The organism is Nocardioides terrigena (assembly GCF_003047265.1).
Classification (GTDB): domain Bacteria; phylum Actinomycetota; class Actinomycetes; order Propionibacteriales; family Nocardioidaceae; genus Nocardioides; species Nocardioides terrigena.
Genome location: NZ_PZYY01000016.1, coordinates 1 through 43,979, shown reverse-complemented (window position 1 = coordinate 43,979; position 43,979 = coordinate 1). Strand labels below are relative to the sequence as shown.

76 protein-coding genes are annotated in these 43,979 nt (G+C 66.6%); 67 read left to right on the top strand and 9 right to left on the bottom strand.

The features are described 5' to 3' along the window. From DAE25_RS24060 to DAE25_RS22285, 6 genes are all read left to right on the top strand, one after another. A partial coding sequence (locus DAE25_RS24060) for a hypothetical protein (RefSeq protein WP_234411204.1) occupies nucleotides 1-357 on the top strand: 357 nt, incomplete at its 5' end. Next, nucleotides 354-587, top strand: coding sequence for a hypothetical protein (locus DAE25_RS22305; protein WP_107768501.1), 234 nt, complete (start codon nucleotides 354-356; stop codon nucleotides 585-587). The genes DAE25_RS24060 and DAE25_RS22305, both read left to right, overlap by 4 nt. Beyond that, a complete protein-coding gene (locus DAE25_RS22300; RefSeq protein ID WP_107768500.1) occupies nucleotides 584-880 on the top strand; it encodes a DUF6221 family protein in 297 nt (98 codons plus the stop codon). Before DAE25_RS22305 ends, DAE25_RS22300 begins: the two co-directional genes overlap by 4 nt. Then, nucleotides 877-1,182: a hypothetical protein gene (locus DAE25_RS22295; RefSeq protein WP_107768499.1), complete on the top strand. Its 306-nt coding sequence runs from the start codon at nucleotides 877-879 to the stop codon at nucleotides 1,180-1,182. The genes DAE25_RS22300 and DAE25_RS22295 overlap by 4 nt, the downstream gene beginning before the upstream one ends. Then, a complete protein-coding gene (locus DAE25_RS22290) occupies nucleotides 1,179-1,484 on the top strand; it encodes a GIY-YIG nuclease family protein (RefSeq protein WP_107768498.1) in 306 nt (101 codons plus the stop codon). The genes DAE25_RS22295 and DAE25_RS22290 overlap by 4 nt, the downstream gene beginning before the upstream one ends. Next, entirely contained in the window at nucleotides 1,481-2,686 is a 1,206-nt protein-coding gene (locus DAE25_RS22285; RefSeq protein WP_107768497.1) for a tyrosine-type recombinase/integrase, read from the top strand. The genes DAE25_RS22290 and DAE25_RS22285 overlap by 4 nt, the downstream gene beginning before the upstream one ends. 413 nt (nucleotides 2,687-3,099) lie before the next feature. Here DAE25_RS22285 and DAE25_RS23420 read toward each other — a convergent pair whose 3' ends face one another. Continuing rightward, nucleotides 3,100-3,411: a helix-turn-helix domain-containing protein gene (locus tag DAE25_RS23420; protein ID WP_159083928.1), complete on the bottom strand. Its 312-nt coding sequence runs from the start codon at nucleotides 3,409-3,411 to the stop codon at nucleotides 3,100-3,102. Here DAE25_RS23420 and DAE25_RS24240 point away from each other — a divergent pair. From DAE25_RS24240 to DAE25_RS23355, 41 genes are all read left to right on the top strand, one after another. After that, nucleotides 3,410-3,832, top strand: a complete 423-nt coding sequence (locus DAE25_RS24240) for a helix-turn-helix domain-containing protein (protein WP_325050384.1) — start codon at nucleotides 3,410-3,412, stop codon at nucleotides 3,830-3,832. The two genes, DAE25_RS23420 and DAE25_RS24240, sit on opposite strands and share 2 nt — an antisense overlap. Then, a complete protein-coding gene (locus tag DAE25_RS22270; RefSeq protein ID WP_107768494.1) occupies nucleotides 3,829-4,089 on the top strand; it encodes a hypothetical protein in 261 nt (86 codons plus the stop codon). Before DAE25_RS24240 ends, DAE25_RS22270 begins: the two co-directional genes overlap by 4 nt. A gap of 120 nt (nucleotides 4,090-4,209) precedes the next feature. Further along, nucleotides 4,210-4,413, top strand: coding sequence for a hypothetical protein (locus DAE25_RS22265; RefSeq protein WP_107768493.1), 204 nt, complete (start codon nucleotides 4,210-4,212; stop codon nucleotides 4,411-4,413). Beyond that, nucleotides 4,410-4,580 carry a hypothetical protein gene (locus tag DAE25_RS23410; protein WP_159083926.1) on the top strand — a complete coding sequence of 57 codons (171 nt, stop codon included), beginning with the start codon at nucleotides 4,410-4,412 and terminating at the stop codon, nucleotides 4,578-4,580. Before DAE25_RS22265 ends, DAE25_RS23410 begins: the two co-directional genes overlap by 4 nt. A 109-nt stretch (nucleotides 4,581-4,689) precedes the next feature. Further along, nucleotides 4,690-4,899, top strand: a complete 210-nt coding sequence (locus DAE25_RS22260; RefSeq protein WP_107768492.1) for a hypothetical protein — start codon at nucleotides 4,690-4,692, stop codon at nucleotides 4,897-4,899. 17 nt (nucleotides 4,900-4,916) lie between these two features. Next, nucleotides 4,917-5,057, top strand: a complete 141-nt coding sequence (locus DAE25_RS23405; protein WP_159083925.1) for a hypothetical protein — start codon at nucleotides 4,917-4,919, stop codon at nucleotides 5,055-5,057. Continuing rightward, the gene (locus DAE25_RS22255; protein WP_107768491.1) at nucleotides 5,054-5,299 is read left to right on the top strand and encodes a hypothetical protein; all 246 of its coding nucleotides are present in this window, start codon (nucleotides 5,054-5,056) and stop codon (nucleotides 5,297-5,299) included. The genes DAE25_RS23405 and DAE25_RS22255 overlap by 4 nt, the downstream gene beginning before the upstream one ends. Beyond that, entirely contained in the window at nucleotides 5,296-5,508 is a 213-nt protein-coding gene (locus tag DAE25_RS22250) for a hypothetical protein (RefSeq protein ID WP_107768490.1), read from the top strand. The genes DAE25_RS22255 and DAE25_RS22250 overlap by 4 nt, the downstream gene beginning before the upstream one ends. Then, nucleotides 5,505-5,837, top strand: coding sequence for a hypothetical protein (locus tag DAE25_RS23400; RefSeq protein WP_159083924.1), 333 nt, complete (start codon nucleotides 5,505-5,507; stop codon nucleotides 5,835-5,837). The genes DAE25_RS22250 and DAE25_RS23400 overlap by 4 nt, the downstream gene beginning before the upstream one ends. Then, complete coding sequence (locus DAE25_RS22245) at nucleotides 5,834-6,694, top strand: PD-(D/E)XK nuclease-like domain-containing protein (protein ID WP_159083923.1); 861 nt, start codon at nucleotides 5,834-5,836, stop codon at nucleotides 6,692-6,694. The genes DAE25_RS23400 and DAE25_RS22245 overlap by 4 nt, the downstream gene beginning before the upstream one ends. Continuing rightward, nucleotides 6,691-7,206 carry a hypothetical protein gene (locus DAE25_RS22240; protein WP_107768488.1) on the top strand — a complete coding sequence of 172 codons (516 nt, stop codon included), beginning with the start codon at nucleotides 6,691-6,693 and terminating at the stop codon, nucleotides 7,204-7,206. Before DAE25_RS22245 ends, DAE25_RS22240 begins: the two co-directional genes overlap by 4 nt. After that, on the top strand, nucleotides 7,203-7,862 hold the full coding sequence (locus DAE25_RS22235) for a hypothetical protein (RefSeq protein WP_107768486.1): 660 nt from the start codon (nucleotides 7,203-7,205) through the stop codon (nucleotides 7,860-7,862). The genes DAE25_RS22240 and DAE25_RS22235 overlap by 4 nt, the downstream gene beginning before the upstream one ends. 112 nt (nucleotides 7,863-7,974) lie before the next feature. Then, nucleotides 7,975-8,136 carry a hypothetical protein gene (locus DAE25_RS23395; RefSeq protein ID WP_159083922.1) on the top strand — a complete coding sequence of 54 codons (162 nt, stop codon included), beginning with the start codon at nucleotides 7,975-7,977 and terminating at the stop codon, nucleotides 8,134-8,136. Further along, nucleotides 8,133-8,513, top strand: coding sequence for a hypothetical protein (locus DAE25_RS22230; RefSeq protein WP_107768484.1), 381 nt, complete (start codon nucleotides 8,133-8,135; stop codon nucleotides 8,511-8,513). The genes DAE25_RS23395 and DAE25_RS22230 overlap by 4 nt, the downstream gene beginning before the upstream one ends. Beyond that, nucleotides 8,507-8,683, top strand: a complete 177-nt coding sequence (locus DAE25_RS23390; RefSeq protein WP_159083921.1) for a hypothetical protein — start codon at nucleotides 8,507-8,509, stop codon at nucleotides 8,681-8,683. Before DAE25_RS22230 ends, DAE25_RS23390 begins: the two co-directional genes overlap by 7 nt. After that, nucleotides 8,683-9,120 carry a single-stranded DNA-binding protein gene (locus DAE25_RS22225; RefSeq protein WP_107768483.1) on the top strand — a complete coding sequence of 146 codons (438 nt, stop codon included), beginning with the start codon at nucleotides 8,683-8,685 and terminating at the stop codon, nucleotides 9,118-9,120. Before DAE25_RS23390 ends, DAE25_RS22225 begins: the two co-directional genes overlap by 1 nt. Nucleotides 9,121-9,148: 28 nt before the next feature. Beyond that, the gene (locus tag DAE25_RS22220) at nucleotides 9,149-9,487 is read left to right on the top strand and encodes a hypothetical protein (RefSeq protein ID WP_159083919.1); all 339 of its coding nucleotides are present in this window, start codon (nucleotides 9,149-9,151) and stop codon (nucleotides 9,485-9,487) included. A 331-nt stretch (nucleotides 9,488-9,818) separates the two neighbouring features. After that, nucleotides 9,819-10,640, top strand: coding sequence for a hypothetical protein (locus DAE25_RS22215; RefSeq protein ID WP_107768478.1), 822 nt, complete (start codon nucleotides 9,819-9,821; stop codon nucleotides 10,638-10,640). Next, complete coding sequence (locus DAE25_RS22210) at nucleotides 10,637-11,848, top strand: AAA family ATPase (RefSeq protein ID WP_107768476.1); 1,212 nt, start codon at nucleotides 10,637-10,639, stop codon at nucleotides 11,846-11,848. The genes DAE25_RS22215 and DAE25_RS22210 overlap by 4 nt, the downstream gene beginning before the upstream one ends. Nucleotides 11,849-11,972: 124 nt before the next feature. After that, nucleotides 11,973-12,911, top strand: a complete 939-nt coding sequence (locus tag DAE25_RS22205) for a MerR family transcriptional regulator (RefSeq protein WP_107768475.1) — start codon at nucleotides 11,973-11,975, stop codon at nucleotides 12,909-12,911. Then, complete coding sequence (locus DAE25_RS22200) at nucleotides 12,908-13,669, top strand: DNA-methyltransferase (RefSeq protein ID WP_107768473.1); 762 nt, start codon at nucleotides 12,908-12,910, stop codon at nucleotides 13,667-13,669. Before DAE25_RS22205 ends, DAE25_RS22200 begins: the two co-directional genes overlap by 4 nt. Nucleotides 13,670-14,062: 393 nt before the next feature. Beyond that, nucleotides 14,063-14,260, top strand: a complete 198-nt coding sequence (locus DAE25_RS22195; protein ID WP_107768471.1) for a hypothetical protein — start codon at nucleotides 14,063-14,065, stop codon at nucleotides 14,258-14,260. Then, the gene (locus DAE25_RS22190; RefSeq protein ID WP_107768470.1) at nucleotides 14,241-14,426 is read left to right on the top strand and encodes a hypothetical protein; all 186 of its coding nucleotides are present in this window, start codon (nucleotides 14,241-14,243) and stop codon (nucleotides 14,424-14,426) included. The genes DAE25_RS22195 and DAE25_RS22190 overlap by 20 nt, the downstream gene beginning before the upstream one ends. Next, the gene (locus DAE25_RS23385; RefSeq protein ID WP_159083918.1) at nucleotides 14,423-14,569 is read left to right on the top strand and encodes a hypothetical protein; all 147 of its coding nucleotides are present in this window, start codon (nucleotides 14,423-14,425) and stop codon (nucleotides 14,567-14,569) included. The genes DAE25_RS22190 and DAE25_RS23385 overlap by 4 nt, the downstream gene beginning before the upstream one ends. A gap of 156 nt (nucleotides 14,570-14,725) precedes the next feature. Then, a complete protein-coding gene (locus DAE25_RS23380) occupies nucleotides 14,726-14,899 on the top strand; it encodes a hypothetical protein (RefSeq protein WP_159083917.1) in 174 nt (57 codons plus the stop codon). Further along, nucleotides 14,899-15,150 (top strand): hypothetical protein, encoded by a 252-nt coding sequence (locus DAE25_RS22185; protein ID WP_107768468.1) that lies wholly within the window; start codon nucleotides 14,899-14,901, stop codon nucleotides 15,148-15,150. Before DAE25_RS23380 ends, DAE25_RS22185 begins: the two co-directional genes overlap by 1 nt. Beyond that, nucleotides 15,147-15,320, top strand: coding sequence for a hypothetical protein (locus DAE25_RS23375; protein WP_159083916.1), 174 nt, complete (start codon nucleotides 15,147-15,149; stop codon nucleotides 15,318-15,320). Before DAE25_RS22185 ends, DAE25_RS23375 begins: the two co-directional genes overlap by 4 nt. Further along, a complete protein-coding gene (locus DAE25_RS22180) occupies nucleotides 15,317-16,156 on the top strand; it encodes a 3'-5' exonuclease (protein ID WP_159083915.1) in 840 nt (279 codons plus the stop codon). Before DAE25_RS23375 ends, DAE25_RS22180 begins: the two co-directional genes overlap by 4 nt. Continuing rightward, nucleotides 16,153-16,293: a hypothetical protein gene (locus tag DAE25_RS23370; RefSeq protein WP_159083914.1), complete on the top strand. Its 141-nt coding sequence runs from the start codon at nucleotides 16,153-16,155 to the stop codon at nucleotides 16,291-16,293. The genes DAE25_RS22180 and DAE25_RS23370 overlap by 4 nt, the downstream gene beginning before the upstream one ends. Nucleotides 16,294-16,815: 522 nt before the next feature. Next, nucleotides 16,816-17,091 (top strand): endonuclease VII domain-containing protein, encoded by a 276-nt coding sequence (locus DAE25_RS22175; protein WP_159083913.1) that lies wholly within the window; start codon nucleotides 16,816-16,818, stop codon nucleotides 17,089-17,091. After that, nucleotides 17,088-17,369: a hypothetical protein gene (locus tag DAE25_RS23365; RefSeq protein WP_159083912.1), complete on the top strand. Its 282-nt coding sequence runs from the start codon at nucleotides 17,088-17,090 to the stop codon at nucleotides 17,367-17,369. The genes DAE25_RS22175 and DAE25_RS23365 overlap by 4 nt, the downstream gene beginning before the upstream one ends. A 105-nt stretch (nucleotides 17,370-17,474) precedes the next feature. Next, a complete protein-coding gene (locus tag DAE25_RS22170; protein ID WP_159083911.1) occupies nucleotides 17,475-17,807 on the top strand; it encodes a terminase small subunit in 333 nt (110 codons plus the stop codon). Next, the gene (locus tag DAE25_RS22165) at nucleotides 17,764-19,338 is read left to right on the top strand and encodes a terminase large subunit domain-containing protein (protein WP_159083910.1); all 1,575 of its coding nucleotides are present in this window, start codon (nucleotides 17,764-17,766) and stop codon (nucleotides 19,336-19,338) included. Before DAE25_RS22170 ends, DAE25_RS22165 begins: the two co-directional genes overlap by 44 nt. Before the next feature lie 13 nt (nucleotides 19,339-19,351). Continuing rightward, nucleotides 19,352-21,331 (top strand): phage portal protein, encoded by a 1,980-nt coding sequence (locus DAE25_RS22160; RefSeq protein ID WP_107768458.1) that lies wholly within the window; start codon nucleotides 19,352-19,354, stop codon nucleotides 21,329-21,331. A gap of 37 nt (nucleotides 21,332-21,368) precedes the next feature. Continuing rightward, nucleotides 21,369-22,157, top strand: coding sequence for an HK97 family phage prohead protease (locus DAE25_RS22155; RefSeq protein ID WP_107768456.1), 789 nt, complete (start codon nucleotides 21,369-21,371; stop codon nucleotides 22,155-22,157). A gap of 14 nt (nucleotides 22,158-22,171) precedes the next feature. Further along, on the top strand, nucleotides 22,172-23,383 hold the full coding sequence (locus DAE25_RS22150; protein ID WP_159083909.1) for a phage major capsid protein: 1,212 nt from the start codon (nucleotides 22,172-22,174) through the stop codon (nucleotides 23,381-23,383). A 5-nt stretch (nucleotides 23,384-23,388) separates the two neighbouring features. After that, nucleotides 23,389-23,526 carry a hypothetical protein gene (locus DAE25_RS23360; protein WP_159083908.1) on the top strand — a complete coding sequence of 46 codons (138 nt, stop codon included), beginning with the start codon at nucleotides 23,389-23,391 and terminating at the stop codon, nucleotides 23,524-23,526. Nucleotides 23,527-23,530: 4 nt separating this feature from the next. Next, complete coding sequence (locus DAE25_RS22145; protein ID WP_107768452.1) at nucleotides 23,531-24,025, top strand: hypothetical protein; 495 nt, start codon at nucleotides 23,531-23,533, stop codon at nucleotides 24,023-24,025. Next, a complete protein-coding gene (locus tag DAE25_RS22140; RefSeq protein ID WP_107768450.1) occupies nucleotides 24,025-24,345 on the top strand; it encodes a hypothetical protein in 321 nt (106 codons plus the stop codon). Before DAE25_RS22145 ends, DAE25_RS22140 begins: the two co-directional genes overlap by 1 nt. A gap of 1 nt (nucleotide 24,346) precedes the next feature. Next, nucleotides 24,347-24,619 carry an HK97 gp10 family phage protein gene (locus tag DAE25_RS22135; protein ID WP_107768448.1) on the top strand — a complete coding sequence of 91 codons (273 nt, stop codon included), beginning with the start codon at nucleotides 24,347-24,349 and terminating at the stop codon, nucleotides 24,617-24,619. Continuing rightward, the gene (locus DAE25_RS23355) at nucleotides 24,616-24,777 is read left to right on the top strand and encodes a hypothetical protein (RefSeq protein ID WP_159083907.1); all 162 of its coding nucleotides are present in this window, start codon (nucleotides 24,616-24,618) and stop codon (nucleotides 24,775-24,777) included. The genes DAE25_RS22135 and DAE25_RS23355 overlap by 4 nt, the downstream gene beginning before the upstream one ends. Here the strand turns inward: DAE25_RS23355 and DAE25_RS24310 are convergent. Then, nucleotides 24,764-24,886: a ribbon-helix-helix protein, CopG family gene (locus tag DAE25_RS24310; protein WP_407669419.1), complete on the bottom strand. Its 123-nt coding sequence runs from the start codon at nucleotides 24,884-24,886 to the stop codon at nucleotides 24,764-24,766. The genes DAE25_RS23355 and DAE25_RS24310 overlap by 14 nt on opposite strands. Nucleotides 24,887-25,326: 440 nt before the next feature. Here DAE25_RS24310 and DAE25_RS23350 point away from each other — a divergent pair, with 440 nt between their 5' ends. Further along, nucleotides 25,327-25,776 (top strand): hypothetical protein, encoded by a 450-nt coding sequence (locus DAE25_RS23350; RefSeq protein ID WP_159083906.1) that lies wholly within the window; start codon nucleotides 25,327-25,329, stop codon nucleotides 25,774-25,776. A gap of 139 nt (nucleotides 25,777-25,915) precedes the next feature. Here DAE25_RS23350 and DAE25_RS23345 read toward each other — a convergent pair whose 3' ends face one another. Beyond that, nucleotides 25,916-26,056, bottom strand: coding sequence for a hypothetical protein (locus tag DAE25_RS23345; RefSeq protein WP_159083905.1), 141 nt, complete (start codon nucleotides 26,054-26,056; stop codon nucleotides 25,916-25,918). Between the two features lie 98 nt (nucleotides 26,057-26,154). Between DAE25_RS23345 and DAE25_RS23340 the strand changes: the two genes are divergently transcribed. From DAE25_RS23340 to DAE25_RS22105, 6 genes are all read left to right on the top strand, one after another. Next, on the top strand, nucleotides 26,155-26,664 hold the full coding sequence (locus DAE25_RS23340) for a hypothetical protein (protein ID WP_159083904.1): 510 nt from the start codon (nucleotides 26,155-26,157) through the stop codon (nucleotides 26,662-26,664). A 2-nt stretch (nucleotides 26,665-26,666) separates the two neighbouring features. Beyond that, complete coding sequence (locus DAE25_RS22125; RefSeq protein ID WP_159083903.1) at nucleotides 26,667-27,071, top strand: hypothetical protein; 405 nt, start codon at nucleotides 26,667-26,669, stop codon at nucleotides 27,069-27,071. 8 nt (nucleotides 27,072-27,079) lie between these two features. After that, on the top strand, nucleotides 27,080-27,274 hold the full coding sequence (locus DAE25_RS22120) for a hypothetical protein (RefSeq protein WP_107768442.1): 195 nt from the start codon (nucleotides 27,080-27,082) through the stop codon (nucleotides 27,272-27,274). 9 nt (nucleotides 27,275-27,283) lie between these two features. Further along, nucleotides 27,284-27,841: a phage tail tube protein gene (locus DAE25_RS22115; protein WP_159083902.1), complete on the top strand. Its 558-nt coding sequence runs from the start codon at nucleotides 27,284-27,286 to the stop codon at nucleotides 27,839-27,841. 578 nt (nucleotides 27,842-28,419) lie between these two features. Continuing rightward, the gene (locus DAE25_RS22110; protein WP_107768438.1) at nucleotides 28,420-28,734 is read left to right on the top strand and encodes a hypothetical protein; all 315 of its coding nucleotides are present in this window, start codon (nucleotides 28,420-28,422) and stop codon (nucleotides 28,732-28,734) included. A 110-nt stretch (nucleotides 28,735-28,844) separates the two neighbouring features. Continuing rightward, nucleotides 28,845-29,114 carry a hypothetical protein gene (locus tag DAE25_RS22105; protein ID WP_159083901.1) on the top strand — a complete coding sequence of 90 codons (270 nt, stop codon included), beginning with the start codon at nucleotides 28,845-28,847 and terminating at the stop codon, nucleotides 29,112-29,114. Here DAE25_RS22105 and DAE25_RS23335 read toward each other — a convergent pair. Further along, nucleotides 29,111-29,278 (bottom strand): hypothetical protein, encoded by a 168-nt coding sequence (locus tag DAE25_RS23335; protein ID WP_159083900.1) that lies wholly within the window; start codon nucleotides 29,276-29,278, stop codon nucleotides 29,111-29,113. The genes DAE25_RS22105 and DAE25_RS23335 overlap by 4 nt on opposite strands. 26 nt (nucleotides 29,279-29,304) lie before the next feature. Between DAE25_RS23335 and DAE25_RS22100 the strand changes: the two genes are divergently transcribed. From DAE25_RS22100 to DAE25_RS22090, 3 genes are all read left to right on the top strand, one after another. Then, entirely contained in the window at nucleotides 29,305-31,926 is a 2,622-nt protein-coding gene (locus DAE25_RS22100; RefSeq protein ID WP_159083899.1) for a hypothetical protein, read from the top strand. Then, entirely contained in the window at nucleotides 31,926-33,596 is a 1,671-nt protein-coding gene (locus DAE25_RS22095; RefSeq protein ID WP_107768432.1) for a hypothetical protein, read from the top strand. The genes DAE25_RS22100 and DAE25_RS22095 overlap by 1 nt, the downstream gene beginning before the upstream one ends. Before the next feature lie 170 nt (nucleotides 33,597-33,766). After that, entirely contained in the window at nucleotides 33,767-34,588 is an 822-nt protein-coding gene (locus tag DAE25_RS22090) for a hypothetical protein (protein WP_159083898.1), read from the top strand. Between the two features lie 517 nt (nucleotides 34,589-35,105). Here DAE25_RS22090 and DAE25_RS22085 read toward each other — a convergent pair. Further along, nucleotides 35,106-35,285 (bottom strand): hypothetical protein, encoded by a 180-nt coding sequence (locus DAE25_RS22085; RefSeq protein WP_107768428.1) that lies wholly within the window; start codon nucleotides 35,283-35,285, stop codon nucleotides 35,106-35,108. A gap of 80 nt (nucleotides 35,286-35,365) precedes the next feature. Here DAE25_RS22085 and DAE25_RS22080 point away from each other — a divergent pair, with 80 nt between their 5' ends. From DAE25_RS22080 to DAE25_RS22060, 5 genes are all read left to right on the top strand, one after another. Next, nucleotides 35,366-35,545 carry a hypothetical protein gene (locus tag DAE25_RS22080; protein ID WP_107768426.1) on the top strand — a complete coding sequence of 60 codons (180 nt, stop codon included), beginning with the start codon at nucleotides 35,366-35,368 and terminating at the stop codon, nucleotides 35,543-35,545. A 141-nt stretch (nucleotides 35,546-35,686) separates the two neighbouring features. Next, complete coding sequence (locus DAE25_RS22075; protein ID WP_107768424.1) at nucleotides 35,687-35,938, top strand: hypothetical protein; 252 nt, start codon at nucleotides 35,687-35,689, stop codon at nucleotides 35,936-35,938. Beyond that, nucleotides 35,938-36,117: a DUF7620 family protein gene (locus DAE25_RS24385; RefSeq protein WP_107768422.1), complete on the top strand. Its 180-nt coding sequence runs from the start codon at nucleotides 35,938-35,940 to the stop codon at nucleotides 36,115-36,117. Before DAE25_RS22075 ends, DAE25_RS24385 begins: the two co-directional genes overlap by 1 nt. Beyond that, nucleotides 36,114-36,419 carry a putative phage holin gene (locus tag DAE25_RS22065; RefSeq protein WP_107768420.1) on the top strand — a complete coding sequence of 102 codons (306 nt, stop codon included), beginning with the start codon at nucleotides 36,114-36,116 and terminating at the stop codon, nucleotides 36,417-36,419. Before DAE25_RS24385 ends, DAE25_RS22065 begins: the two co-directional genes overlap by 4 nt. Nucleotides 36,420-36,467: 48 nt before the next feature. After that, nucleotides 36,468-37,139, top strand: a complete 672-nt coding sequence (locus DAE25_RS22060; protein ID WP_107768418.1) for a peptidoglycan recognition protein family protein — start codon at nucleotides 36,468-36,470, stop codon at nucleotides 37,137-37,139. 157 nt (nucleotides 37,140-37,296) lie between these two features. On the opposite strand, the gene DAE25_RS22055 is transcribed toward DAE25_RS22060, so the two are convergent. Further along, nucleotides 37,297-37,524 (bottom strand): hypothetical protein, encoded by a 228-nt coding sequence (locus DAE25_RS22055; protein WP_159083897.1) that lies wholly within the window; start codon nucleotides 37,522-37,524, stop codon nucleotides 37,297-37,299. On the opposite strand from DAE25_RS22055, the gene DAE25_RS22050 reads away from it, so the two are divergent. Beyond that, nucleotides 37,523-38,212 carry an endonuclease/exonuclease/phosphatase family protein gene (locus DAE25_RS22050; protein WP_107768414.1) on the top strand — a complete coding sequence of 230 codons (690 nt, stop codon included), beginning with the start codon at nucleotides 37,523-37,525 and terminating at the stop codon, nucleotides 38,210-38,212. The genes DAE25_RS22055 and DAE25_RS22050 overlap by 2 nt on opposite strands. Here DAE25_RS22050 and DAE25_RS22045 read toward each other — a convergent pair. Genes DAE25_RS22045 through DAE25_RS22040 form a run of 3 tightly spaced genes read right to left on the bottom strand, consistent with a single transcriptional unit; the run spans nucleotide 38,209 to nucleotide 38,876 of the window. Then, complete coding sequence (locus tag DAE25_RS22045) at nucleotides 38,209-38,463, bottom strand: hypothetical protein (RefSeq protein ID WP_107768412.1); 255 nt, start codon at nucleotides 38,461-38,463, stop codon at nucleotides 38,209-38,211. The genes DAE25_RS22050 and DAE25_RS22045 overlap by 4 nt on opposite strands. Next, a complete protein-coding gene (locus tag DAE25_RS23330; protein WP_159083895.1) occupies nucleotides 38,460-38,618 on the bottom strand; it encodes a hypothetical protein in 159 nt (52 codons plus the stop codon). The genes DAE25_RS22045 and DAE25_RS23330 overlap by 4 nt, the downstream gene beginning before the upstream one ends. 45 nt (nucleotides 38,619-38,663) lie before the next feature. Beyond that, nucleotides 38,664-38,876, bottom strand: coding sequence for a helix-turn-helix domain-containing protein (locus tag DAE25_RS22040; RefSeq protein ID WP_159083894.1), 213 nt, complete (start codon nucleotides 38,874-38,876; stop codon nucleotides 38,664-38,666). A gap of 176 nt (nucleotides 38,877-39,052) precedes the next feature. Here DAE25_RS22040 and DAE25_RS22035 point away from each other — a divergent pair, with 176 nt between their 5' ends. From DAE25_RS22035 to DAE25_RS22020, 4 genes are read left to right on the top strand one after another with little or no spacing between them, the layout of a single operon-like run. Continuing rightward, nucleotides 39,053-39,247 (top strand): hypothetical protein, encoded by a 195-nt coding sequence (locus DAE25_RS22035; RefSeq protein WP_107768408.1) that lies wholly within the window; start codon nucleotides 39,053-39,055, stop codon nucleotides 39,245-39,247. Beyond that, the gene (locus DAE25_RS22030; protein ID WP_107768406.1) at nucleotides 39,247-40,263 is read left to right on the top strand and encodes a hypothetical protein; all 1,017 of its coding nucleotides are present in this window, start codon (nucleotides 39,247-39,249) and stop codon (nucleotides 40,261-40,263) included. Before DAE25_RS22035 ends, DAE25_RS22030 begins: the two co-directional genes overlap by 1 nt. A 44-nt stretch (nucleotides 40,264-40,307) precedes the next feature. Beyond that, entirely contained in the window at nucleotides 40,308-42,242 is a 1,935-nt protein-coding gene (locus DAE25_RS22025) for a hypothetical protein (protein ID WP_107768404.1), read from the top strand. Between the two features lie 46 nt (nucleotides 42,243-42,288). Beyond that, nucleotides 42,289-43,746 carry an SGNH/GDSL hydrolase family protein gene (locus DAE25_RS22020; RefSeq protein WP_107768402.1) on the top strand — a complete coding sequence of 486 codons (1,458 nt, stop codon included), beginning with the start codon at nucleotides 42,289-42,291 and terminating at the stop codon, nucleotides 43,744-43,746. Nucleotides 43,747-43,979 lie beyond the last annotated feature (233 nt).

Below are 43,979 nucleotides of genomic sequence, written 5' to 3'. Positions count from 1 at the left end.
TTCAAGTCCCGTTACTCACCCAAAGTGAACCCCCAGTTCGGCCCACATAAAGGTCGGGCTGGGGGTTTCTGCTATGCACAGACGATACACATGGGTGGTAGGATGGGCGCAAGCCACCTTCCGAAAGAGGCAACCATGGCAAGCCACGATTGCGACGAGGCCGAGCAGCACATCGCCCAACTCGGCGAAAGCCGAGGTTGGACAGAGCGCCGACTGGAGGCCCTCGAGCGGGTGCTTCACGAGTACTTCGACTTCGACGTGGACTCATGGCATGAGGACGCCTGCCCTGAGCCGGAGGATGTTTGGCGACTACACCGCGACCTCAAGGCTGCGCTTAGACGGGAGGCGACGGCATGAGTCAGTCCGCCGAGAATGACACACGCCATTTCTGCGAGGACCCGTCACATCCGCACGTCTGGCAACCCAACGGGTGGATCTGCGTCACCGGCCACATGTTCACTGCCGACGAAGTGGTCGAGATTGCCAATGAGACCAGTGACTCGCTCGGAAACCTTTACCGAGTCGACTTCATCCGTCGCATCGAGCACGAAGCCCGCGTCATTCCCCCCGTTAAGGGCGACCGATGACGCTGACCGACTTCCTGCTCGCCCGGATCGCGGAGGATGAGATGGAGTTGATCGAGGCTCGCTCCCACTGGATGCGCGGGGACGACTCGTACTACCGTCGCAACCGCTGGCTCCAGTTCAACCCCGACGACATGAACGTAAGTGTCGGCTACGGTCGCGCGCTGGCTGAGTGTGAGGCTAAGGGGCGGATAGTTGAGTGGGCAAGAAGCGCCCTTGAGCCAGATGCCGTATTGGTGGCCCTCGCCCTGCCCTACGTCGACCACCCGGACTACCGCGAGGAGTGGAAGCCGTGACCCAGCCCGCCGAGAATGACGCCTGTCCGACGTGCGGGCCGACCACGGTCGAGCGGCACCCGCGTCGGCCGTGCATCACCCGGTGCGCCAACTGCAAAGAGTGGCTACATCGCACCGAGAACGACGCGGCGGCCGAGGGTCGCGCGCTGCGCATGGGTATTGAGTTCATCCTGCACCGCTGGGGCCAGACCGAGAACCTGTACCCCGAGACTCACGTGCTCATGGACGACCTGCGCTCCCTCATTGACGAGATCGTCCCGCTCCGCGATACGCCCACTCCCCCCGCAAGGAGCGACCGATGAGCGGCGGCGTACTCAGCCCGCGCAGCGCGGCCCACTTCCGACTCAAGGACAAGCCGCACTACGTCTACCAGTTCTGGTCGGACACGACGTGCCTCTATGTCGGATGCACCGCGCAGCCCGCAGGTCGCATCGCCAGCCACGCATCGAAGCAGCCGTGGTGGCGGAAGGTCACTCACTTCTCGGCCGACGTCCACCCCGACAAGGAGACTGGGCTGATCGCCGAGGCCGCGCTGATCCACGAACTCCAGCCCGAGTGGAACTGGCTGCACACCGAGAAGGTGGCGCTGGGGCGGCGGGCGTGAGGAAGCCCGAGCACTACACCACCGCCCACGGGGAGCCTCGCTGGAAGGTCCGCTACCGATCGGCGGGCAAGGAGTCCAGTGAGACCTTCCGCCGCGAGGCTGACGCCAACACATTCGCCGCCCTGCTCTCCTCCGCGCCAGGACAGGCTGGCGTCAACGAGGCGCTGACGTGGCTCGCGCGCAAGGACACCAGCAGCCAAGCCCCCACGTTCGGCCAGTGGTTCGACAACTACCTCGCGCAACTGTCCGGCGTCACACCCCGCACCCGCGACGACTACAAGGCCATGCGCCGCCGCTACCTCACCGAACTCGACCCGATGCCCCTGCCGCTCATCGGCCGCACCGACGTCGCAGGCATCGTCAACCGGCTCGAGGCTGAGGGCAAGTCACCCAAGACCATCAAGAACGCCATCCACATGCTGTCGTCCGTCATGGCGCTCGCAGTCGACGAAGGCCACATCCCGCGCAACCCCGTCAAGCGCGTCCGACTGCCGAAGCAACAGCTCGACGAGGACGAGGTGCGCTTCCTGTCCTACGACGAGGCCGGCGCCCTGCTCAATGCGATTGAGGAGCACTACCAGCCGCTCGTCACGTTCCTGCTGGGGACGGGCCTGCGCTGGTCCGAGGCGACCGCACTCCAGGCGCGCCACATCAACCTCGAGGCCGGGACCGTCCGCGTGCAGCGAGCGTGGAAGCGCGTCCCTGGTGGCTGGGAGATCGGCCCACCCAAGTCGCAGAAGGGCAACCGCACCGTCAACGCGGGCACGCCTGCGCTACTCGCCGTCGCCTCACTGCTGGGCAAGCCGACCGACTACGTGTTCACCACGCCCAGCGGCAAGGTCGTCCGGCACTCCAACTTCTACACCCGCGTCTGGCAGACCGCGTGCCTCAAGGCCGGACTCGCCACCACCCGCAAGCCGTGGGATGGCCCGAGCCCCCACGACCTGCGGCACACGCACGCCTCGTTCCTCATCAGCGACGGCATCGGGCTAGAGGCGATCCAAGACCAGCTCGGCCACGAGAGTCTGGAAACGACTCGCCGCGTGTACGCCAAGCTGATGCCCGCGGTCGGCGTCGCTCTCGGCAAGAGTGCGTCCGCTGCGATGACGCGCGTCCTAGCGGCGCGGACCGAACTCCCGCACCTCGGCGTCCGGACTCTGGAGCCCGTTCGTGACGCGGATGAGGCGACAGACGCTAGTTGAGTAGCACTTGATCTGTGCCACCGCCGCGACCGCTGACATCGCGCACCCCGTAGCGGCCAACATGCCCGCGATTGGGTGCGGCCCCCAGAGCAGCACGATCCACGCTGCCACCATCAGGCTGATGACGATCGTCCACAGCACTCCCGCGACTGCCCTACATGTGCTGATCGTTCCGTCATCCATTGTCCCATATCCCCCGTTTTGAGTAGTACCCCCCGGCACTGCGTCAAGGTAGACCAGACAACCGACAACGAGCAGACCCGTCCGGGGGTCACGCCGAACCGTTATAAACCTAGAGCCGCCTACCCCAACGGGTAGGCGGCTCTCGTTGTCGTTCTGGGGCTTAACGCCCCCGCATCATCGGCTTGGCAGCGCCGACACGGGGGCTTGGCATGGGGGCGGCGTCTCGTCGCTCATGCCGTCTCCCCCTTCTCTTCACGCTGCTCGGCCAGGTGACGGCGGTAGAAGCCCTTCACCGTGTCTTGACGCCACTCGACGAGCTCGGACTGACCGAGCGCGACGATGACGGGATCGCCAGGGGTGTCGTAGTCCCCCAGCAGAACGCGCAGGGCTGAACGCTCCCGGTCGCTCGGCATGGTCGCGCCGGACGTCCAGTTCGTCACCGTCCGCGACTTCACGCCGGCAGCCAGGGCCACGTCCTCGCGGCTGAGGCGCTTGGAGGCCATCGCCGCCTTCAGGCGCCTGCCGTGCTCGTCCTTGTTCATGTGGAGAACTCTGGCCGATCCGTGGCGGAAATGTCGAACCGGGTGGAGAAACGCGGCTTGCGCTCACTTGCAGGTTATACACGTTTGTAGTTCACCCACCCTTCCCCCGTCTGACCTGCGGTTTCAGTGTATTTCCGCGTTGCGCTTGACTCTATGCCTGACCATGCCTACTGTTGCCGTTATGAGCAAGCGACTAGCACACGGGGCCGCAATCAGGGCCATGCGAGAGATGAGCGGAGTCTCGATCTCCGCCTTTGCCCCAAGGGTCGACGTGACCCAGGGCTACATGTCCAACGTCGAGCTGGGCCACAAGGTCCCGACCGTCGAGTTCCTGGCCCGCGTGGCCCGAGAACTCGGAGTCTCGCTCGACGCCGTCTCCTACGTCATCCCCGACTGCGGGCACGAGGAGGCGGCGGCATGACCACACCCGAGACCGACTACACGCTGGCCGAGACCGCCGAAGCCCTCAAGGTGTCGACCCGCTGGATTCGCGACCGCATCAAGGCTGGCGCGGACCCGGAGAACGCGGACGCCCCCTTCGTCGAGCACATCCGCCGCGGCAACAAGATCATGTTCACCTCTGAGCAGGTCGAGAAGCTGCGCCACTCCGACACCCAGGCCGCCCCGGTCCCCGTCGTCGAGTCCATCACAACCGGCCGCAAGAAGCGCGCCTCCTGACCCGACGCCGGGCGAGCGAGTCCCCCACCTCGTCCGGCGTCGCTCCACCCAGACAGCACGAAACCCGGCCGCCGACTAGCAGACCGGGCTCCGTAAGTAACTCAACTAGAAGGGTACGACATGCCTGAGTTCATCGCTTACTACACAACCGCCGCATCGGTGGCTGTGACGCTCGAGGCCGACACTGCCGACGAGGCGCAAGAGAAGGCCGACGAGTTCAACGACTTCCCCGGCCTCTGCGCTCAGTGCAGCGGGTGGGGTCAGCGCCTCGGCGTTGAGTTGTCCGACGTCTGGGAGCAGGACGGCGAGGTGGCGCTGCGATGACCCGACCAGCGCGCAACCCGCGCCTCACCATCGACACCCACGCGGACCACGTCGAGCGCATCGCCTGGCTCCACAGCCTCCCCGTCGAGGCCGACGCGACGCACGAGTTCGTCACCTTCGCCGGCATCACCTACCGCGCCGAGCTGATTCCGGTGGGTGCGCGATGAGCCGCTTCGAGATCGAGTGCATCCCGTGTGGCGCGCACCTGATGACTCCGCTACTCACTGCCGTCGTGCGCTTCGACAAGGACCACGCTGACTGCAAGGGCGGTGCGCGATGACCGACTTCCTCTTCGGCCTCACCCTCGCCACCATCTCCGCCGCAGTCCTCCTCGTGTGGGCCGCAACCCGTCTCGCCGCACACCTGGCGCGTCGGGAGGCTCGTCGGATCGCTGCGGCCTACGCGGCGGGCTATGACGAGGGCAAGGCGGTCGCTGGTCGGGCACTGAACCCGATCGCCTACGGACGACTGGGGGCCACCCGATGAGCCTCAATGATCAGCGCGTGAGTGCCGAGGCTTGGGACTCGCTGCTCACCGACATCAAAGACCTCGGCCCCAATCCCGATGGGGCATTGGTGATGAACCTTCTCATCGACAAGATCTGGTGCACCGAGGGAATCACGCTCGACGAGGACCACCGATGAACGCCCTCTGGTTCCTCCTCTTCCTACCCGTCGCAGCCCTCGCCCTCGTCGCCATCGTCACGCCCCTCGCACCCAAGCCCCCGCGCGTGACATCGCCGACCGACGACCACATGCGGGTTGCGGTGGAGAACACGAGCGCGACGCCGATCTACGAGGCGCTCGCTGTCGAGATCTTCCGGCGCGAGATCGACGAGAAGTTGCGCGACGGCTTGGCGGGCTGGGGCTCGGAGGACGTGGCATGAGCGCCGAGATCCTGCGGCGCGCGGCCGCTCGCGCTCGGCTCATGGGGACCGCTCCCGCCTCGCTAGGTGCCGACTACAACGACCCGCGTCACATCGCCGTGGCGGACCTGCTCGAGCACGAGGCCCGCGTGGTGGGCACTCGGGACGCGGCCGACATCAGCCCGCTCGAACTCGCCGTCGCTCGCGCATACCTCGGGGAGTCCGCATGAGCGCCCTCCGACCCAACGCCGAGCCCACGCCACCCCGACCAGGGCGGATCGAGCGGGCCATCGACGGCGGCTATGAGGCGTCCGCGGATGACCTCGCACCCGTGGCGGCTCACCTGCGACTCGACCCCTCGGACCCGTGGATGGTCGCGCTCGAAGCCAGCCGCGCGCAGGTGCTGATGTTCGGCAACCCCGACAGGTGCTGCGTCTGCAACACCTCGCTCGACCTCAACTGGAGCGCCGACGTGTGCGAACACGACCGCGCGTTCTGCTCTGAATGCACGTTCGTAGACGGATGCGCCGAGTGCGCGGAAATGGAAGGTGCCGCATGAGTGGCAAGCCCGAACTCGTCCGCGACCTCGACGAGAACACGTACCACGCCGACACGACCTCGCTGTCTGCGTCCGGTGCCAAGACGCTTCTCGGCAAGCGTCCCCCGTCGCCCGATGCGGACGCGATGATCTTCGGTCGCCTTGTCCACACGGTGATCCTCGAGCCGCACAAGCTCGACACCTACGCCGTGCTCGACCCTGACGTGATCGGCGTCAAGGCGAACGGCGACAAGGCCGACAATCCGACCGCGACCAAGGCGTGGAAGGACGCTGTCTTCGAGGCCAAGCGCTCCGGGCTGACGGTGATCGCGCCGAAGATGCTCGCCAAGGCCCGCGCTCTCGACGCGGCGGTCCGCAACCACTCCGAGGCCGGCCGACTGCTCGCCGCTGCAACCGACCACGAGGTGAGCGCCTACGCCGACCACCCGTCCGGCGCCAGGGTTCGCGCACGGTTCGACCTCGTGTGCCCCGGCGCCGTGGTCGACGTCAAGACCTGCCGCGACGCAGATCCCGAGTCATTCGGGCGGTCCATGAACGCATTCATGTACCACGTCAGTGCCGCCAACTACCTCGACATCGCACGCGCCAACGGACTCAAGGCCGACCGCTTCGACCTCATCTGCGTCGAGAAGGAGCCGACCCCCGGTGGCGACTACCGCGTGTCGGTGCTCGAGATCCACCCCGACGCGATCGACCTGGGCCGCGAGCTCATGGCCGAGGCGTGCGAACGGTGGCTGGCACTCGGCAAGCGCATCGACCTCCCCAACTACGGCGACGGGCGGCACGTGATCGACCTGCCCGCCTACGCCTACCCGTACGAATCCATCGAACTCAACCTAGAAGGGCTGGCCTCATGAGGGTCGAGATCAAGAAGAACACCGACCAACTCAACTACGAGGACTTCCTCGGAGGACTGATCCGGATCGTCACGATCGCTGACGTCAAGCCGGGAGCGAAGGAAGCCCAGTACGACATCGCAATCGAAAGCGACGCGCGGTTCTGGCGCCCCCCGCCCACCGTCCTCAAGATGCTCATCAAGGCATGGGGGGATGACGCGGCCCAGTGGGTCGGCCGTCGCGCCGAACTCTACGGAGACCCCAACGTCGACTCGCCCGCCATGAAGAAGGCCGGTGGAATCAGGGTCTCCCGGGTCTCGCACATCGACGCCCCCGTGTCCGAGATGCTCCAGATCACCCGTGGCAAGAAGGCGCGCTTCACTCTGGACCCCCTCCCCGACGCACCCCCGCCCAACCCGAACGCCGCACGCCTCGCCGAGCTCAAGGCCGAGTGGGACGCGGGGCCGACCGAGGAGCGCAAGGCTGAGATCACCGCCGAGGTGCAGGCGCTCCAGGCTGGCGGTCGACCATGACGCGGCCCGTTGTCATCAGCCTGTGCGACCTCACCGGGAACTTCGTCGCCCCGTGGGTTGAGGCCGGCTATCGAGCCATCCTCGTCGACCCGCAGCACGAGGCAACTGACTTTGGCGGAGCCGTCATGAAGTTGGCGATGACCGTCGAGGAGGCCACGCCGGTGCTCGGCGAGTACGTCCGTGACGACATTGTGGCCCTCGTCGCCGGCTGGCCGCCCTGCACCGACATGGCCGTCTCTGGGGCTCGTTGGTTCGAAGCCAAGCGCCAGGCCGATCCGATGTTCCAGGCGAAGGCTGTCGCGGTCGCCGAACAGTGCCGCACCATCGGCCGCCTGTCTGGTGCGCCGTGGCTGGTCGAGAACCCGGTCAGCGTTCTGCGCCGCGTGTTCGGCAAGGCGGATCACATCTTCGACCCGGCCGACTACAGCGCTCTGGAGCCCGCGGACAACTACACCAAGCGGACATGTCTCTGGACTGGTGGCGGCTTCGTCATGCCGACCCCGCAGCGGGACGCCTCGCTCGGAACTCCTGACGACCGGATCCACAAGGCGCCGCCCGGACCCGAGCGGGCCAACTTCCGCAGCGCGACGCCGATGGGTTTCGCGCGGGCAGTGTTCCAGGCGAACCGGCCGGCTGGGATTGAGGTGGCCGCATGAGGAGCGACTGCCCCCACTGCCACTGGCACAACATCTACGCCACCTGCCAAGACGGATCGCGCGAGCTGGAGCGGTACGAGCACATGCGCGACGAGCACCCGGAGGCCGACCGATGAGCCCCTCACTCCGCGACCTCACCGACACCCTCGGACCCGTCATCCCACCCTCGCCCGAAGCCCAAGCCCTCGCGCTCGCAGCAACCTTCCGGGCGGCGCGGGATGCCGAGGAGCGCGAACGATTCCGGTCGATGCTCGGGCTGCGGGGTGACTTGTGAGCACCGAGCTCATCTACCCCATCCCCGCCGCCTACTGGCTGTCCGCGAACCAGCGACTTCATTGGGCGCCCAAGGCCAAGCGCACGGCCTGGCTGCGGGAGGTCGGCAAGCAGGCCGCCGAACTCCACAACGTCGGCCCGTTCGACGTCACCCACGTGGCCGCGTTCATCGGCTACACGAAGAACGGGACCGCCGACCCGTCCAACGCCACCCCGACCGTCAAGGCGTTGATCGATGGCATGACGGACGCGGGCGTGTGGCCGGACGACGACAGCACGCACGTCATCGGCCCGACGTTCCTGCGCGACCCGAAGTCCAAGGTGCCGGACCACTACACCGTGCGCCTGGTCATCACATCGCAGGAGATCCCGTGGTGAACCACCCCGACGAGATCCGCCAGTGGACCGCCCGCCAGATCGCCACCCGCCGCGCCTACCGCCTCGAGCCGTTCGCTGGCGCGCGCGACATGAACGACACCGACCGAGCCCGCGAGCGCATGGCCGCAAGTAGGGCAGCCAAGCGCACCAACAACACACAGGAGAACTAATGCTTCCGCAGATCACCATCGATGGCCGACTCGTGAGCGATCCCGAGCTCAAGTTCACGGGCGCCGGCAAGGCTGTCGCGAACATGCGAGTCGCCGCGTCCGACTCCAAGAAGGACGACGCCGGCAACTGGCAGACCACCGAGCAGATCTTCATCAACGTCACCCTCTGGGAGGCCGAGGCCGAGACGTCCGTCGAGCACTTCGCCAAGGGCGACCGCGTGCTCGTGTCCGGCCGCATCTTCCAGCGCGAGTACGAGAAGAGCGACGGGTCCAAGGGCTACTCGCTCGAGGTCAAGTTCCCGACCGTCGCGAAGATCCCCAGCGCCCCGCGCGTCGAGCGACAGCAGGCTCCGCAGCAGCAGTGGGGCCAGGCTCCCGCCGCCGCTCAGAACGACCCGTGGGGAGGTGCCCCCGATGCGACCAACCCCCCGTTCTGAGTACCGCGCGCAGTACGAGTCGCCTGACGTGCTCAAGGATGGCCGCTGGGTCGTCTCTCGCGGCGTCAAGGTGTGGGAGCCGGCCGAGGACTTCGCCGAGCCGATCGTCAGCGAGGATGCCGAGGTTCACGCCATCCGCTCCGAGTTGGACGTCATCGCGTGCCCCTACTGCCTTGCGACGATGGCCGAGCACTGTCGCAGCAAGAGTGGCCGCAAGACCGACCCGCACCCCACGCGCGAGTTCCGTCGCGTCTGCCTCTGTGGCGCCGAGTTGAAGCCGCGGTGCGAGCTGTGCTCCGAGTGCCGCTACGAGCGCGACCTCATCCGCTCGCGCGAATACAAGCAGCGGACGCGAGGTGCTGCGTGACGCCCCACGCTCCGAGCGTGAATGTGGAAAACCTTTCCGATGTCGGAGAGGGGGGTAACCATAGGAACCCGGACACGACACACAAGTCGGCCCCCGAGCGGAGTTGCACCTCCATTGCCCAGGGGCCTTGCCGACCGAAAGGACACGACCGACTCGTGAACAGTCTAGACGCGCCCAACGTGGCGCCGGAAGCAACCTGCCCGATCTGTGGGCGACCAGGGAGCGGCAACCTCCACGACAATGGGTGGGGAGTTGCCTCCGCGCACTACCTCGACGACGCCGGCCACATCTGGACGACCAAGTGGCTGTCGTTTCAGGAGGTGGCTGCCTGATGCGCATTCGAGCTACCAAGCCTGAGTTCTGGACCTCCAAGACGATCGCCGCCCTCCCGTGGGATGTGCGGCTCGTCCTCAAGGGCCTCGAGTCCTACGTCGACGACAACGGCGTAGGCAAGGACGACCTGGCCCTGATCGCCTCTGACGTGTTCCCTCGCGACCTTGTCGCGAGCCCTCGCGACACCCTCGCGAGGCTATCCGAAGCCATTACCGCGCTCGCTGACGGCGGTCTGATCGCCCGATACGAGTGGGACGGCGAGGATCTGCTCTACATCGACAAGTGGAACAAGCTCCAGCGCATCGACAAGCCCGCCCGAGGTCGTTATCGCAGGCCAGACGGCACATTGGAGTATTCGGAGGACGTCAATCGCGACACTTACAGGAGCCCTCGCGAGACCGTCGCGAGCCCTCTCGAAATGTGCGCGCCTGTAACAGGGGAACAGGGGAACAGGGGAACAGTCTCTAGTCCATCGGCTGACGCCGATGCAGAGAGCGACCTTGGCCTCGACGGCTTCGAAGAGTTCTGGGACATCTACGCCAAGAAGGTCGGCCGCAAGAAGGCTGAGCAGAAGTGGCGCCTCGCGGTCAAGAAGCCCGACATCACCGCTTCGGTGCTGATCCGTGCGGCCACGAACTACGTCAACGCCCAGCAGGCGGCCGGCAAGCACCCGGAGTTCACCAAGGACCCCGCCACCTGGCTTCACGGCGAGCACTGGACTGACGAGGCTCCGACCAACGTCCGCCAGCTCCGCACCGACGACCAGGGCCGCACGGTCCTGCCGCCGCTCCCGCCTCGCTCCCCGTGGGGGCAGTCATGAGTGACATCCGATCCGACCGCGACGCCGAGGCCGCTCTCCTCGCCGCCTGCATCGAATCCAAGACGGCCCGCACCGAGGCTCGCCGTCACATCTTCGGCGCCGACTTCGACGACCCGAGGCACGAGGCGATCTGGGATGCGATGACCAGCCTTGACCGCCACGACAAGGCCATCGACATGCTGACGCTGAACGCCACGCTGGGAGTCTCGCCGGCCGCACATCGGCTGCCGGACCTCATCACGATCATGGCACTCCCCGACAACGTGGCCGAGTATGCGCAGATCGTCCGAGGCTGGTCCGTGCGCCGCAAGATCGACATGGCCGCACGTCAGGCAGCACAGCAGGCGTTCGCGCCCGGCAACCCCGGCACGCTCGCCGCCAACGTCGCATCGAAGTTCATCGCCATCCGCGACGGTGACGCTGCGACCGGCGACGACATGACGGCCGTGACAGCAACCGAGCTGCTGGCCGAGCAGGACGACGAGCCCGACTGGCTGATTCCCGGCCTGCTCGAGCGACGCGACCGGCTCATGCTCACGGGCGAGGAGGGGCTGGGCAAGTCACACCTGCTGCGCCAGTTCGCGATTGGGGTCGCTGCGGGGCTGCACCCGTTCCACCAGAACATCCGCATCCCGCAAGGCAAGGCCGTCATCATCGACTGCGAGAACACCCGCAGTCAGGTCCGCCGCAAGATCCGCCCGTCCATCGAGTGGGTCCGACGTTACGGCGAGGACCCGTCCGACCGGCTGGTGATCGACTGCACCAACCGCATGGACATCACCCGCGATAAGGATCTGGCGCGCATCCACCAGGTGCTCGACGCCGTACAGCCCGACCTAGTGGTGATCGGCCCGCTCTACCGCCTCGTGCCCCGTGCGCTCCAGACGGACGACGACACGGCGCCCGTGCTGGCCGCGCTCGACACGATCCGTGACCGGGGGGCAGCGGTCCTCATCGAGGCCCACGCCGGCCACGCGATCGGCAAGGGCGGGACTCGCGACCTGCGACCCCGCGGCTCGTCATCGCTGCTCGGCTGGCCCGAGTTCGGCTACGGGATGAAGGCCGTCTCGGAGGGCTACTGCGACCTCGTGCCCTGGCGTGGCAACCGCGAGGAACGTGACTGGCCGCAGCGCATGAGGCGAGCTGACGGCTTCCGGTGGATACCCCACGCCGACCTCTACGGATGGAATCAGGACGTGACCGCATGACCACCTGTAGCTGCATCGTCATCAACCACCCGGCCGGCCTCGCATGGGCCGCCATGACCCCCGACCGCACCTGCCCCACCCACCGCCACGGACAGCCCTGGCGTGACGAGACTCGAGGAGACGCATGACTGCCAACATGCACTGCAAGTACGCCGGGAGTGGTCGACCAAGGGTGCTCGTCGGCCGCCACACCGACGAGTGCGCCTACGACACATGCTCGGGATGCCAGCCCTGCGAGGACGGTCACTGCGTCGTCTGCGGCATGACCCACGCGGACGGAGCCTGCGCCGAGTGTGTCGCCAGCACCCGCGACGACCTGCGCTCGATCGCCACCCTGTGCGACTCGCTGCCCGAGGAGGTCGAGCACCGCGGCATCAACGGCGAGGCGATGGTGCTGCTCGGACCCGCTGCCGACCCCGAGGCGCGCGGACATCTCGAAGCGTCCATCGCTGCGGGTCGAGTGCCGGCCGACTACCTCGACGTGGCTGACGGCGAGCAGCACCCGCTGTTCGTGCTCGGGACGTGGGACATGACCTGGCGGGATGCGCTGGAGCACGAGGAGCCCACCGAGCGCCTGACGATCGCGACGGCCACGGACTATCTCGACCGGCAGATGACCTACATGGCTGGCTACGAGCACGCGCCGTTCGAGGACTTCGCTCGGGACCTGCGCGAGTGCCGGTCTCAGCTCGAGCGCGTGCTGCACGACGGCGAGCAGCGTGACGTGGGAGCGCCCTGCATGGGCTGTGGGGCGACACTGGAGCGGGTCTGGGGCGACGACGAGGCTTCGGACGGGTGGAAGTGCCCCCGGTGCCGCGAGAGGTCCACGGAGGCGCAGTACCGATTCGCCGTGATGGATCTCCACCGACGATCGGCCACGCACCTGACCGACCGCGAGATGCAGGAGCGCACGGGCATCAAGGCTGGCACGATCCGCGAGTGGGCCAGGCGTGCGCTGATCGGTCGCAAGCGGGACTCGGGGCGCGTCGTGTACTGCGTGGAGGACGTCGAGCGGGTGGGCGAGGACAAGGGCATGATCCCGTCGCGAGAGGCGAGCGCGTGAGCATCTACTACCAAGACGACCTCGTGACGCTGCATCACGGCGACTGCCGCGACGTGCTCGGAGGAGTGCGCGCGGATGTGTGCGTCACGGACCCGCCCTACGGCGAGACCAGCATTTCGTGGGACGTTTGGCCTGTGGGTTGGGTGGAGGCGACGACATTGGCGTTGCCGGATGCGACCTCGATGTGGTGCTTCGGCTCGATGCGCATGTTCCTCGAGCGGTCCGGGGACTTTGCCGGGTGGCGCCTGTCGCAAGACGTTGTGTGGCGCAAGCCGCGCGCCAGGAGTACCGCCACGGACCGTTTCGCGCGTATCCACGAGCACGCCCTGCATTGGTATCGCGGCCCATGGGGCGAGGTTTACCACCAAGCCCAGCGAGTTCCCTACTACGGGAAGCGCGCGCACGTGCCCGCGAAGGCCATTAAGGGATCGCCGGGCGAGCTGCGGCCAATGGCTTCCACGATCGAGTACTCGGATGACGGCACGCGATTGACGCCCAGCATCCTCGAAGGCACTGCCGGCGATCCCCGTACGGTGCTCCATCCCACACAGAAGCCCCTCGCAGTGCTGGCGCCACTCATTGAGTACGCCTGCCCTCCTGGCGGCATCGTCCTCGATCCATTCGCGGGCAGTGGCTCGACGCTCGACGCGGCCAGATCCTTCGGCCGTCGCGCGGTCGGCATTGAGGCTGACGAGCGCTACTGCGAGATCGCCGCCAAGCGGCTTTCTCAGGACACCCTATTCGGGGGCGCGGCATGAGAACCTTCGAAGCGCGCTACGCCGGTCGCTGCGGCGTTTGCGATGAGCGCATCCGGCCGGGCGACGACGCAACCTACGTCGAGGACGAGATTGCACACGCGACCTGCCCGACTCCGACCGTGTTGGCCAACCCCTGCTCGCGCTGCTGGATGGTCCCGGCCGCGAACGGACAGTGTGGCTGCGACGAATGAGACGGGTCTAGACATAGACACGCCCGGCGTGGGACGTTGTTGACAAACTGTCCCACGTCGGGGACCATGACAAATGCGGACTACAACCGTCCCCAAAAACGCCTCGCCAGTCGATGACTGCCGGGGCGTTTGTCTGTCCGGCCCACTCTTGCTTCCCGGCGTTGTCCGCAACTGCCGGGCCTTCCGCACGTTCGGAGGCGCCATGATCGCCACTGTGCAGATCACCGAATCGGGCGGCGTTGTTGCCTGCCTCGACACAGATGATTTCGCGGCCGACGAGGAAGACCGAGCGCTGTCCGGCCTGGTTGCCGACTCGCTCCTCGACCAGTGCGCGCGTGTGGCGATCGAGACGTTCCTCCAGCTCCGCCAGCGAGTCGAAGATGACGGCGACGGCGAGTGAGGGCCTGTTCGTCGTAACCGACGACACGACCCGCTTCGAGCTCGAGACCGCGATCTGCCACCTGAACGACATCGCCAAGCGCCTGCCGATCCACTTCGTCGATCGGCGTGCTGACTTGCATCGGCGCATGAACGTGCTGCTGTGCGAATGGCAGATGCGCGCATGACGACCTACGACAACGCGCCGCCCCTGGCCGACTGGATTCCCCAGCCCGGTCGCCACTGCGGCGAACTCTGCTGGAACCTCGCCTGCCCGATCTGCGGCGAGTACCTGCCCACTCCCGCGTCGATAGTCCGCGGCGAGAACTGACTTCCGCTCACACCCGGCACACAAACACACGCATGTCCGCTTCGGCGAGACGACAACAGTGGCCGCGAGTACGAGCGAAGAACGCACCACCTCTCGGGACCACCCCACCCGCCGCGACACCCGCCTAGCGCGTGTCCCGCCGAACGGAGAACGCGCATGTCTGTCCGCTATTTCGTCGAGCGCACTCGTGACAACTTCGAGGATGTGGGCGCCGAGTCCTGCGATCTCGACCCCTGTGGCGCGCTAATCTTCACTCAGGAGAACGACGAGGTCTACGTCATCGCTCCGGGCGGATGGCTCACCATGACGTCCGAGATCGAGGCCGACTGATGGCCCTCGACAACATCGCAGCCACCCTCACCAGCGGCCTGCCACACCAGACCTGCGGAACATGCCACGCCCTCGCGCAGATGAGCGACGAGGACGCGGCCACCCTGCGCGGACTCCTCGGTGACAGGTCGGTGAAGTTCAAGACCCTCGCCGACGCCATGCGCGACGACGAGGACACGCCGACCGTCGAGTGGCAAGCCCTGTCGCGTCATGCGCGCGGTGGGTGCTCGGCGAAGGAACACCTCCGATGAGGTGGCTGGTCGAGCGTTCGCGCGACAACTTCGAGGACGTTGGCGCCGAGTCGCTGACGGTTCTCGATTGCGGCGCCCTCAAGTTCTGGAACGGGTCACTCTTCGCCCCCAAGGACGTCATCTACATCGCTCCGGGCCAGTGGATCACGGTCTGCGAGGCTGCCGAATGAGTATCGCTGCGGTTGCTGACCGCGTGAAGCTCAACGTCTCCACCCGCAACGTCCTCACGCTGGACATCGAGCGCCTCCCCGGTCGCGCACGCCACCAGCACCGCGGGCTCACCATCGAGGGCGACTTCTGGGACCTGTCCGGCTGGAAGCACCTCCTCGGCTACCGACTGCCCCCCGAGTCGGTCATCGAGTGGCCCCGCACCATCTGCGTCGCCTGGAAGTTCTACGGCAGCAAACGCGTCGAGTTCGCCTCCGAGTGGGGCGACGGACGCGAGGAGATGCTGCGTCGAACGTGGGACGCCTACGACAAGGCCGATGTGCTCTACGGCCACAACGTCGCCGGCTTCGACACCAAGAACCTGAACGCCGAGTGGCTGACACTGGGACTCAACCCGCCGTCGCCATTCAAGACCCTTGACACGCTCAAGGAAGCCCGCAAGACGTTCGGCTTCGAGTCCAACACCCTGGCCTCACTGACCGACCGCCTCGGGATCGCGACCAAGACCGACAAGTACAACGTCGAGATGGCACGCGCCGCATGTGCTGGCAGCAAGCCCGACCAGCGCAGGCTCAAGGCGTACAACGTGGGAGATATCCACGCCTCGGAGCAGTTCGTGGACCGACTTCGCGGATGGATTCCCGGTCACCCGCACAACGTCGTCGGCAAGATCGACGACAGGCCGACGTGTCCTCAGTGCTGGGGCGACAACCTCACGCCGAACGGGACCACGCTGGCCGTGCAGATCGTCTATCGGCTTTACCGCTGTGATGACTGCGGCGGCAATGTGCGTGGCGCTCACCACTCGCGGGCTGCTGTGACGAGGAGTGCGCGATGAGAGTCCACCCCAACTGCATGATCGGCCGCCTCGTCTGCACCTGTGGCAACGTCGGAGCCGAAGCCGTCTGGCACATCACGCCCTGCGAGATCAAGCTGGTCCACCTCGAGAACCTGGCGGCACGGGGCGAGCGATGACCGACACCGACCGCCTTGCCGACTATCTCGCCCGCATGGACAACGCCGACCACGAGCGCGCGCTACCCGATGGGTGCACGTGTGGGCTGTCGGTGCTCGCGTGCAATGCCAGCCGGTACGTGGACTCACGGCCTTGCTGCTCGGCTTGCAATGGGCACGGTGCCGCATGACGTTCGTGTCCTACGCCTGCCAAGCGCGTGCCTGTGAGACGGCTGCGTGCGACAGGTGTGCGTACTGCCGGACGTGTGGGCGGACGAGGAGCTACTGCCTGGCTAGTGTGATGGGGTGCTGCGATCTCTGTGACACGAGCGAGCACTGATCCTTGGCGTTGCTCGGTCTGCCAGCGAGGCCAGGTCGTGCCGTCGCTCGTGAAGGATTGTGAGGCGAGGCATGAAGCCATGCTCAACCTGCAAGACGACTAAGCCGGCGTCCGAGTACCACCGCAGTCGCAGCACTACCGATGGCCTGGACCCGCGATGCAAGGCGTGCCGCATCACTGCTGGCAAGACGCACAACGTGGACATGGCACGACGCAGAGCAGGCCACATCGACAGGCTGTACGGCCTCAGCCACGACGACTACCTCGCTATGCACGACGAGCAGGGTGGTGTGTGTGCCATCTGCCACGAGCCCGAGGGCATGACCTACAAGGGCAAGCCCAAGGCGCTGTGTGTCGACCACGACCACGAGACGGGCAAGGTGCGCGGCCTACTGTGCGCGGCCTGCAACTTCGCGCTCGGCAAGTTCCGCGACAACCCCGCGCTGCTCCGAGCTGCGGCCGACTACCTCGAGCCATGACCAACCGCAACGGTCGGACCAGACGCGAGCGGGCCAACGCGGACAACCTCAAGGCTCAACGCAAGCAACCGTGCGCCAGGTGTGGGCAGCGCATCGACTACACACTGCCGGCCACCGATCCTCAAGCGTTCATCGCAGGCCACATCAAGGCATGGATCGATCACCCCGAACATCGTGACGACCCGAGCAACCTTCAACCCGAGCATGCCAAGTGCGGCAAGTCTGCCGGCGCCGACTCGGGTCAATCGAACGTCGGCCTCACCTCGCGGCAGTGGTAGGGGCGTTCGGATCACTACGACCCTGACGCGCGGACCACTTCGCCGATAGCGGTCCATCCCTCCCCGGCCTCTTGACCGGGGGTCGCGCGCGAAAGGCGGCACCCCATGACGGATCTTGTCAAGGCCACCGAGGATGCGATCACCGCTGCGACTCACCTTGTCCCGTCTGACATGGGCGCGGTCGAGGCCATGCGCGCGCTCGCTCGGAAGATTGACGCCTGGGATCAGATCGTCGAGTGGGCCATCGACGACGCGGCCAGCCAAGACGGCAAGCGCCCCTCGGTCCCGCAGAACGACAACGTGTCGATCTCGGCCTACCTCAAGTATTGCGACCAACTCGGCCTGACCCCCGCCGGCCGCAAGGCGCTCGAGATCGACAAGGGCGGTGAGTCGGGTGGCAGCAAACTCGGCAAGCTCCGGTCGGTCCACGGGGGTTAAGCGCGCGCCGGTCCTCGGTTCCGAGACGCCGCGGATCTTCACTCCCCCACTTCGCAAACTCACCCCCAAGACCTCGCTCGGCTTCGCTGCGATCGAGTTCGCGGAGGACGTCTGCCAGGTCACGCTGTACCCGTGGCAGAAGTGGCTGCTCGTCCACGCGCTCGAGCTCCACCCTGACGGCGGCTTCCGATTTCGGACCATCGTCGTGCTGGTCGCCAGGCAGCAGGGCAAGTCGATGCTATCTGTGATTCTCAGCCTGTTCTTCATGTACGTCCTCGGCCGCGAACTGGTCATCGGCACCGCGCAGGATCTCGACGTCGCCGAAGAGATCTGGCAGGAAGCTGTCGACCTCGTGGAGGAGACGCCCGACCTCGACGCGCTCAAGGAGCGCGTCGTCAAGGTCAACGGCAAGAAGGCGCTCGAACTGTCGAGTGGCGAGCGGTACAAGGTCAAGGCCGCGAACCGCCGTGCTGGTCGTGGGCTGTCGGGCGAGTTGATCCTGCTCGACGAGTTGCGCGAGCATCAGTCGTTCGACGCTTGGGGCGCGATCACCAAGACCACGATCGCTCGTCCCGACGCTCAGGTGTGGGCGCTTTCCAACGCTGGCGACGCAACCAGCCTCGTGCTGCGCTACCTGCGACAGAAGGCACACGCTGCGATCGGCGACCCGGACGGCATTGTCGGCGAAGAGGCGCCCGTCGTGGTTGACGACGAGGACTTCGAGGATGACACCGACGAGTCCACCCTGGGGATCTTCGAGTGGTCGGCCAAGCCCGGTGCACACACGAAGGACCGCGAGGCGTGGGCGATGGCGAATCCCGCGCTCGGCCACGGCTTTGTTACCGAGCGCACGCTTGCCAGCGCTGAGGCGACGGACCCCGAGTGGGTCTTTCGCACCGAGTGCCTGTGTCAGTGGTCGGACGGCACACTCGAGGGTCCATTCCCACCCGGCTCCTGGGACTCTGGCCGCTTCGACGCCGACGACCCCCCGCAGATCGTCGGCAACGTCATGGCCTGCGTGGACATGAGCCAAGACCGCATCAAGACCTACATCGCATTCGCCGGCCGACTGGCTGACGGAACGCCGCAGGTCGAGATCGTCGCAGAGCGCGCCGGGTCTGAGTGGGTCGAGGGTTGGCTGCGAGAGCGTGTCGGACTCATCGATTCGTTGACCGGCCAAACCCGCGGCGCCCCCGTTTCGTCCCTCATGGCAGACCTGAAGGCGAAGCTCGGCAACGAGATCGTCGTGGTTGACCTACAGGGCAGCGACCTGACCGGAGCGACGGGCAAGTTCTACGACCTCGTTCGCGAGTCCTCTCTGTCACATAACCCCTGGCCCTCGCTCGACCTCGCCGCAGCTACCGCCGTGCCGAAGTTGACCGAAGGTGGCGCATTCATGTGGGACCGAAAGCGGTCTCCGATGGACGTGGCACCACTGCAAGCCGCGACTGGCGCCGTCTGGCTCCTGACCCGCACTGTCGAGCCGAAGTTCACAAGTGCCTACGCCGACCACGACCTAATAGTGATCTGAGGAAGGGGGGGCGATGGGATTCTGGGACCGCTTTCGAGGTATCAGCAGCGTTGACCCTGCTCAGCGCGTGCTCCCCGAGCCCTTTGAGCCCTACGTTTCGACCGCGGGGATTCCCGTCATGGACCCCGGCACGCCGCTGGAGTTCTGGCGGAATGGCGAACGGTCGCAGGTCGAGCACTTTTGGCGCACACAGCCGAACGTCCGCAAGGTCGTCGACTTCATCGCTCGCAATGCCGCGATCCCGATGCACGCCTACGAGCGAGTGTCGGATACTGACCGCCGCCGCCTGAGTGGCGAGCCGCTGGCGCAGGTGCTCGGCGCTCCTCGTCGCGGGGTCGGCCCCTTCCGCTTCTGGCACTCTGTGATCTCGGATGGCTTGCTCTATGACCGCTGGTGCATCCTCAAGGACTACTCGTCCGGGTCGCTCGAGCTCGTGCAGGTTCCGTCGTGGCGCCTTCGTATCGAGACCGACGCGCTCCGTCGTGTGACCGGCCTGCGCTACTGGGCCGGCGACGATGGACGACTGACGGGTGACGACGCCTGGATCAAGATCGATCTCGACGAGGCGATTTTCGACCACGGCTACGCGCCCCGTCGCGCCGGCCTCTCTCCGATCGAGACCCTGCGCGACATCCTTGACGAGTCCGCGGAGGCTGTTGCGTTCCGCCGCGAGGTGTGGGCGAACGGCGTTCGGGGCGCGGAGTACATCAAGCGCCCCAAGGAAGCCCAGTGGACCCCGGAGGCTCTCGACCGCTTCAAGACGGGCATGTCGGCATATCAGCGCGGCGGCTCGTCCGCTGGGGGCGTTCCCGTGCTCGAGGATGGCATGGAGTTTGCGAACCGCGAGGCGATGACGTCCAAGGATGCTCTCGACCTCGACGGGCGGGCGCTGACGGCGATTGAGTGTGCCGCAGCTTGGCACATCGCCCCCGAGCTGGTAGGCGCCCGGCAGGGCAATTACTCCAACGTGCGCGAGTACCGACAGATGCTCTACCGCGACTCCCTCGGGCCGTACATTCAACCGATCGAGCAGGCGATCAATGCCCAGCTCGTCCCCGACCTCGCCAACGGCCGCTCGATCTACGTCGAGGCCAACATCGAGTCCAAGTTGCGCGGCTCTTTCGAGGAGCAGGCGCAGATTATGTCGACTGCGACGGGTGCGCCCTATGTGACTCGCAACGAGACTCGCGCCCGCATGAACATGCCCCCCATTCCTGGCGGCGACGAGCTTGTGACCCCCCTCAATGTTCTCGTGGGAGGGCAGGCATCCCCGACCGATTCGGGCTCTCAGAACGTCGCGCCCAAGACGGCGGCACTCCCGTCCACCAAGGACGCGGGAGCCCACCAGAAGGCCGCCACGGACGCCCAGCGGGACAAGGTCGCCGAAGTCCTGGCCGCATTCTTCGCGCGTCAAGGCAAGTCGGTCCTCTCGGCCATCGGCGCCGACCGCGACTGGTGGGACGAGAAGCGATGGGACGGCGAACTCTCCGACGATCTGTTCCGCGTGACGCACACCCTCGCCGACCTGCTCGGCAAGTCCGAGGCCGAGCGGCTGGGCTACTCGGACGCCTACGACGCGGACCAGACGCTCGAGTTCCTGCGCGCGGTCGCTGACCGCCGAGCCAAGGCCATCAATGAGACCACCAAGGCGCAGGTCGAAGCGGCCATCGCGGACCCCGACTCCGACCCGGCGCAGGTATTCCAGACTGCGACCGATTCCCGTGCGTCCGGTGTTGGCTCCCTCGTCGCCACGGCTGTTGCCGGCTTTGCCATCCGCGAGGCTGGCCATCAGATCGCCCAGCGCGAAGGTGTCACCCCGACCAAGACGTGGGTCGTCAACAGCAAGAGCCCGCGATCGTCGCACTCATCCATGAGCGGCGAGACGGTCTCGATCGACGAGCCCTTCTCCAATGGAATGCAGTTCCCTGGCGACTATGGCGACGCCGACGAGGTTGCCGGCTGCCAGTGCTCGATCGTCACCTCAATTTCATAACCCTTCCGCGCACCCCCTATGCCCGAGGAGGGCTTCCATGCTGCTCAAGGACATGCCCGTTCGGGTGAAGGCCGGTCCCGATGATGGGCTCGGCGAGGGCCAGTTCTCGGCCTACGCCAGCGTGTTCGGCAACGTCGACTCTTACGGCGACGTCGTGACCCCCGGCGCATTCGCCGATGACCTCAAGGCGTGGGAGGACTCGGGCAACCCGATCCCCCTTCTCTTCGGCCACAACATGAGTGACCCCGACTACAACATCGGCCACGTAATGAGCGCGGTCGAGGACGACAAGGGCCTGCTCGTCACAGCGCAGCTCGACCTCGAGAACCCGAAGGCGATGCAGACCTATCGGATGCTCAAGGGTCGCCGGGTCAACCAGATGTCCTTCGCCTATGACGTGCTCGAGGGCGGCGACGCCCAGCGCGAGAAGTCCGACGGCGCCAAGGAGTCCTACTACGAGCTCCGCAAGCTCAAGCTCTATGAGGTGTCGGTCGTGACGATCGGCGCCAATCAGGAGACCGAAGTTCTCGCCGTGAAGAGCGCTGCCGACGCGCTGCTCTCCGGCACCAAGGCCGGCCGAGCCATCTCGGCCAAGAACGAAGGCGAACTGCGCAAAGCGCACGAAGCCATCGGGAACGTCCTCGCCGCCATCGGCCAGGACGACGACCAGGAGAAGGCCAGCGGCACGACCGAGGCCAAGTCCGACGCCATCGACGAGGAGCCCATTGAGGCCAAGTCGACCGTGTCCGACGAGGAGCCCAAGTCCGGCCCGTCCGTCAACACCTGGGCGACACACCTGTCACTACTCGCACTCGACAACGAGTGAGAAAGGGGTTCACCGTGAACCTCAAGACGCAGCGTGCCGCCGCCCTGAAGGCGGCACAGGACATCGTGGCTCTGGCGAAGGCCGAGGACCGCGACCTGACCGACGTCGAGCAGACCGAGATCGAGGCCAAGACGGCTGAGATCGCGGAGCTCGACGAGAAGATCGAGAAGGCCCAGAAGTCCTCCGCCCTGATCGGCCGCCTCGCGTCCGTCAAGACGGTCGACGAGGAGCCCGCCGCTCAGTTCGACCCGATGGGCGGCGTCGGCGACGCATTCGTGAAGTCCCCCGCCATGCAGCAGTTCCGCAAGGCGCACCCGTCCGGCGTCGGCTCGGGCACCCCGCTTCGCATCGAGGTCAAGGAGCTCGGCCACGCGGCCGACCTGGGCATCGGCACCAAGGCCACCCTCACCACCCAGACCGGCCAGAACGGCGCCGTCCGCCAGCCCGGTTACCGCTCGGAGATCCTCGACGAGGGCCTGTCGTTCCTCGACCTCATCACTACCGGGTCGACCGACGCCTCGTACATCGAGTACGCGCAGATCGTCTCCGAGACGGACAATGCCGCGATCGTGGCCGAGGGTGACCTCAAGCCGCTGTCCGACGTGACGACCGACCTGTCCGAGGCCAAGGCGTTCACCTACGCTGACGGTTTCGACATCACCAACCAGACGCTCGCCGACGACGGCGCGCTGGCTGCCTACATGGAGCAGCGCATCCGTTACCACGTGCGCAACGTGGTCGTCGACAAGCTGCTGAACGGCACGGGCGCCGGCACCCAGCCGCAGGGCATCCTCACCACGACCGGCGTTCAGTCGCAGGCGTTCGACACCGACGTCATCACGACGATCGCTCGGGCGCTCGGCAAGGTCGAGGCCGTCCAGGCTGACCCGCAGGCCATCGTGATGAACCCGGCCGACGTGTGGAACCTGCGCCTGATGAAGAACGGCGACCAGTGGGCGCTGGGCAACCCCCTCGCTCAGGGCGTGACTCCGACCCCGTTCGGCGTTCCGCTCGTCGCGTCGACCCGCGTCGCGGCCGGCACTGCCCTCGTGGGCAACTTCAAGTCGGTCCACTTCCTCGAGCGCGAGCCGCTCTCGGTCGTGGCCTTCAACCAGCACAAGGACTACGCCCAGCGCAACATGGTGTACGTCCGCGCCGAGCTTCGCGGGCTCCAGCTCTTCTACGCCCCGCGTGAGGTCGTCGTCGCTGACCTGACCGCGCTCTGATCGACATGGCTGACGCCGTGAGGATGGTCGTGGTCGACGGGGTTCGCTACCGACCCGAGGACGCGCCGAAGGGTGCGACCGAGGAGAAGGCGGCCCCGGCTCCGAAGAACAAGGCGCGCACCGCGTCTGACAAGAAGGGGTGACCCAATGGCCGAGCCTCTGCTGACGCCCGCCGAGCACGACGAGATCCAGAGTGGCGACCCGGTCGCACTCATCGCCGCGGCGAGCCAGGAGGTTCGGTCTTACTGCGGGTGGCATATCGCCCCCGAGGTCACCGAGACGGTCACGGTCGAAGGGTTGGGGGCAACACTCCTGCTCCCAACCCTTCGGCTGACCGATGTGACGTCGATCGTCCGCGACGACGTGACGCTCGACCTGACGCACGTAAAGTGGAAGTCGAACGGCGTCGTCACCGGGTATGCGTTCGGTGCTGGCGACTATGAGGTCACCTTCACGCACGGCTACGCCGAGACTCCCGCAGACATCGCGCAGGCGGTCTCGTCCATCGCTGCGGATGGCATCGAGGGTCGCCGTCGCCTCAAGTCATGGGCTCGCGGACCATTCTCCGAGACGTTCACCGACGCCACGATGGACCCCGACCGCGCAGCACTGGACCGATACCGCATCCAGGCGCGGCCCTGATGCGCGGCGAGATCGTCGTAGTGCTGACCGCTGGCACAATCACCGACCCCTACTCGCAGGAGACGGTCGAGGACTGGTCGGCCCCAACCGAGCGGGCCGTCACCACGATCGCCCCCGCCGAGCCTCGCCCATCGTCTGAGCCTGTACAGGATGCCCGCAACGCCGTCGTGAGCGGATGGACGCTGTACCTGCCCGCTGGCGATCCAATCGGCCCCCAGAACCGCGTCCGGGTCCGTGATGTCGAGTACCCCGTCCAAGGTCAGCCCGCCGATTGGCTTGGCGCTGGCGTCGTCGTGCAGGCATTCAAGACGGAGGGATGACATGGTGCGTTCCGTCAAGATGAACTACAAGGGCGTTGGCGAAGTCCTCAAGTCCGCTGGCGTGCGCGCCGACCTCACCTCCCGCGCCGAGCGAGTGCTGTCGGCAGCGAAGTCGTCCGCTCCCGTCAAGTCGGGCGAGTACCGCGACGAGCTCCACATCATCCAAGACACCACCGACCGCGCCGTGGTGCGCGTCTCGGGCGGCACTGACCACGACTGGATCGTGGAAGCCAACACGGGCAACCTCGCCCGAGCATTGGACGCCGGCCGATGACCCTCCAGCCCATTGCTGCCCAGCCCATCGACGCCGACCTGTGGTGGATCGTGTACCTCCGCGGCGCACTTGTCGACCGCAGCGAGTCCTACGCGAGTGGCGTCTACTTCGACCGCGCAGTTCCGCCCACCCGACGCGACCGGATCACCTACGCTTGACGTACCGCTCCAGCGCCTCACGTAGAACGTCGGAGATGTTCTCCTGACGTTCGTCGGCCTTGGCCTTCGCCGCCTCCCACAACTTCTCAGGAACGCGCAGGGAGCGCATGACCATGTTTGGCTTCGCGGGGGCCATTAGCCAGCCACCTCGGTCCCGCAGATGAGGCACTCTCTGGTGTCGGACTCGGGGCGGTCGATCCACTGGTGATCACCGCAGGCACCCGGACAGTCGTACACGCACTCGGTGCAATCGCAGGATGGGTGTCTGCAATCCGCGTAGGGAGGAACGCAGTTGCAGTCAGTCCGGTGCGCGCCTCGCTCATCGGGACCGAGCCCGAGGCGGCAACCATTCTCGTGACCACCGGCTTGGCCGCACCACTCGCAGCGTGCCTGCGCCGTCTCTTGGTAGACGGCGACCTTCCACGTGTCATCCCCGGCGCCTTGCTCGCCTTCGGCGACCTTCACCCATTCCGGCCGATGGTCGAAGGTGGCACCACACTCCCCACACCTGTACGTCGGCGGCCTAGTCGGAAGCAACACACAGTCGACGTGAATGCAACCGCCCTCCGCGCCCCGCTCGGCGCGCTCGATCCTTCGCTCGGCGCTATCGCGCGCGTCTCGCAGTTGCTCGACGTGGAACTCGGCTTCCTCCGCTCTCCGTTCTGCTTGGTCGGCCTTGCGCGCCATCTCAAGCGCGGCCTGCAGGAACTCCGAGGCGCGAACCTCGACGCCCGCCGCCACTCCCGCTATGTATCCATCGGCCTTGATCCGGTCTACCAGCGGCGCAAGATGGGACACGAGAAACGCTTGCCGGTCGTCGCCGCCGAACCACGACACGAGGCGCTCAAGGAGATCGGCCCTGTCTGCATCGGTCAGGCCGGGTGGAGTAGTCACTTGGTTTTACCTTTCCCGCAGGCACCCATCGGCGCCCTCTCATTGTGCCGCCACGGGCAGTGTGTAGCGAGCCAGCCGTGGCGGCAAGATTGGTTCGGAGTGTGAGTGCAGGCATCGCACCCGCAGTGAGCGTTCCCATCACGGCCCCTGTCGGCCACGGCCCCCGGCGAGCCGACCAAGCAGATGCCAAACTCAACGCACCCTTCATGGCGGCACTTGATCCCGCGCCATAGCGCCGAGGCGCTCACATCGCACCCCGGGCTTCCAGCTCCCACACGGTCTGCTTGAGGGCGAGCAGGTTGCCCTCGGTCGGGTTGGCGCGGTACTCGCGCAGGTACTGGGTGTTGACCTCCAGGAGGCTGGCGGTGCTGTGGTTGTCGAACATGGCGGCCTCCCGGCTGCTTGGGCCGGTGGTTCCGGCTGATATGAGAATCATTGCACGGCGTCATTACGTCTGTCAATACATTCGTGTAGACTGATTGCATGATGACTCGCTACGACGTAGAGCTTGACTCCTACACCAGACTGCTCGACCGCTTCTGGTCGCACGTCGACCGGAGCGCAGGGCCAGACGAGTGCTGGCCCTGGCGAATCGGATGCAATCCGGGCGGCTATGGGAACTTCCAAGTGCGCCGAAACGGCAAGCACTACACCTTCCAGGCGAGCCGCTGGGTGCTCGGCATGACACTCGGCGAGCCTCTGCGATGGGACTCCGAGCGGCGCGAGGAAGCCTGCCACCACTGCGACAATCCGCCGTGCTGCAACCCGAGACACCTCTACGTCGGTGGCCGCGTGGAGAACATCGGTGACGCATGGCGCCGCGGTCACTTCCACGGTCGGGCCAATGCCAACTCCAAGAAGACCCACTGCGACAGCGGCCACCCGCTTAGCGGCGACAACCTCTATCTAGACACGAAGCGCAACAAGCGCGAGTGCCGAGCCTGCGGAGCCGCGAGGGCTCGCCGATACCGTGCCGAGCGCCGAATGGGGTAGCCATGTTCCAGCCAGTAGCCGCTCTGCCAATTGATGCGGACCTCTGGTGGATTGTCTACTTGCGAGGTGCGCTGGTTGGCCGAACGGAACCCTACGCGCAAGGCGTGAAGTTCGATCGGGTCGTGCCCGCTACTCGCCCCGACCGCTTTGTGGTCGTCCGCCGCGACGGGGGCAACGTCTCCGGCGTGTTCGATCGCCCGCGTGTGGCCCTCGACGTGTGGGCCAAGACGGAACAGGACGCGACGAACCTCGCGCGCCTGGTCATCGCCCTAGCGCTCGAGGCTCCCGGGGCTGACGGCTGCACGCGAGTCGTCCACCTGTCCGGCCCCAACTCTGTCGCGGACCCCAGTGGCCAGCCGCGGAGATTGGCGCTGATCGAAGCCACACACCGAGTCACCGTCCTCTAGGAGATCCGATGGCCTACAAGCTGACCCACCCCGACACCGCGCTCGAGATCAGCGTCGAGGCCGATCTGGTCGCGACCTACGAGACGCAGGGCTGGAAGACCAAGCCCACCGCGAAGAGACGCCCGCCAAGCCGGACGACGAGTAACACCCACCATCGCCGCCGCGCCGGCACCACACCCGCGGCCATGCCGCACACCACATAGGAGATTGACATGGCTGTTGACGCATCCAAGGTGAGGGTCGCCATCACGGGCGCGCTCTCCAAGGGCGAGCTGTCCGCGACCGCACCCACCACCGCTGCTGCTGCGGCGACCGGCTTCACCGACCTCGGCGGCATCAGCGAGGACGGCGTCACCCTGGCGCTGAATGACGAGGGCGACTCGACCCCGATCAAGGTGTGGCAGAACGGGCAGACCGTCCGCACGCTGCGCCAGACGTCGGAGGACAATCCCACGATCAGCGGCACCCTCGTGGAGACGAGCCTCGACACGATCGAGACCTACTTCGGCGCCACCGTGACGCAGACCGCCACCGATGGCTCCTTCGAGTTCAAGTCGCAGGTCCGCGAGGCCGCTTCCTACGTCCTCGACGTGATCGACGGCGCCGAGTTGATCCGCATCTACGTCCCCCGCGGCGTTGTCGCTTCGGTCGGTGAGATCACCCTCGCCAACACGGAGGCCATCGGCTACGAGGTCACCATCGAGTGCGAGCTGGACTCGACCAAGGGCTACAACTTCAAGTCCTTCATGACGGCGCTCAAGACCGCCTGACATTCCACCCCCGGCCGTTCGCGCGGAGCGGTCGGGGGTGCTCCACCTATCCGCGCAATTTGATAAACTAGGGGCATGACAAAACACCCCTTGTTCAGCACCTGGCACAACATGAAGCAGCGCTGCTACAACCCTAATATCGGGCACTACGCAGACTATGGCGGTCGTGGAATCTTCGTCTGCGAGCGATGGCTCACATCTCTTGACGCATTCGCCGAAGACATGGGGCCGCGACCGCCGGGGATGACGCTGGACCGGATCGACAATGACGGCCCCTACTCGCCGGAAAACTGCCGATGGGCGACCCAGTCTGAACAGGCCTTCAATAGAAGGCCGGCTGCGATTGCCGACGCCTCAGACTCCAGGACCCGGGCGCTGACTTTCGACGGCCGCACCCTTTCAGTACGAGAGTGGAGCCAAGAAATCGGGGTCCCCGCCCCGGTTATTAGGGACCGGCTCGACAAGTGCCACTGGTCAGTGGAGAAGGCCCTCTCGACCCCACTGCGCAAACGCAGGGACAACAGATCCCTGGGGGCGCGCTAATTGAACCAACCATCCGCGCAACGAAAGGTTCTGCCATGCCCAACCAGCCCGAAGACCACAAGCCCGCCAAGGGCGAGCCGTTCAAGTTCACCGGCAGCGACGGCAAGAAGCACACCCTCCCGCCGCTGGAGGTCGGTCGTAAGAGCCTGACTGGCCGCGACCTGCGCGACGCCGCACTGGGTGGTGAGGCCGGTCAGGTCGGCTACATGCTCAAGATCCTCGAGTACGCGAAGCCGAACCCCAAGGCTCTCGACGCCCTCTACGACATGTCGCAGGGTGACATGCTCGAAGTTCTCAAGGGCTGGGGTGAGCACGGTGATGGGGACGGCGCGAGCCTGGGGGAATCCTGAGGCTCCTCGATCTGATCGAGGAGCACCGCGCCGCTCTTGAGTACGACTGGCGCACCCGATTCCACCTCCCGCTGACCGTCATTGGCGAGGGGATGACTTGGGGTGAGGCCGTGCGACACGCTCGCACCCTTCGCCTCGACCCTTCCTCACAACTAGCCGCGTCGATCGAAGGGTGGGACTACCCGCTCGAGCGGCTCGGCTGGATGATCGCCGACCTGCTTGACGTGCAAGGCTCGTCGAAGGCTGGCAAGAAGTGGAAGTCGTACCCGCGGCCAATCAAGCCCAAGAGTGCGTCGCAACACTGGGGCGACACGGGTGGGCGCACCCGTTCGCAGGTGGTCGAGATCCTGAATGGGCTAGGCCACAACCTGCCCGTCTAGCGCGCGCCATTCCACCCGCGCGCGAACGCTTGGCCCGCCTTCGTGATGCCCGACAGCAGGGCCGCGATCACCACTAGCGCCACAAAGCCACTGAGCGCTAGCAGCACGAGGCCGCCGAGGCCATTGCTGAGGCAGAACTCCAGATAGTCACCGAGCCATTCCATCTCCACACAGTAAGGCAGGTGACGGCATGGCCGAGGTTGCCAGCGCATTTGTCTCGCTCATGCCCTCGGCAAAGGGCTTCGGGAAGAAGCTCGACGGCGAGATCTCGGGCGACCTGAGCAAGTCCGGCAAGAAGGGCGGCGTCTCTTTCGGCAAGCTCTTCGCGGCTGGTGCTGGCCTGGCTCTCGGCGCGAAGGCTTTCTCGTTCCTCGGGGACTCGCTCGCCGAGGCCACCGAGGCCGCTGTCGTCGGGTCGCGTACCGAGAACGTCATCGAGAAGATGGGCAACGCTGCCAACATCTCGGCCGAGCAGGTCGGCAACCTGGCGATGGCCCTGTCGAACAAGACCGGCATCGACGACGAGGCGATCCAGTCGGGGCAGAACCTGCTCCTCACGTTCGGGAACATCCGCGACGAGGCCGGCAAGGGCAACGACATCTTTAGTCAGACGTCGTCCCTCATGGTCGACATGTCCGCCGCGATGGGCACGGATGCGAGTGGGTCCGCCATCCAGCTCGGCAAGGCGCTCAATGACCCCGTGAAGGGCATCACCGCCCTGTCGCGGGTCGGCGTCTCGTTCACCGAGGGCCAGAAGGAGACCATCGCCGCGCTCGTCGAGACGGGCGACACGATGGGCGCCCAGAAGGTCATCCTTGGCGAGCTCAAGCGTCAGTTCGGCGGTGCCGCTGAGGCCATGACTACGCCCGCCGAGAAGGCCAAGGTCGCGTTCGGCAACCTTCAGGAACTCATCGGCTCCAAGTTGCTCCCGGTCGCCAATGATGTGCTGACGTTCTTCGTCGACAACTTGCCCGGCGCGATCGACACGGCGACCGGATGGTTCACCACCATTCGCGACGCTGTGACGGACTTCTACGACAAGGCGTCGAAGAACTCTGTCGTCATCAACGCCTTCGAGACGATCCGCGACGTCGCCCAGTCCCTCAAGGATGGCCTCGGCGATGCGGTCGACAACGCCAAGAAGATCGGTGGCGCCCTCGGCAATATCGACCTCGGCAAGCTCGACGCTGGCGACCTCGGCAAGAAGCTGGGCGAGGCGATGGCGACCGCGCTCGAGAACCTCCTCAGCCTCGCCGGCAAGGCTAGTGAGTCCCTCGGCAAGATGTTCGCCAAGGTCGACTGGGTTGGCCTGGGTATCAGCATCGGCAAGTACGTCCCCGCCCTGCTGCTCGGTCTCGCAGCGGGCATCCTGAACTTCGACATCGGCAACCTGATGCGCGGCATCGGCGACCACTGGGTTTCGGTCCTGCTGGGCATCCTGACGATCGCGTTCGCCCCCGCGAAGTTGCTGGCACCTGTCACCAAGATCATCAGCAAGATCCCATTCGTCGGACCCCTGATCGCTCGCGCCCTCACGTGGATCAATGAGCTCGGTGGCAAGTTCACCAAGTTCGGCGGCGACCTCGTGCGCACGTTCTGGCGCGGCTTCAACAAGGTCCCACTCCCCGGCTCGGGCTTCATCTCCCGCGTGCTCGGTGCGATCAAGAGCCTCCCCGGCAAGGTGGGCGACTTCTTCTCGACCCTCCAGACCCGCATTGGCGTCTGGGCTCTTGACGCCTTCGAGGCGATGGGCAAGGGCGCTCGCACGGCCACGACAAACACCACCCGCTTCGTCGGCAGCATCCCCGGCCGCATCCTGTCGGCGCTCGGCAATCTCGCGCGCACCCTGTTCCCCCGCGGCATGGAGCTCCTCGACGGCATGGCCCGCGGCATCGTCAAGAAGTTCGGCGAGGTGACCACCTACGTCAACGCCATCCCTGGCCGCATCGTCTCCGCCGTGGGCAACCTCGGCAGCACGCTCTACAACGCAGGCGTCCAGTTGATGCAGGGCCTCGCGGCGGGCATCAACGCGAAGATCCAAGACGCCATCAACGCCGTTCAGGCTGGCCTCTCCAAGATCAAGGGGATGCTCCCCGGCTCCCCGATCAAGTGGGGTCCGCTGAAGAACTGGAACAACGGCGGCGCGGGCAAGCGGCTCATGGACCTCGTGTCCAAGGGCATCGAGAAGGGCACCCCGAAGGCGCTCTCCGCGGCGGAGGGGGCGTTCGGCAAGATCGGCGACGCGCTCAAGAAGACTCGCGACGGACTTCAGGGCACGCTCGAGGGCCTCAAGAGCGACTTCGCGTCGCTTGCAGATTCGGTTGCGCAGTCCTTCACGGGCGACCTCTTCGGAGTCACCGCGACCGAAGCCGTTGCTGCCACCGGAGACGCTGCCGCGGTGGCCGGCCGCACGGTGGGCCAGAACTTCATCGACAACCTCATGGGCAAGAAGGCCGGACTGACCAGCCTGCTCACATCGTTCAAGACGCTCCAGGGCTGGGGCATCGACCCCGGCTTCCTGTCGCAGTTGTTCGCGTCGGGCAATGGCGGGCTCATCACCGAGCTCGCCGGCATGGGCCAGACGGGCGCGATGGACACGGCGTCTCTGTTCGGCGAGGTCAACGCGCTCGGCGCCCAGCTCGGCAATGCCGTCGCGTCGAACGACCCGATCAGTGACCGCATCGACCAGACGAACGTCCTGCTGACGACGGTCACGAAGCAGCTCAACTACCTCGGCTCGGACATCGGCAAGGAACTCAACCAGGTCGCAGCCAAGGCCCAACGCGACAAGAAGAACCGAGGGAAGCGCTGATGCCTGAGCTGTTCCGCGAGTACCGTTTGGGCGATCTGACCCTGACCGACCACCCGTACTCGGTGCGGATCGGCGACACGGATCTCGGCGCGCCCAGCCTGACCGACGAGCCGCGCGAGATGTCGCTGGTCGTGGGCATCGAGGGCACCGACCTGCTCGAGCTTGCTGAGCATGAGGCGGCCCTTGCTCGTGAGATCAACAAGGACCTCAACGAGTTCACGGTCGACCCTGGCGATGGTTTCGCTCCGGCGTCGGTGTTCGAGACGACGGCCATCGAGGCAACTCCCGTCATCTACGAGGACGGCGGCGAGCAGACCTGTTACCGCGAATGGCGTCTGTCGATCGAGGCGAGCCCGCACGTCAGGTCTGCGGACCCCGTCATCGCCGAGCCCCTCTCTGTCGGCGGCTCCCCCATTGTCACCGTGTTCGACACGTGCGACTCGGCGACGGGCTGGTCGGCCGATGTTGACGGCGTCCCCGAGGGCGTCTCGACCGCCTGGGAAGCCGGGTCTGTCGGAGTGTTCGTCTTTAGCAACCCGGATGGCGACGCTGACACGCTGACCATGACGCGCCTCGGCGACGTCGACTTCACCGGAACCCCGTACCTCATTGTGGACAAGAAGAACTTCGACCCGGCCACGGAGAACTTGAGCGTGCTCGCGGATGGCGAGGATCTGGCGGTGCTGGATACTCGGTCCATCGCCTCGGGTCGCATCCGATACACCCTGCTAGCGCCGGCTGGAACCGTGTCCCGCCTTGATTTCAAGCACAGCCGCAAGGCGGGCAACCCCTACCTCGGCATGTATGTCTTCGACCTCACAAAGTCGAACATCCCCCCCGGCGCGACGGAGCGCCAGGTGTCGCGCATCATCCCCATCTCGGGCACGCAGCGCACCACGGGCAGCGTCCACGTCGCATCAACTGGCACGGCGTCGCCCGTCCTTGGCGCGACGATCGTCCACATCGGCCCCGAAGAGGGCAGCGGCTACTCTCCTCCGCTGCGTCGTTGGCGCACGGCTGGTAACACGGTCACGACGGACTCGACGAAGTTGTCTGGTGCCCGCGAGCCGTTGAAGCCCAACCCGTTCGAGGCGCGCGTCCCGACGAGTGCGACACCCGAGGACGACTACCTGCTGGCCGGATTCATCAGCAGCAGTGCCGTGGGTGCGACCCGGATCTTCTGGACCGTGCGCACCTTGGCGCCGGATGGTTCGGTCCACTCCGAGCTCTACAGCGACTCGACGCTGCACAACTTCGGCGCCGCTGGTCCCTACGACTTCGTGCCACTCGGCATTGTGCGGCTCCCCGTGGGCGTGCACAACGCGGGCATCACGCAGATCCAGATTCAGCAGGACGTCGGGTCGGCCGCAACCTTGACGATGGACGAGGCGTGGGTCTTCCGCGTGGGTGAGGAGAGTTCCTTGACGGTCATCTCCGAAGCCCAGGAGCACGTGTGGCTCGACACTCCGAGCCTGACCACTGGCGCGACCCGCGAGTGGACGGGCACTGAGGCTGACCGGTCGGACGCCTACTTCCCGCCGCTCGCAGCACGGGGCAACCTGATCCTGACCCCGGATCTGGTGTCCGTGTTCGTGGCCTCTGCGAATGCTTCCTACCCGGATGTGACCATCGAGCACTATGCCCGCTGGCACACCCACGCGGCGTCCTGATGGGCTGCTACTCGCTGCGGATCGGCGGCTACGAGGCGACCCACATCAGCCCGCGCGGCCACACTCCCCCGACGTGGGAGACGCTGGCTGACGGCGGCTGCGGGTCTGCGTCGTTCACCCTCAACATGCCGCCCGGCTCCTACCACCACGCGCTCCGGTCGGGCGCGCTGGTGGAGATCCTGCTCGCCGGCAAGCCCATGTTCGTCGGCACCCTCACCGAGCCTGACCGCACCACGTGGGAGTGTCACGCGCAGGGGCTGGCCTTCCAGAAGAAGCTCGCCCTCGACGGCTCGGGCGCTGCGACTCGCGACCTGTCGACGGCGATCGCAGAGGCCGCTGCCCGTGGCTGGCCGGTCGGTAACCCTGACGGCATCGCGGGCACGGTCGCTGGCGACTCGGGCGACCCGCAGACCCTTGGCGACCTGTTCGACCAGTACGCCGAGCAGACGGGCAAGCGTTGGGGTGTCGACGCCCGGCAGATCCTGTTCCTGACAGCGGACCCGACGGCGCCGATGTGGATCACCACTCCTGGCGCGGTTGCGTTCGGTGCCACGAACGAGGGCATGGCGAAGGCGATTGCTGCTCGGTTCCTTGAGGGCGGCGTGCTCGACACGGTCTTCCGTGGCGACCCCACGGGCGACGAGGAGCCGGTCGACCTCACCAAGCGCGGCAACATCACCACCGCGCAGGCGACCTCGATCGCCGACCAGATCCTCGCGACCCGCAAGGCTGGCTCCGGGTGGGTCAACGGTGTCACGTTGACGCGCGACCAGATCAACACGGTCGGCGGTTCACGCGCCCCCCTGGCCGACATCCGCGGGGGCCAGATGCTGCGGGTCTACGGTCTGCCTCAGCTCGCGGCGAACTCGGGGCGCATGTACCTCGACGTCGTGATCGGCAAGACGCGCTACACGGCCGACGAGGACACGATCTACCTCGAGCCTGTGAACAAGGCGCCGCGCACCGCTCGCGAGGTTTGGGCTGCGGGCTAGGCAAGGCTCAAGAGATCACGACAGTCGACTCCCGCACCAAAGGCGATGTCCCTCGGACTCGTGTGCGCATGCCCAGCGCAAGGAGTTTGGACCCGCCCGCCTCTCTCCACAGATGCAGGCCGCCCACTCCTTCTCCTTGGCTGCCCACCACTCAGCCTCGGCCTTCATTTGCTCCCATGCCCGGTCGTCCGCGCTCGCATCCTCATTCACATGACTCATCTTTGCTGGCCCCTCTCAAGACACCAATGACAATCGGGTGCATCGCCGTCCACTCGGATCGGATACGTCACATTCCCAGACGGGATTGTGGCGGCTCCACGGAGCCAGGCGATGCATTCGCCGGCCACGCGGATGGTGGCAACAACCTTGCGGCAGTCGGGCAGGTGCGTTCGATAACCGCCCGGAGTTCTAGCGAGCCGCAAGTGGCTCAATCGTTGCCATTCTTGCTTGAAATCTAGGTGCATCCGAAGGTCCACGCCAAGCCATTCTTCGCGACCAGCCTCCACCTTGGCGCCCGTCATGCGTCCTCCCCCACGTACTGCTCGAACGCCCGCCGGATGACGTCAGCCACCGACTCTTCGCGCTCTTCGGTCTTCTCGACCACGGCTTCGTACAGCCGCACGGGGACGTAGTACGTCTTCTTGATCATCGGGGGCTTTGCCACACGGCGAATCTTGGCAGGCTGGGTAGCCGTCACGGTAGGTCTCCTCGGATTGGGTACCCGTTGATCATGCCATACGGCTTCCCTTTTGGGTACCCATGTGGGAACCTGTCCATGTGACCTTCTCTCGGATCCTCGCCACCCGCCTCGCCGTGAACCTGCTCATCGTCGGCACCCTCGGCTGCGGCGTCTACATCGCAGACCTGTCCGAGCCCGCCGCGCAGACCACGACCCCCGGCGTCTCCGAGTGCTGGGACGGGATGCAGGTCCGCACCGTCTCTGGCGAGTGCCCCTGACCAAATGCAAGCGGCCCCGCAGCGCATCGCTACGGGGCCTAACCAGCGCGACCACGGCTGCCACCGAGCCGCGCTGACTGCGCCACAAACTACACAGCGGCCCACGCCTCACGCATCGAGGGGCGCGAAGGGGGACCACACATGCCACTCGAAGCCATCCCACCAGCGCTCGTCAACGGCGTCGGAGTGGTGGGCCTCGTGGTCATCCTGTTCTGGATGCTCGCCACCGGCCGCCTGGTCACTCGCCGCGAGGCTGAGGACATCCGCGCCGACCGTGACGTCTGGCGCTCCAACTCGCTTGAGCAAAAGGGGCTGATGACCCAGATGCTGACGGGTCAAGAGACGACCAACCGACTCCTCCGCTCCATCCCCCACGTGGGTGATGACGAGTGATGCGCTGGTTTCGCCGGAAGCGAGATCCGGCCCCATCCGCTGAGGCCGTCAGGCAGCGCGACGAGATCGAGGCCATGAAGCCGCGCGTCGAGTCCGTGATGCGCGAACGTCGCCAGCTTCTCGAGGAGAACAACTACACCGCCCGCATCAGGGCTCTATACCGAGAGGGTCACGCATGAGCGCCGATCACTTCGCGGTGCTGCTGGTCCTGTGTGCCGCTCCTGCCGCTACCGCCATCCCCGTGCTGTACGCCTGGACTGCCCGTCACGCATGGTTCCGCACCGTCCTCGGGTGGGCGCTGATGACCCAGAGCGTCGGCCTGGCGCTGCTCATCGACATCTCGCTCGCCTACCAGTGGCTGGGCGACGACTACGCCCTGCGCGATGTCGTGCGGCTGACGGTCTACGCGCTGATTGCGGTCGGGACCAACCTCGCACTGGTCGCTCTCGCCTATGAGTGGTGGCGCGGTCGGAAGCGCTGACCTTCACCATCCGCGCGATTCATCCCCCAACTTCACATCGGAGGCACCATGCTCACCGACCTCGCCGCCGCCTGCCGCAAGTCCGGCCTCCCCGTCACCGAGATCGACGGTTGGCGCACTCGCGGCCACGGCTCCCTGTCCGCCGTCGAGACGATCGCCTGCCACCACACGGCCACCCCGAAGAGTGCTGCTGGCGACTACCCCTCGTTGCGGGTCGTGCGCGACGGCCGCTCGGATCTCCCCGGCCCACTGTCGCAGCTCGGCCTCGGTCGCGACGGCACCGTCTACGTGATCGCCGCGGGTGTCGCCTACCACGCGGGCGCGACGTTCACCACGGCGCAGGACAACTGGCACGCGATCGGCATCGAGGCTGAGCACGACGGCGTCTCCCCCTGGCCGCCCGCTCAGTACGCAGCCTATGTGCGTCTGGTCGCTGCCCTGTGCGAGCACTACGGTCTCGCACCGGCTCGCGCTCTAGGGCACAAGGAGATCGCCACGCCGAAGGGTCGGAAGATCGACCCGAACTTCGACATGATCCAGTTCCGCTCCGACGTGACTCGCGAGATCGCCAACCTGCGCGCCCTCCGTCGCAAGCCCATCCGCCGCACCCTCCGCAAGATCACCACCGCGATCCAGCAGGCCAAGGCGGACGGCTACACGGGTCTCGCCGATGCGCTCAAGAAGAACCGTGAGCGGGCGCGGAAGAACCACGCGCGCTAGGGCTTTGCGGGGGGAAGGATGCGGTCGAAGCCGGGTGGAAAGAATGCCGGGCGGCCCTCGTGGTCGAAGGCCAAGAGATCCCCGCTCTCATCGATGCACGCCCTCACGCCATTCTCGCCACACACGGGGCAGCGCGTTTCACTCTCGGCGGACTGCATCACTTCGCCTCCCGCTTCCACCGCTGCAATGTGTCCTTGCTGAGTCCGGTCGCTTTGCTGACCTCACCGAACGAGCAGCCGTCAGCGAGGAGGCCGACGACCCACTCTCGGTACGCGGCGGTCCAGTGGTCGCGCAACTGACGTCGAGCCTCCAACTCCTGCGCCTGCTCGTCGCTCAACACTCCGCGGGGTCTCGGCACGCGGCCAATCGTATCGCTTGTCGTCATGGCTCAATCGTACCGCACATCGTCACGAAATGGAGAGCACATGAAGCGACCCCGCCGCATAATTTCGTGGAATGCGCGAGTCGGACGTCGCCCCGCCCTCGTCGTCCTCGCACTCTGGGCATGGGTCCGACTCCGACGTCCCGACGTGATCGTGCTGCTCGAGTCCACCCGCTACGTCCACGACATCCGCGAGGCATTCCACAAGGACTGGCGCACATACCGGCGCGGGTCCGACGTCGTGGTGATGGTCCGCCGCGACCTCCCGCAGCCGACCGTCAACGAGCTCAGCCACGACACTCCCTGGCGTGGACCTCACGCAGGCATCGCGCACCGGGGCCGCAAGTGGCTGCAACTCGACTGGCCCAACTTCCGCCTGGTTGCCGTCCACCGCGTGCCGGGTGGTCCCTCGGGTGGCATCCAGACACGGGGTGCGAACCGTCCCGCGTGGGAGGCCGAGGACTTCCTGCTCGCGACCGCTATCAGCACACCTTCCCCGGTGCTGATCGTGGGCGACCAGAACGCGAAGGTCGACGAGATGCGCGACTTCATGGCGCGTCATGGTCTGCGGCCGATCACCACTGGCGCGAAGGTCGATTGGGCGATGCGGCGCAAGGTTCGGGGCAGCGGCAAGCGGCTTGGGCGTCGCGGGTCGGATCACCCGGCCGTGCTGTACCGCCTGCTGCCCTAGGACTTTGCGGTGGGAATGACGCTTGTGCCGCAGGCTCCGCAGTAGCACTCGTGCTCGCCGCTGCCGATGCAGATGTGGACGCGAACACTGTTGCGATCGCGCCACTCGCGGAAGCAGCGAGCGTCATTCCCGGCAGTTTCGGCACGTGCGGCGGCGCGCAGGTCCGCGGCTAGACCCGGATCGGCGGCCTGTACGAACGTGGCCAGCACGTCCCCCACGGTGCGGTCATTCTCGGTGGATTGCTCGCTCACTGGCTGACCTTCAAAAGTTCCGAGAGGGGCACGCGAATCGAGAACGGTCCCTCCATTGAGGCGAACTCGATGAATGCCTGCTCGTCGTTCGCCCGCGCCACCTTGACGCGCATCACCGCGTAGTCGCCCTCTTGGATGCTTGCCTGCTCGCTCATCGCACATACCTCTCTAGGAATCGGCGGATCGCCTCGGACAGCGACTCACTTCCCCGCCTCCCGCTTCCACCGCTGCAATGTATTCGTACTTAGGCCCGTGAGCCTTGCGACCTCGCGATACGAGGACTTGTCGATCATCTCCACGACGATCGCGCGCGCCAACTCGGCGTCGCGCTTGGCCTCCTCGGCTTTCTTCATTGCCACCTCGAGCCGCCACCTGTCGCCGTCACTCAGTGCCGCCTTCTGTGTCATGTTCACACTATGCACTGTAGCACTACGCGCCACAGTTCTGTAGCACTTTTCGCCACGGATGCATTGGAGGCCACATGACCACTGCCCGCGCAATCCTCCGCGCCTCCTGCGCCTTCCACGTCGGCCGCATCGTCGGCCACGCCCTGCACCGCCGCTACGTCACCAACCTCAAGGAGTCCTAGATGCCGACCATCAACCTCAACCCGACCGTGCGCTTCGTCCTGTACGTCGTCGCCGCCCTCGGGTCTGCCGTCGCCGCCTACCTCTTCGCCAAGGGCTACGTCGGCGACGCGGAACTCGGCCTCTGGGCTGCTGTCGTCGCGATCATCAACGGCATCGCTGCGGCCAACACGAACACGCACCCGGCTGGTGAGTGATGGCCACCGACCTCGGCCCCGTCCTCTCTGCTGCCACCCAGTACGGCGACGACCGCGAGGCCGAGGGGCGCGCTGCTGCTGAGGCTGAGGGGCGCGTGGCACTCGACGCGCTGCGAGCTGAGTATGACGCCTACCGCGAGGCACACCCGGACGTGAAGCCTGAGCCTGAGGTGCCGCCGACCCCGCCGCGCTCCGTGCTGCTCGGCATGTCGACCGACGACTACGACGCACGAGTCCGCGAGACTGGCCCGGTCGAGGCCCACCGCATCTTCGTCCCCGGCTTCAACGTCTCGTCGCTCGTCAGCAAGTTGCGCGAGGCCCACGAGCGCGGCGTCGTGCCCTACTGGTCACTCAAGTTCAACACCACCTGGCAGGCCGCCGCATCCGGGCAGGACGACGCCCGGTTCCGCGACCTCGGCAACGCACTCGCCGACCTTGACTTCCCCACGTTCGGGTCCTTCCACCACGAGCCCCGAGGTGGTGGGATCTCCACACCGCAGCAGCTCGTCGACTGGTCCCGCGCCAACGTCCGCGCCATGAACATCGTCAAGCCCCTCGCCGGCCCGCAGCACAAGCTCGGGACCACCGACAACGGCTTCCCGTGGGGAGTCAAGGCCAAGGCTGCCGCGCTCAACGACGCCGAGCTCGCTGTCTACTACACGCCCGCCCTGCTCAACGCCTGCGACTTCCTCGGCGGCGACTTCTACGACGGCAAGACCAACACCAACCCCGGCGAGCCTGCCGCGGTGAAGATGGCGAAGTTCGAGTCGTGGGCGGCCCGTGTCGCACCCGGCAAGCCCCTCGCTGTCGGTGAGTGGAATGCCGTCCTCCCTGCCGACATCTACGCCGCGTGGGACGTCCTCAAGGCCGGACCGTGGGCGATCGCGTGCATCTTCAACAGCGCCGCCAACAACCGGCAGGACCTTCCCACTGACGGCTCGCTCGGCAACCCGCCGTCGTGGGTGCTGCGCGGCGACCGACTCGCAGCCTTCCGCGACCTCCTGTCCCGCAACTGACCTAGAACCACCCCGGCCCCGCCAACAGAACAGGCCCGCCACTCATGCCCATCACCCCGATCACCCTCACCGGCAACGTCCACGACCGCATCGGCAACATCACCGACACCCGCCGCACCAAGGTCTGGATCGTTGCCTGCGACGCCAACGGACCCATCGCCCGGATCGCCGACCCCGACTCCAACGAAGAGCGGTTCGGCAACGCCCCGGCCGACGTCGCCACTGACGGCACCTACACCTTCACCGACCTGTGGCCCACGAACGCCGCGACCAGCCCGAGTGACTACTACTACGAGGTGATCGTCGACTACCCGCTCGCTCGGGGTGTTGGCGGCAACCGCGGCAACGGTGGGCGGGACCTGTGGCGCTCGGGTCCGTTCGAGCTGACCGCATCGGCGACCATGGCCGACCTCGACCTCGACGTCCCGGCCATCACCGCGACGTGGCGTTCGGCGTTCCGCGACGAGATGCAGGCCGTTGCCACCGTAGCCGCCGCGTCCGCCACCGCCGCTGCTGCTGCTGCGGAACTCGCCAGCGACCTTGTGGGCGCCGACACCGCCGACGAGCTCATCGCCACCGTTGACGCCGACCCTGGCAGCGCCCTCCGCATCCAGCAGGACGCCCGCCACGCCGCCTCCTACGCGGCCAAGGCGGTGCAGACCACGGTCGAGACGGGACGGCTCTCCGCGGCCACCCTGGACGCCACGATCGCGGCCGACATCACCGACTCCACCGAGACGGGCGGCGCAGTCTGGAAGGTCGGCCCCACCCAGATCAACGTCCGCCAGCACGGCGTCGCGTCGACCAACACCGCCGCACAGAACGACGCGGCGATGGCCGCCCTCTTCGCCGAGCACACCAACGCCGTGTTCGTCGCGTTCCCCGACCGCGGCACGTTCAACTTCTCCGCGCCCCTCCCGGCCCGCAACCACCTTCAGGTGTCGGGTCGTGGGAGGCAGACGATCCTCAACTGGACGGCCGGGAACATGGTTCTCGTGTCCGGGTCCACGCTCATGCAGTCGGCAGTGTTCCGCGACGCGCAGATCACCAACAGTGGCACGGCGAGCCACCTCTTCGACGTCAGTGGGACCGGCGGCTTCATCCACACCACGTTCGAGCGGTGCAACATCAAGCCCGGCGTCAACGGCGCCTCGATCCTCAAGGCGAACATCTACAACCTGTTCGGCCTAACCTTCCGCGACTGCCTCCTGATGCGCAACACCACCGCGACAGTCCCCGCCTTTGACATCGTGGGCCAGGCGGGCGCAGGCACCAACAACATCCACATCGAGGGCGGCGAGTGGCACTCCTACGAGTGCGCCTCCACCCCGTTCTTTCGCGCCGACACCGACAGCGGCTCCCCGATCGTCAACATGACCTTCGAGAAGATCATCGGCGAGCAGAACCACGGCGGCATGATCCACGTCGGCGGGGCCGCAGTGGTGCGGGTCAAGAACGTCATCGACTACGACTCGAGCGCCTACGCCGACGACCTCTTCCGGTTCGGCACGGGCACCGGGGGCGCCACCAGCAACGCCGTCGACATCGACATGTCGGGCAGCTACGGCTCGGCCACTTTGGCGGGCGGCAAGGCGCACCTCCGCATCTCTGGCGGCACCGCTCACCGTGTCGGGTGGATCCCGAAGAACGCGTCACAGTCGGGGACGGTCGTCACTCCCACCAAGGGGGCGACGGTTCGCCGGGACAGCGGCGCGGAAGTCCCGCCCTACGAGGCGGTCGCGTCCCTGCCCGTCACGATGACCCTCGACCAGCACACCGTCATCGTCGGCGCGACGGGAACGATCACCCTCCCCGCCAGCGCGCCAGCCGGTCAGCGATTCGTCATCAAGGCCGTCGCGGGCGGCGGATGCACGGTCAGCGGTGGGGGACTGACGATCGATGGGTCGGCCACGCGAGCCCTGGCGCAGTACGAGTGGATGACGGTCGTCTCCAACGGCACGGCCTGGCTCCGGATCTAGCCACACCCCCCCTTCGACCCCACACCCCACACGAACGGAGGCCACCGTGCCGACTGAGTCCGCCATCGCCCTCGCAGCCGCCCAGGCCGCAGCAGCATCGGCCACGATCGCATCCGAGGCCGCCGAGCAGGCTGTCAGTGTCGTTGTCGGCGACCTCGACGGGGCGGCGGCGACACTCGCGGTCGACCCGGAGACCGAGCTGGGGGGCGCACTCTCGGCCACGATCGAGGCAGCCGTCGACACCGCTGTCGAGCCGCTCGCCATCGCCAACCGCACCGCTGCCGCGACGTGGACCGTCCTGACCGACAACCAGGCGCGGGCCGCGTTCCCGACCATCGTCGCGGACGGCGACTCGATCACGGACAACAACTTCGTGACCACCCCGTGGACCGGGTCCAGCGCGTCCCGCACCGCCGCCTACCGCGGCGACGGCTACCTCGCACGCGCCATGATCGCCTTCGGGCAGCGCGCCACGTGGCACGAGGTCGGCGTCTCGGGGACCACCGTGGCGCAGCAGCTCGCCCGCTTCGATACCACCGTCGCCCCGCTGCGTCCGTCCGTCTACATCGAGGCCGGCGCGACCAACAGCATCGGGACCGGCGTCAGCGCGGCGGCCACGTTCGCCGACAAGCGCACCCTGTGGGGCAAGGCCTGGGCGCTGGGGGCCAAGGTCATCGCCACCACCTGCCCGCCGCGTGACTCGTTCACCTCCGGGCAGCGCAACGAGGCAGCGGCGCTCAACACCCTGATCCGGCAGTTCGCGGCCTCCAACCCCGCCGACTTCATCCTCGTCGACTGGTCCCTCCCGTGGTCGAACCCCCTCACCGGGCTCTACGCCGCAGGGATGGCCCCGGACGGCGTGCACCCCGCCTCGCTGGGTGCGCTCACCGTGGCCGACGCCTTCGCTGCGGCGCTGGCGAAGTTCATCCCGCAGGGTGCCGACCCGTGCGCGACCCTAAACACCACAGACCTGTCGAACCTGATGGACCTGCCCCTGATGACCGGCACCATCGGCGGCATGGGGGCCGGCGTCACCGGGCAGGTCGCACAGGGGTGGTACGCCTCCGCGAGCGGCGGCACCATGACCGCCGCGATGTCCAAGGTCGCCCGCGCGGACGGCTTCGGTGACTGGCAGCAGATCGCCGTCTCCGCCCGCAGCGTGAACACCGCGAGCGTCCACATGCTCAAGGAGTTCCGCGCTGGTTCGTGGGCAGCGGGCGACGTCGTGCAGGGCTTCGTGGAGTTCGAGACCGACGCCGCAGGGTGGACGGACGGACGGCTGGACATGCAGATCCTGTGCCTCAACGGCGGGACGATCCAGCACATCGGCACGTCCCTGAGTCCGGTGTCCGAGGCCCACGTCCTCGGGCGACCCGCGAAGGGGGTCCTGGCCTCGCCGCCCATCCAGATCCCGGCAGGCACCACCGTGGCCCGCATGTCGATCTTCTTCGGCGCGCTCGGCACCGCCCGCTTCGGTCGCACCGCCGTGCGGAAGTGCCCCTAGGCCCTAGCACTCACGACCCGCCAAGCCACGCACCCCGCTCTCTTCGGAGGGCGGGGTGTGTTGGTGTTTCTGGCCGCGGGGGTCCGTGGGGTTCTGGGGTGTGCACACCAGACTCACGAGGGGGTCAAAGAGTTCCGCGTACTGCCACAAATCAGCAAGGATCGGCAGGCTCACCTTGCGTTTGCGCAGGTAAAAGCGGCATGAGTAACGCATTCAAGTCCCGTTACTCACCC

Bases quoted from the DNA above. Each gene is read 5' to 3' on its own strand.
- DAE25_RS22180 (WP_159083915.1), top strand. From the start codon at position 15,317: ATGAGTATCGCTGCGGTTGCTGACCGCGTGAAGCTCAACGTCTCCACC.
- DAE25_RS22120 (WP_107768442.1), top strand. From the start codon at position 27,080: ATGGCCTACAAGCTGACCCACCCCGACACCGCGCTCGAGATCAGCGTC.
- DAE25_RS22265 (WP_107768493.1), top strand. From the start codon at position 4,210: ATGCCTGAGTTCATCGCTTACTACACAACCGCCGCATCGGTGGCTGTG.
- DAE25_RS22030 (WP_107768406.1), top strand. From the start codon at position 39,247: ATGGCCACCGACCTCGGCCCCGTCCTCTCTGCTGCCACCCAGTACGGC.
- DAE25_RS22140 (WP_107768450.1), top strand. From the start codon at position 24,025: ATGCGCGGCGAGATCGTCGTAGTGCTGACCGCTGGCACAATCACCGAC.
- DAE25_RS23355 (WP_159083907.1), top strand. From the start codon at position 24,616: ATGACCCTCCAGCCCATTGCTGCCCAGCCCATCGACGCCGACCTGTGG.
- DAE25_RS22060 (WP_107768418.1), top strand. From the start codon at position 36,468: ATGCTCACCGACCTCGCCGCCGCCTGCCGCAAGTCCGGCCTCCCCGTC.
- DAE25_RS22175 (WP_159083913.1), top strand. From the start codon at position 16,816: ATGGCACGACGCAGAGCAGGCCACATCGACAGGCTGTACGGCCTCAGC.
- DAE25_RS22095 (WP_107768432.1), top strand. From the start codon at position 31,926: ATGCCTGAGCTGTTCCGCGAGTACCGTTTGGGCGATCTGACCCTGACC.
- DAE25_RS22135 (WP_107768448.1), top strand. From the start codon at position 24,347: ATGGTGCGTTCCGTCAAGATGAACTACAAGGGCGTTGGCGAAGTCCTC.
- DAE25_RS22110 (WP_107768438.1), top strand. From the start codon at position 28,420: ATGCCCAACCAGCCCGAAGACCACAAGCCCGCCAAGGGCGAGCCGTTC.
- DAE25_RS22255 (WP_107768491.1), top strand. From the start codon at position 5,054: ATGAACGCCCTCTGGTTCCTCCTCTTCCTACCCGTCGCAGCCCTCGCC.
- DAE25_RS22235 (WP_107768486.1), top strand. From the start codon at position 7,203: ATGACGCGGCCCGTTGTCATCAGCCTGTGCGACCTCACCGGGAACTTC.
- DAE25_RS23410 (WP_159083926.1), top strand. From the start codon at position 4,410: ATGACCCGACCAGCGCGCAACCCGCGCCTCACCATCGACACCCACGCG.
- DAE25_RS23365 (WP_159083912.1), top strand. From the start codon at position 17,088: ATGACCAACCGCAACGGTCGGACCAGACGCGAGCGGGCCAACGCGGAC.
- DAE25_RS23380 (WP_159083917.1), top strand. From the start codon at position 14,726: ATGTCTGTCCGCTATTTCGTCGAGCGCACTCGTGACAACTTCGAGGAT.
- DAE25_RS22100 (WP_159083899.1), top strand. From the start codon at position 29,305: ATGGCCGAGGTTGCCAGCGCATTTGTCTCGCTCATGCCCTCGGCAAAG.
- DAE25_RS22260 (WP_107768492.1), top strand. From the start codon at position 4,690: ATGACCGACTTCCTCTTCGGCCTCACCCTCGCCACCATCTCCGCCGCA.
- DAE25_RS22245 (WP_159083923.1), top strand. From the start codon at position 5,834: ATGAGTGGCAAGCCCGAACTCGTCCGCGACCTCGACGAGAACACGTAC.
- DAE25_RS22160 (WP_107768458.1), top strand. From the start codon at position 19,352: ATGGGATTCTGGGACCGCTTTCGAGGTATCAGCAGCGTTGACCCTGCT.
- DAE25_RS23345 (WP_159083905.1), bottom strand. From the start codon at position 26,056: ATGTTCGACAACCACAGCACCGCCAGCCTCCTGGAGGTCAACACCCAG.
- DAE25_RS22025 (WP_107768404.1), top strand. From the start codon at position 40,308: ATGCCCATCACCCCGATCACCCTCACCGGCAACGTCCACGACCGCATC.
- DAE25_RS22125 (WP_159083903.1), top strand. From the start codon at position 26,667: ATGTTCCAGCCAGTAGCCGCTCTGCCAATTGATGCGGACCTCTGGTGG.
- DAE25_RS22065 (WP_107768420.1), top strand. From the start codon at position 36,114: ATGAGCGCCGATCACTTCGCGGTGCTGCTGGTCCTGTGTGCCGCTCCT.
- DAE25_RS22215 (WP_107768478.1), top strand. From the start codon at position 9,819: ATGCGCATTCGAGCTACCAAGCCTGAGTTCTGGACCTCCAAGACGATC.
- DAE25_RS23385 (WP_159083918.1), top strand. From the start codon at position 14,423: ATGACGACCTACGACAACGCGCCGCCCCTGGCCGACTGGATTCCCCAG.
- DAE25_RS22050 (WP_107768414.1), top strand. From the start codon at position 37,523: ATGGCTCAATCGTACCGCACATCGTCACGAAATGGAGAGCACATGAAG.
- DAE25_RS22055 (WP_159083897.1), bottom strand. From the start codon at position 37,524: ATGACGACAAGCGATACGATTGGCCGCGTGCCGAGACCCCGCGGAGTG.
- DAE25_RS22270 (WP_107768494.1), top strand. From the start codon at position 3,829: ATGACCACACCCGAGACCGACTACACGCTGGCCGAGACCGCCGAAGCC.
- DAE25_RS22305 (WP_107768501.1), top strand. From the start codon at position 354: ATGAGTCAGTCCGCCGAGAATGACACACGCCATTTCTGCGAGGACCCG.
- DAE25_RS24385 (WP_107768422.1), top strand. From the start codon at position 35,938: ATGCGCTGGTTTCGCCGGAAGCGAGATCCGGCCCCATCCGCTGAGGCC.
- DAE25_RS22170 (WP_159083911.1), top strand. From the start codon at position 17,475: ATGACGGATCTTGTCAAGGCCACCGAGGATGCGATCACCGCTGCGACT.
- DAE25_RS23420 (WP_159083928.1), bottom strand. From the start codon at position 3,411: ATGAACAAGGACGAGCACGGCAGGCGCCTGAAGGCGGCGATGGCCTCC.
- DAE25_RS22210 (WP_107768476.1), top strand. From the start codon at position 10,637: ATGAGTGACATCCGATCCGACCGCGACGCCGAGGCCGCTCTCCTCGCC.
- DAE25_RS22290 (WP_107768498.1), top strand. From the start codon at position 1,179: ATGAGCGGCGGCGTACTCAGCCCGCGCAGCGCGGCCCACTTCCGACTC.
- DAE25_RS23375 (WP_159083916.1), top strand. From the start codon at position 15,147: ATGAGGTGGCTGGTCGAGCGTTCGCGCGACAACTTCGAGGACGTTGGC.
- DAE25_RS22115 (WP_159083902.1), top strand. From the start codon at position 27,284: ATGGCTGTTGACGCATCCAAGGTGAGGGTCGCCATCACGGGCGCGCTC.
- DAE25_RS24310 (WP_407669419.1), bottom strand. From the start codon at position 24,886: ATGCGCTCCCTGCGCGTTCCTGAGAAGTTGTGGGAGGCGGCGAAGGCC.
- DAE25_RS22300 (WP_107768500.1), top strand. From the start codon at position 584: ATGACGCTGACCGACTTCCTGCTCGCCCGGATCGCGGAGGATGAGATG.
- DAE25_RS22225 (WP_107768483.1), top strand. From the start codon at position 8,683: ATGCTTCCGCAGATCACCATCGATGGCCGACTCGTGAGCGATCCCGAG.
- DAE25_RS22205 (WP_107768475.1), top strand. From the start codon at position 11,973: ATGACTGCCAACATGCACTGCAAGTACGCCGGGAGTGGTCGACCAAGG.
- DAE25_RS23330 (WP_159083895.1), bottom strand. From the start codon at position 38,618: ATGAGCGAGCAGGCAAGCATCCAAGAGGGCGACTACGCGGTGATGCGC.
- DAE25_RS23335 (WP_159083900.1), bottom strand. From the start codon at position 29,278: ATGGAATGGCTCGGTGACTATCTGGAGTTCTGCCTCAGCAATGGCCTC.
- DAE25_RS23340 (WP_159083904.1), top strand. From the start codon at position 26,155: ATGATGACTCGCTACGACGTAGAGCTTGACTCCTACACCAGACTGCTC.
- DAE25_RS22155 (WP_107768456.1), top strand. From the start codon at position 21,369: ATGCTGCTCAAGGACATGCCCGTTCGGGTGAAGGCCGGTCCCGATGAT.
- DAE25_RS22190 (WP_107768470.1), top strand. From the start codon at position 14,241: ATGACGGCGACGGCGAGTGAGGGCCTGTTCGTCGTAACCGACGACACG.
- DAE25_RS22250 (WP_107768490.1), top strand. From the start codon at position 5,296: ATGAGCGCCGAGATCCTGCGGCGCGCGGCCGCTCGCGCTCGGCTCATG.
- DAE25_RS22185 (WP_107768468.1), top strand. From the start codon at position 14,899: ATGGCCCTCGACAACATCGCAGCCACCCTCACCAGCGGCCTGCCACAC.
- DAE25_RS22240 (WP_107768488.1), top strand. From the start codon at position 6,691: ATGAGGGTCGAGATCAAGAAGAACACCGACCAACTCAACTACGAGGAC.
- DAE25_RS22075 (WP_107768424.1), top strand. From the start codon at position 35,687: ATGCCACTCGAAGCCATCCCACCAGCGCTCGTCAACGGCGTCGGAGTG.
- DAE25_RS24240 (WP_325050384.1), top strand. From the start codon at position 3,410: ATGTGGAGAACTCTGGCCGATCCGTGGCGGAAATGTCGAACCGGGTGG.
- DAE25_RS22195 (WP_107768471.1), top strand. From the start codon at position 14,063: ATGATCGCCACTGTGCAGATCACCGAATCGGGCGGCGTTGTTGCCTGC.
- DAE25_RS22145 (WP_107768452.1), top strand. From the start codon at position 23,531: ATGGCCGAGCCTCTGCTGACGCCCGCCGAGCACGACGAGATCCAGAGT.
- DAE25_RS22035 (WP_107768408.1), top strand. From the start codon at position 39,053: ATGCCGACCATCAACCTCAACCCGACCGTGCGCTTCGTCCTGTACGTC.
- DAE25_RS23400 (WP_159083924.1), top strand. From the start codon at position 5,505: ATGAGCGCCCTCCGACCCAACGCCGAGCCCACGCCACCCCGACCAGGG.
- DAE25_RS23360 (WP_159083908.1), top strand. From the start codon at position 23,389: ATGGCTGACGCCGTGAGGATGGTCGTGGTCGACGGGGTTCGCTACCGA.
- DAE25_RS23395 (WP_159083922.1), top strand. From the start codon at position 7,975: ATGAGCCCCTCACTCCGCGACCTCACCGACACCCTCGGACCCGTCATC.
- DAE25_RS23370 (WP_159083914.1), top strand. From the start codon at position 16,153: ATGAGAGTCCACCCCAACTGCATGATCGGCCGCCTCGTCTGCACCTGT.